Source organism: Nitrincola iocasae (genome assembly GCF_008727795.1).
Taxonomy (GTDB): domain Bacteria; phylum Pseudomonadota; class Gammaproteobacteria; order Pseudomonadales; family Balneatricaceae; genus Nitrincola; species Nitrincola iocasae.
The window spans coordinates 2705037-2762707 of sequence record NZ_CP044222.1 but is presented as its reverse complement, the minus strand read 5'-3'; the positions used below and the strand labels follow the sequence as shown (position 1 = coordinate 2762707).

Genomic DNA, 57671 nt, shown 5'->3' with positions numbered 1-57671 from the left:
TAAACGCCATCATGGTTTCACCCCCAATACTGCTTCAATATAACCGGCTGGATTCAGCAACTGCTGCGCTGAAAATTCAGCCATCAAATAGATGGGTTGGCCATTCAGGCCGATAAACAGAGTGCAGCTAGCCAGAAGAATGACAGGTAGATAAAGCGCAGCGAGTGAGGGCGTCATGACCTGATTCAGGCCACTGCCATCGGTTTCTTCCGGTAAGGTTTTCCAGAAAGCTTCTGCCCAGATTTTAATCATGGAATAGAGGGTCAGTAAGCCTACTAACAGTGCGATCCCGGTTACTACCCAGGCTTCAGCTTCAATGCCGGCACGTATGACAATGAATTTGGCAAAAAAGCCCGAAAGAGGCGGTAAACCTGCCAGAGAAAGAGCGGGTATCAGAAACAGGATGCTTAACACGGGGCGTGATTTATAAATGCCACCCAATTTGTTCAGGTCATAGGTGCCGAGTAAACGGTGTGCAATACCACTGATCAGGAACAGGTTAGTTTTTACAATGATATGGTGCGTGATATAAAACACCCCACCAATGATGGCCAGTGGGGTATAGAGCGCCAGCCCAAGAATCATATAGCCGATTTGGCTGACAATATGAAACGACAGTATGCGACGAAACTCAAATTGTGCCGCGGCGCCCAATACCCCAGTGAGCATGGTGAAGGCTGCTACCCAGAGTAAAATAGAGTGGGTAAACTCCGGGCTCTGATTAAAAATTAGCGTAAATACCCGGAAGAGCGCATAGACCCCCACTTTGGTTAACAGTCCGGCAAACAGTGCCGATACAGCTACCGGGCCGGTATGATACGACGCTGGAAGCCAGAAAAACAGCGGGAAAGCGGCGGCTTTAATGCCAAAGGCCAGCATAAACATCACCGCGATAACATCCACCATGCCAGTCTGTTCGGCTTGAGACAGTTTTACCGCAATATCCGCCATATTCAACGTACCGACCAGGCCGTAAAGCAAGCCTACGGCACTGAGGAAAATAGCTGAAGAAAGCAGGTTCAGGGTGACATACTTAACTGCACCTTCCATCTGGGCACGCTCACCACCGAGAATTAATAGTGCGAAAGAAGCGACCAGCATCACCTCAAACCAGACATACAGGTTGAAAATATCACCAGTGAGAAAGGAACCGGCCACACCGGCTAGTAGCAAATGCATCAGCGGGTAATAACCAAAGCGTTCGTGGCTTGCAGAGATTGAAGCTAAAGAGTAAATGGCAATAGCCACGGCCATCATTCCGGTCAAAATCACCATGATGGCACTGAGCATATCCGCTACCAATGTAATACCATAGGGAGCTAGCCAGCCACCCATATACATCACAACATGTCCCTGCTCCTGCACGCTGTTGAGTAGCCAGATGCTGGACGTCAGTAGCGCGATACTACCCACCACAGAGAGTGCTTTCTGAACACTATTCGAACGCCAGGCGAGCAGTGTCAGCGTGCCTGTCAGGAGTGGAATAATGATCGGCAGGGCAACTTCGGGGCTCACGTATCGGTATCCTTCATCTGATCAAGATTGTCTGTATGAATGATGTTATAAGCCCGGTGAATAAGAACTACGGAAAATGCCAGTACGCCAAAAGCTATAACGATGGCAGTCAGGATCAAGGCCTGCGGCAAGGGATCAGCAATAATGCCATCAGGTTGCATGGCGCCGACCGGAATCAAGGGTGGTGCACCTCGGGTCATGCCGGCTGAGGTGAAAATCAGCAGGTTGGCGGCATTGGACAGTAACATCAAGCCAATAACCAATTTGACGATACTGCGTCTGAGCATCATATAAATCGCGGCGGCATACAGGCAGCCGACAACGATGGCCATAACCGGTTCCATGTTATCTCCTGCGCATCAGCGCTCTTCGGTTTCAGTTAAGGCAATCAGCATCAGCATCACTGAGCCAAATACCGTAAAGTAAACGCCAATATCAAACATCAGCGGTGTAGATAATTTAATTTCGTTACCGCCAGGCAGAGTGACTGGCCACCACTGTGCTGTCAGAAAGGCCTGGCCCTGGAATCCAGCAGGGAAAATGGAAAACATCGCTAAAAACAGGCCAAATCCAATCAGATTGCGTGGATCTACCCGCATCAGATCACGCGTGGCGACAGCACCGAAGGTGAACAGGTAAAGTGCAAACGCGCCACAGGCAACCAGGCCTGCAATAAAGCCGCCGCCCGGTTCATTATGGCCACGCAGCAGCAGGAAAACTGAAAACAACAGTTGTAATGGCACCAGAAAACGTGCGGCGACATGCAATATCAGTGTGCCTGGCTTCATCATCTTAACGTTCCTCCTTCCTGGCACTGGCTGAAGGTGTTTCCTGCTGGGCTTTGAGTTCATCCAGGGAGTGCACAATATATTTTTCATGTAGCTGCTTGGGAGGCAGGATCAAGGTGCCAGCATAATGATTGCCACCGGGTTGGGTGTCCGGGCGGAACTTGATCATGGCATAAACACCCAGCGCGGCCAGTGCCAGGACAAACATCTCTCCCAGCGTATCCAGCGCTCGATAATCCACCAGAATGACATTGACGATATTGCGTCCATAAGCCAATGGCTGGCTGTTTTCGACCATGTAATCAGAAATAGCAGGGAACAGCTGTACATCGATGGTCATCATAATCAGCAGGGTGATCAGAACGCCTGTCAGTATGGCAACAAAGGCGTCTCGCCCTCGCTGGGCTGGTGTGGAAATGTTGGAAAAGCCTGGTAGACGAAACAGCACCAGTACCAGCAGTATGACGGTCAGGGTTTCTACCAGAATTTGTGTAATGCCCAGATCGGTTGCACTGAACAGAATAAAGATCAAGGCAACACAAAAGCCTACAGCGCCCATGGACGCGACAGCTCCGAGTCGGGAGTGGGTGATGGCGGCTGAAATGGCGGCTGAAATTAAGATCAGTACAATCACTGTTTCATGGAGATAAAGGCTTACGTCCCAGTTCCAGTGAAGCTCATGGCGCCACAATAGAGTATAACCGGTGATGCCGATAAAGCTCAGCAGAATGGTCCGCAGGTAGTTGCGTATTGAGCCGTTTTGCAGCAGCCGTGTTTGCCATTCAGCAACGACAACAATGCCCTGCATAAAGCGGAAATAGCCGGCTTCCGGTCCACGCCGAATAATCGGGTTGAGCACAGCCAGGGTATCGCGCAGTGTATTCCAATGATGATAGCAAAAGTAACCTGCAGCCAGGCTGAGCAGAGAGATTAGCAATGGCAGGTTGATGCCGTGCCAGAGCGACAGATAGCCCTCAATCGGTCGTCCTGCAACAGCAGTCGAAGCCGGTAGGGTCATGAAGTTGCCTACAATACCGGGCATGAGTCCGAATGCCAATGACAGCATGGTCAGCACCACTGGACCCGCCAGCATTAGTTTTGGCGCTTCATGTATGGTACGAGCCTGAGGAATAAAGCGTCCATAAAAGGGACGCAGGGCAATCACTGCCGCGACGGCAACCAACAGAATCGCGGACGTGATCACCATCAACAGGATGGCAATGCCCACCGGGCCGTCCAGTAGCGATTCAAGTAACAGCTCTTTGGCAACAAAACCAAACAATGGCGGCAGGCCCGCTAATGAAAGTGCTGCAACCAATGTGCAGAGGGCGGTGATCGGCATGCGTTTTCTCAGGCCACCCAATTGTGTGACATCACGGGTGCCGGTTTCATGGTCAATAATACCGGCGAGCATAAACAGCGCGCCTTTGTAGAGAGCGTGTGCTAACAAGTAGGCCGCAAATGCGACCATGGCTGTTTCAGTGCCCAATCCCAATAGAAATGTCAGCGTACCTAATGCCATCACGGTTGAATAAGCCAATAATTTTTTCAGGTCAGTACTGCGAATTGCCATAAAGGCGCCCGTCAGCATGGTCAATGCACCGAAGCTGGTTAGTATGGTGGTCCAGAGTTCGGTACCTCCCAACTCTGGTTGCAGCCGCGCCATCAGGTAGATGCCAGCCTTAACCATGGTGGCAGAGTGAAGGTAGGCACTGACGGGGGTTGGTGCCGCCATGGCATTGGGTAGCCAAAAGTGAAAAGGGAATTGTGCTGACTTGGTAAAAGCTCCCAGCAACAAACAGATCAGCATGCCGACATAAAGCGGATGCTCAGTAAGCACTTCAGACGTGTTGAGTATTTCCTGTAACGAGTAACTGCCGCCTGCACCCGCGAGCATGACAAGGCCTGCCAGCAGTGCCAGACCGCCAGCCACGGTGACAATTAAGCCCTGTAGAGCCGCCTTGCGAGCTTCGGCACTCTGGTGGTTAAAGCCAATCAGCAGATAAGAGGTCATACTGGTCAGCTCCCAGAAGACAAACAGGGTGATCAGGTTGTCAGCCAGTACCAGACCCAACATGGAGGCCATAAAGGCCAGCAATATCACCATAAAGCGGGCAAGTGATTCATGCCCTTTGAGATAGCTACCCGCGAAGAGGATGATAAAGGTGCCTATGCCACAGATCAGCAGGGCAAACAGCAGTGAGAGCCCGTCCAGGACCATCGTTAGCGATATATCCAGACCCGGAATCCAGGCGTATTCATGAACCAGTATTTCACCCCTTGCTATGAGCGGAATCTGGAAGGCGAACCACAGTGTTAACCCTGCTGGAATGAGTGCCAACAGGTAACTGCTACGAGCTGTGTATTTACTGTACAGCCAGGGTGTCAGCGCGGCCATAAGGTAAATAATCAATAGGCTTGCTTGCATGGATTACCCTGTTATGACTCTGGTCGTTCATACGTGCCCTGGTAATTAAACAGGTCACTTTTTTATTTTATTATAGTCAACATAGTACATAAGTAGAGGGGTTCGTAAATACTTAATCAGACTTTATACCATTTTATTTTAAAGGGATAAGTGTCGGTAATCGGCTGGTCTATGCCGTATGCTGCCTGGAAAATAAAGGGCGTAGCTGTTAGGGTAAAAGACTGCTTTAACCCGCCTTAAACCTAATGGAGCTTTGTCATCATGAGTGAGCATGATTCGAAAGACCCGATGATACCCGATGGTAAAGTCAACCCCATCGATACGGATTATCAGATCGGCCAAGATAATATCGAACTGAAAATTGGTCCGTTTGGTCTGGATATTCATAACCGCGTGTTTATGATTTCAGGGTTGACTGTCATCGCGTTCGTTATATTAACCTTGGTATTTCAGAGCCAGTTGGAACCGAGCTTTAATGGTTTGCGTAACTGGCTCACGTCTAATCTGGACTGGTTCTTCATCAGTGCGGGCAATATTTTTGTATTGGTCTGCCTGTTTCTGATTGTATCGCCTATGGGTAAGGTGCGCTTGGGCGGGACCGAAGCCAAACCTGATTTTAGCTATTTGGGCTGGTTCTCCATGCTGTTTGCAGCAGGTATGGGTATCGGGCTGATGTTTTTCGGTGTGTCCGAACCTCTGTCGCACTTTGCGTCCTCTATGGGCGGTACGGTGATGGAAAATGGGGTGCGTACAGACTGGGCTCCGCTAGGTGCCGCTGCGGGTGATGCTCTGGGAGCTGAGCGTCTGGCGATGGCCGCTACTATTTATCACTGGGGATTACACCCTTGGGCTATCTATGCCGTGATTGCCTTAGGTTTGGCACTGTTTTCATTCAATAAAGGGCTGCCTCTGACTATGCGTTCAGTGTTCTATCCTTTATTGGGTGAGCGTATATGGGGCTGGCCTGGACATATAATTGATATATTGGCTGTGTTTGCAACATTGTTTGGCCTGGCTACCTCTTTGGGTTTTGGTGCCTCTCAAGCGGCGGCAGGTCTGAATTATCTGTTTGATTTACCGCAAGGAACTACAACTCAGGTACTGCTGATTTTTGGTATCACTATGATTGCCATGCTGTCGGTGGTGGCGGGTCTGGAGGCCGGGGTTAAGCGTTTGTCAGAAATCAATATGACATTGGCTATATTGTTAATGTTGTTCGTTATTATAGTGGGGCCAACTCTGGCTATTCTGACTGGCTTTTTTGCCAATCTGGCGGCCTATTTCGAGCACTTACCGGCATTGTCAAACCCAATAGGGCGTGAGGATTCCAACTTTGCGTCTGGCTGGACGGCTTTCTATTGGGCCTGGTGGATATCCTGGTCACCTTTTGTCGGCATGTTTATCGCCCGTGTCTCTCGTGGACGTACCGTGCGTGAGTTTATGGTTTCGGTCTTGCTGATTCCGTCAGCAGCCTGTGTTCTTTGGATGACCGTATTCGGTGGTACCGCGATCAGCCAGTTTGTGGGTGGATATACAGATGCAGCTGATGCTGCATTACCCTTGCAGTTGTTCAGTATGCTGGATGTTCTGCCCCTGGCTCAGATCACCTCATTCATCGCCATTATTCTGGTGGTGGTGTTCTTCGTAACGTCGTCTGACTCGGGTTCTCTGGTTATAGATACCATTGCCGCTGGCGGCAAGGTGAATGCGCCGACACCTCAGCGGGTGTTCTGGTGCACTTTTGAGGGGTTAATTGCTGTAGCCTTACTGTTAGGCGGTGGTCTGGTGGCATTGCAAGCCATGGCAGTATCCACCGGTTTTCCTTTCACTATCGTGTTGCTGGTTGCTTGCGTAGCCACTTTGAAGGGCTTGGCAACTGAGCCGCGAGTTGGCTAGACCCACACGCTTGCCACAGGCGAACACTGGCAGATACGCTGAATCTGCCGCTGTTCGTCTCGTGGTGTAGTTTCATCGCGTCTGCACTAAACAAGAGGGCCAATCATGCAGGTTGAGCCGATCGAAGTACTGGATTTTATTAGACGATTTCCGCCTTTCGGCGAGTTGCCTGAAGAGACTCTCTCCTGGGTTGCCAGTCAGATTGAGGTTGGCTACTTCAAAGCCGGTACTCAAATCCTGGAATTTGGTCAGGAAGTGGATGCCCTGCACGTGATACGTTCCGGTGCAGTTGAAGTGTTTCGGCGTAATGGTGACCTCTACAACCGCTTATCCGAAGGCGGTTTTTTTGGTGAGTTCGGCTTGATGCGCAATAAACAGATCCGCTTTCCAGCCAAAGCACTGGAAGATACGCTGATCTATTTTGTGCCCGAACCCGTGTTTACCGAGCTATTTGAGCAATTTGAGCAATTTGCTGATGCTGTCGAGATAGAGGATCGCACCCGTCTGCGTCAGGCTGTGTCCCGGCGTGAAGATGCCAATGAGTTAATGACATCGCGGGTCTCGTCATTAATCAGTCGTGAGCCGGTGATGATGACCTCTGAGGTGACGGTACAGCAGGCGGCACAGAAAATGACGGAAGAATCGATTTCCTCCTTGCTGATCATGCATCCTGACAATCAGGCCGGTGAGTCGCCTATGGCTGGCATTATTACCGACCGGGACTTGCGCACCCGTGTGGTTGCCGCCGGTATAGGTTATGCGACTCCGGTAGCGGATATCATGACGGAAACATTGATCAGCATCGAAGCGAATCAGTATGTCTTTGAAGCCATGCTGACCATGCTGCGCTACAACTTGCATCATTTGCCAGTCATGCAGCGCAACAAGCCCATTGGTGTGATCGCAATTTCTGACATCATTCGTTATGAATCGCAGAACAGCTTGTTTGTTGTCAGCAGTATTTTCCGCCAGCAAACATTGGAAGAATTGAAAGCGCTGGTGCCGGATGTGCGCGCTTGCTTTGTGCGTATGGTCAACGAGGATGCTAATTCACATATGGTTGGCAGTGCCATGGCGGTGATCGGGCGCAGCTTCAAACAGCGTTTGCTGGAGTTGGGCGAAGAGAAATTCGGCCCACCACCAGTACCCTATTGTTTTTTGGCGCTCGGCTCCATGGCTCGGGATGAAATGCTGATTGTTACCGATCAGGATAACGCCATGATTCTGGATGATGCCTTTGATCCTCAGCAGCACGACAGCTACTTTAAATCCCTGGCTGAATTTGTCAGTGACGGTTTAGATGCCTGCGGTTATACCTATTGCACCGGCAATATTATGGCGACCAATACCCAGTGGCGGCAACCGCGGCAGGTATGGGCAGACTATTTCAATGACTGGATTGATAATCCCAGCGCTGAGGGATTGCTGCACAGTTCAATCTTCTTCGATCTGGATGGTGTCTGGGGTAAAACCACCTGGGCAGATCAACTGAATGACATGATTGTGCGTAAAGCGCAGCGCAGCCCTCGTTTTCTTGCCTGCATGGCACGCAATGCCTTGAATCGTACGCCACCACTTGGATTTTTCAAAGATTTTGTCATGGAAAAAGATGGTCGGCACAATAACACCATTAATATGAAACGACGTGGTACGGCTCCCTTGGCTGATTTGGTGCGTGTGCATGCCCTGGCAAGTGGATCCACAGCACGTAATTCGTTTGAACGCCTGGATGATATAATCAAGTCAGATACTTTGCCGCGTGGACGAGGGCAGGATCTGCGTGATGCACTGGAGTTTATTTCGATGGTGCGCATCCGTCATCAAGCCTTGTCATTACAAGGTAATGAGGAGCCGGACAATAATATTGCCCCTGAAGCCTTGTCTGATTTTGAACGAAAAAATCTGAAAGATGCTTTTCAGATACTCAGTAATGCGCAGAAATTCATGAAATTTCGCTATCAAGCAAGCCGCTGAGTTGAGGTGAACCTTGTTCTATCTTGGATCAACAGCCAAACGTGCTGACAGAGAGCAACCCCCGGACTGGTCGGCATATTATAGTCAACAGGCCAATAGGGTTCAGGACGAGCGCCTGAAAACCTTTTACTGTGCTGGTGTTGTTGACCCTACTACACCACTGAGTGAGGTGCCGTTTGTGGCAGTGGATTTCGAAACCACCGGTTTTGATCCGCAGCGTGATGGTATTGTCAGTATAGGATTAGTGCCTTTTGACCTGAAGCGTATCCATTGTGCCGGTGCCAAGCACTGGATTGTCCGGCCAAGAACGCCGTTGGATAAAGATTCGGTAGTGATACACGGTATTACCCATTCCGACATTCAGTCAGCACCCGATCTGATGCGGGTGCTGGAATACCTGCTGAAAGCCCTTGAGGGGCGTATCGTCGTCGTGCATCATCGTGGTATTGAACGACCTTTTCTGAATGCGGCGCTGGAGAAACGTCTGCGCGAGGGCATTATATTCCCGGTCGTTGATACCATGGAGCTTGAAGCCCGTGTTCATCGTGCCAAGCCCCTCAGCCTGTGGCAAAAACTCAGAGGTGTGGAGCCGGAGTCCATACGCCTGGTCGATAGCCGTAGTCGCTATAATTTACCCTATTACCATCAACACCATGCACTCACTGATGCCCTGGCAACGGCAGAACTACTGATGGCTCAGGTGGCTTATCGCTTCAGCCCACAAACGCCGATTAGTGAGCTTTGGAAATAAGCGTACTTCATCAATCAATTTTCAACGCTGTTTTCAACTGACGACGTTGTGATACCGCAATGCCCCCTAAAATCATCAGCAAGGCTAATAGGTGATTCCAGCGGGGGATTTCATCCATAAAACTGACACCCAGTAATACCGCCCAGACAGGAATCAGGTAGTTGATTAGTGAAACAAAACTGGGTCCGGCCAGTGTCACCAGTTTCAGGTAGATTACCGTGGCTATACCGGTACAGATAAAGCCCAGCAGGGTGATAGCCAGCAAGGTCTGTTGTGAAAAATCATCAATATTATTCAGCCCTGGCAGGCCCGTCAGATGGTCCAGGTTACTGAAACCCTGGGTGAAGGCTGCCAGTGGCCAGATCATGCAGGCGGCCATCAGCAGGACAGATGCGGAGGTGCTCCAGGGATCACTGGCGGGTTTGCGTCGGGCAATAATGGTGTTTAATCCATAGCAGACGGCGGCCAGAAGAACGGCTAATTGCGCCAACAGCGCTTCCCCGGTTAAGCTCACGGCGCTGATCGTGGAGGGTCCCAGCAGAACCAGTATCCCGCAAAAGCCAATAAAGAAGCCGACCAGCTTGTGTCGGCTCATAGGTTCGTCTGGGACGAAAAAATGCGCCAGTATGGCCGTAACCAGGGGCATTACTGCCATTAATATGCCGGCCAATCCACTATCGATTCGCTGTTGTCCCCAACTGATCAGGGTAAAGGGTAAGGCATTGCCGATCAGTGCCATCGCCAGCATAAATAGCCAGAGTCGTTTGCCTCGAGCCAGTGGGCGGCGTAATAGCAGGGCGAGCGGGAAAAGCAACAGACAGGCCAGCAGATTACGCAGAAACACTGTCGACGCTGGACTTAGTTCCCGGACGACCAGACTGGTCAGCGCAAATGAACTGCCCCAGATAATCGCCAGTGCGACCAACAGTACCCATTGAAATATTGGGCGTTGAGCCATGCGTTACTCCACGTCGTGTATGCAAAACAGTATCTTAGCTGAATAGAAACAATAAACCAGTGCATACAAGTAAATAAGGCGGGTAGGTTTTGACGGCAGAATACAACCAGCAGACAAACTGAGGTATTGTCAGCAGCCGTCATTTGCATCTAAGCTGATGCTAGAGACTCAGTTACATACCAGTTATAACCACAGGATGCCTGTCATGAAGCTGTACGGATCAACCACATCACCCTATGTCCGCCGCCTTAGAATCTGGTTGGAAGATGTTCCTCATGAGTTTGTGAATATTGATATTTACAGCCCGGAAGGTCGTGTCACGCTGAAGCAGATTAATCCGGCCTTAAAAGTGCCGATGTTAGTGGATGACTGGCAGGCGGTGTTTGATTCTCGGGTGATTTATAACTATCTGAACCATAAGCTGGGCAAAGAAGTTACGACTATAGACGATGAAAATGCTATCACCTTGATCAATGCTGCCAATGATTCTTATATTGAGTTATTGCAGCTGTCACGCTCCGGTATCGATATTGAACAAGACGCACTGTTTTTCAACCTGCAACGCGAACGTATCGCTTCGACACTCAGTGTGCTGAATGAGCAGGCCAAGCTGGGTACGTTTGAATACTGGCACTTCCCCACTATCTGCCTGTATTGCCTGGTCGACTGGGTGATATTCCGAGGCATGAATGATTTTTCGGCTTACCCTGACTTACAGGCGTTCCATCAGCGTCATGCATCACGTGAAATTTTGCAGGATACAGATCCGCGTCATTGAGGGTTTACCCATAAAATGGATTTGAGAGAGTGAAGCTATGACACAAGACCAGAGCATGATTCTGGTGATATTGCTGGCTACCATGGCGATGTTTCTGTGGGGGCGTTGGCGCCATGACATGGTTGCTGGTGCTACCTTGCTGGCTTGCGTTTTGGCTGGCTTGGTTGATGCAGCCGATGCTTTTTCAGGTTTTTCGCACCCTGCCGTGGTCACAGTTGCCTGTGTGCTGGTGTTAAGCCGTGCACTGCAAACTTCGGGTGCCGTGGATATTTTAGCGCGGCATGCCTTACCCAAAAGTGCTGGGGTGACACTGAGCATTGCTGCTCTGACAGGTTTGGGTGCGTTGCTTTCCGGTTTTATGAATAATGTCGGTGCTATGGCACTGTTGATGCCGGTTGCCATGCAAATGTCAGGGCGTCTTGGTTTGTCATCCGGCCAAGTCCTGATGCCCTTGGCCTTCGGTACAATTCTGGGCGGTATGACAACGCTGATCGGTACCCCACCTAACCTGATAGTGTCAGGTTTTAGATCTGAGCTGGAGACCGCCAGTGCCTTTTCCATGTTTGATTTTACCCTGGTGGGTTTGCCGGTAGCCGTGGTGTGTGTGCTATTTGTGGCTCTGCTGGGTTGGCGGCTGGTACCGGTCAGAAAAAATGGGGTCAGTGAAAGCTTTGATACCGGGGCTTATGTTACCGAAGTCCGAGTCCCGGAAAAAAGTAAAGCGGCTAACTTGCTGCTGCGTGATATTGAAAAAGTACTTGATGAAGCTGATGCTCAGGTTATTGCTTTGGTGCGTAACGAAGTAAAAATCAACGCGCCAAGCTATGGCCGCAAAGTTCTGGCAAATGATATTCTGATTATTGAAGCTGAAGTGGAGTCTTTAGCCGACGTCTTATCCAGTCTGGGACTTAAACTGGAGGAGGCCGAAGAGGATGAGGATAGTTCGGAAGATAATCAGGAGGATGACGACAAAGAGTCAGCCAGTTCTGTAGACATTGTGTTAGTTGAGCTGGTTGTCAGAGAGGAGTCTCAACTGGTTGGACGCTCTGCAAAGAGCATGCTGTTACGAACTCGCTACGGCATTAATCTGCTGGCCTTGTCCCGGGAGGATCGAAAATCGCATGCCCGTTTAAGGACGATGAAGATCAAGGCGGGCGATCTTCTGCTCATGCAAGGACCGCAAGACGCTGTGATGGAATTTGCTTCTGACTACAGTTGCATACCGCTGGCTGAGCGTGATCTCAATATACCGGATAAAAACAAGGCGATTACCGCCAGTGTAATATTAATCGCTGCGATTGCTCTGGCGGCCTTGGGTATTTTGCCGACAGCGATTGCGTTTGCGTTAGGGGTGTTAGCCTCAATGGCGACTAAAACGCTGCCGTTACGCTCCATTTACACAGCGATCGACTGGCCGGTTATTGTACTGCTCGGAGCGTTGATTCCTGTGGCCAATGCGATGGAAAGCACAGGTACCGCCCATCTGATTGCAGACTTCCTACTGGGTACGCTGGCGCAGGGGAACTCCGTTATAGCCTTAGGGCTGATTTTAGTAGTGACGATGTTTCTGTCTGATGTGATGAACAATGCGGCGACTGCCGCCGTTATGTGTCCAATCGCGCTTGGTACCGCATCGACACTTGGGTTAAACCCGGATGCGTTTTTAATGGCTGTCGCCATCGGTGCCTCCTGTGCATTTTTAACCCCGATTGGCCATCAGAATAATACCCTGATTCTGGGGCCGGGAGGGTTTCGTTTTGGTGATTACTGGCGCTTGGGGTTACCGGTTGAGCTACTGGTTTGTGCGGTGAGCGTGCCGTTACTGCTAGTCTTCTGGCCGCTTTAAATCGCTGCAGCGTGCCTGAACAGAGTGGGGCGGCTGTGCTATGTTGTTGGCCAACGGTCTAAAGTGTAAAGAGGAATAGAGCTTGAGAAAACCTGTCATTGCAATTACCGGTCCTGAACGAGGCGCTTTTGGGCCACGAAGCCTGGTTGCGCTGATGGTTCGTCTCTACGGCGGGCAAGCGTTACAACTCAGACCCAGTCAGCATGTGCAATTATCCGAGTTTGCGTTTGATGGAGTGGTTGTCACCGGAGGTCATGATATTGATCCGGTACTCTATGCAGAAGAGCCTGAGGTGGAACCCAAATACGATTCAGCCAGGGATCAACTGGAGCAGGCTGTCATTGATCAGGCATTGAACCGAGGTGTTCCGTTGCTAGGCATCTGTCGTGGAGCCCAATTGCTGAATGTTTGTCGCGGGGGCTCTCTGCATCAGGACCTCAAATCCAAACGCCAGAAAACATCCAACCGGCGGACCCTGTTGCCATTGAAAACCCTGTTGCTGGAAACTGACGGCCTGCTGAAACAATTGCTGGGATCAGGTCCCTGTCGTATCAATAGCCTGCATAATCAGGCTATTGATCGTATTGGTGATGGCTTGAGGGTTGCCGCGCATGACCTGGACGGGATCGTTCAGGCGATTGAAGATCCGCTGCAACCTTACCTTCTGGGGGTGCAATGGCATCCAGAATTTCTGATTTTTATACCTCGTCAGCGGCGTTTATTTAAGCAGCTTATTAAGGTATCTGTAGAACAGCGTCTGCAAGCAGCTCAATAAAGCGCAGTACTGGCGGCTCGCGCAACCGATGCCCTCAGCGTTTCCATCACTGGACTTTCCATCTGCCAGAAATGCCAGTAGAGCGGAACATCCAGACTGTAACCGGGCATCACGTCCACCAGGTGTCCCGCCTGCAGCTCATCAGCTACCTGTAATTCCGGCATCATGCCATAACCCAGACCCGCCTTGGCCGCTTTGATAAAACCTTCAGATGAGGGGAGGTGATGGGTGTAGAGGGGCTCGGTTCCGGCGACATCGGCGAGAAACTGATGCTGCAAACGGTCTTCTCGGCTGTATATCAAACAAGGTGCTTGATGGAAGATAGCGGGTTCAGGGGGGGTCAGATGATAGCGTTGAATAAAAGCCGGACTGGCCAGCGCACGATAGCGCATCACCCCTAAGGGAATCACATCGCCACCATTTAGGGGTTCGGGGGTGGCACACAGACAGGCCATCACCTCACCTTGTTTCATCCGCCGCAGGCCTACGGCCTGGTCTTCAACAGATACCTCAAAGCGGAGTAACGGATAGTCTTCCAGCACCAGTGCCGCCGGTAGCCAGGTGTCCAAAGAGTCGGCATTCACGGTGATGCGGATGATCAGATCTTCCGGATTAGCCGACAGTTCCAGGCCCGCTTCAAGCTGCCTGACCCTTTGTAAATGGTTATGCAGGCGTTGACCCAATGAGGTCGCCTTCGGTGGCTGACTGCGTATGAGCACCGGCTGACCAAGCAAGTGTTCGAGTTGCTTAATGCGCTGACTGACAGCGGACTGGGTCAAGTGCAGGTAGTTGGCAGCTTTTTCAAAGCCGCCCTGTTCCAGTACGGCGGCCATGGCCTGTAGCAGGCGGTAGTCAATCATAAGCTTAGCTAATATTCTGTTAGTTTAATTCGTTGGATTAATGATAGCTGACTTCGTTAGGCTTGCCCAGTGTATTGATGGGTTTTTATCAGGGGGTCTGGCATGTCAGTGTTTTTTACCGGTTATATTGTTGCGTTGGGATTAATTGTCGCTATAGGTGCGCAGAATGCCTGGGTGTTAAGTCAGTCAATGCGTGGCAATCACCGTATGGTCATAGCACTGGTCTGTATTCTGTGTGATGCAATCCTGATTACGCTGGGTGTATATGGGGTCAATCAGCTTAAGGTATTAATACCACCATTGATTCCGCTGCTCAGTTGGATGGGGGTCGCATTGCTACTGTGGCTGGCATTCAATGCGGCACAGCGTGCGGTAAAAGGTACTGGGGGCTTGCAGGCCGCCAAGCCGGTAAGGGTGCAAAACGCTTGGCAAGTCGGTGTGACTGCCCTGGCGATAACACTGCTTAACCCGCATGTGTACCTGGATACGGTCATATTGATTGGTAGTGTAGGAGCTGCCCAGGGAGATAAGCTGGCGTTTGTACTAGGGGCCAGTTTTGCTTCATTGACCTGGTTCACCATGCTCACGGGCTTTGCGCCCAAACTGGCAACTTATTTGCGCTCACCAACGCATTGGCGTGTCTTTGATGGCGGTATGGCGGCACTTTTGTGCCTGGTTGCTATGACGCTTGTGTCCTGGAACTAACCAATAGAAATCCCCTCAGAGTGAGTAGCTTGATCAATCTGCATAAGGTCTTTTTTAGATGTTTAAACGTTACAAAGCACTCCCTGGATGGTTACGTTGGGGGCTGGAGATCCTGCTGGTAATGTTTATCATTTTTGTTATTCGTAGCTATCAATCACCGACCCTTGAATCCAGCACGGCCCCGGATTTTAGCGGTGTCACCCTGGCTGGTGATCAGGTCTCGTTAGCCGGGTATGCGGGTGAACCTCTACTGCTAGTAGTCTGGGCCGAGTGGTGCCATATCTGTAGTATAGAGTTACCTATGTTGACTGGCTTACTGGATGATCATCAGGTTTTGACGCTGGCCATTCAGTCAGGCAGTGATGACCAGGTGCGTCAGTTTCTGTATGAGCAGCAACTCAGTCATCTGCCGGTTCTGAATGATAGCAACGGAGAATTGGCATCAGCCCTCGGAGTCAGGGGGGTTCCGGTAATGTACATTATTGATTCATCAGGACAGATACGTTTTACCGAGGTGGGTTTGACCAGTAGTTGGGGGTTGCGCGCACGGCTTTGGTGGGTGGGTTAGCTGCTTTTAGCTAGATCATTCTGCTGCAGGTCAATCGTGCCATGTTATCATACGGGTTTTGTAATCAGAGCCTGCGAAGAGTCCGATGCGTTATTTCGATTGTGTGATTATAGGCGCTGGAGCAGCCGGTTTGATGTGTGCGGCTACGGCAGGTCAGCGTGGCCGACGAGTGTTGGTGGTGGATCATGCCAACAAAGTCGGCAAGAAAATACTCATGTCAGGGGGAGGGCGCTGCAACTTTACCAATCAATGGGTCGAACCCTCGAACTTTTTGTCAGCTAACCCGCATTTTTGTATTTCTGCACTGAAACGCTTTAGCCAATATGATTTTTTGTCTCTGGTGGATAAGCATCAACTTGCCTACCATGAAAAAACTCTGGGTCAGCTGTTTTGTGATAATCGTGCCAAGGATATTCTCAATATACTCTTGGCTGAATGTGACGCTGGCGAGGTGACCATCGAAACTCGCTGCGAGGTTCAGCGTATTACCCAATTGCCCCCCACTGATACGACAACACATCCAGATGAAGCTGAGATAGATACAGCCAGGTTTGAGCTGCAAACTGCTCTGGGTCCTGTGCGCTGCCAGTCATTGGTGGTTGCGACCGGCGGCCCTTCTATTCCCACCTTGGGTGCCAGTGGTTTTGGCTATGATCTGGCCAGACAGTTTGGCCTGCGAGTGACCGAACTACAGGCTTCACTGGTACCTTTCACCCTGAAAGGTGAGCGGCTGGCGTTGGCGCAGTCCCTTGCAGGCGTGGCGCTACCGGTAAGTATCAGCTGTAACAATCAGACCTTCAAAGAAGCCTTGCTGTTTACCCATAAAGGGCTGAGCGGCCCCGCGGTGCTGCAAGTCAGTAATTATTGGCATCCAGGTGAGGCGGTGCAGATCAACTTTTTACCCGATCATGACCTGCGAGCCTGTTTACGTGAGTGGCAGCAGGCGGGTGAAAAATCTGAATTGAAAACCCTGTTGTCTCGCTTACTACCCAAGCGCTTTGTGCTTGCCTGGCTGGTATTTCCCGCGTTACAGGCACTGGCTGTTAAACCGGTTGCGCAACTTAGCCACACCGATATTGACGCGCTAGTCAGCATGTTTCAGTGCTGGGCTTGCGTTCCAGCAGGTACCGAAGGCTACAAAACCGCCGAAGTTACTCGTGGTGGTGTGTGTACCGATCAGATCTCTTCAAAAACTTTTGAAACCAAATCCGTCACTGGGCTGTACTTTATTGGTGAGGTGCTGGATGTGACCGGCTGGTTAGGCGGGTTTAACTTTCAATGGGCCTGGAGTAGTGGCTGGTGTGCAGGACAGTACGTTTGAAATTGATCTTTTGCACGGTCTATTAATGCTTTAAGTAAACTAAGGTCTAACGTATTATATTTAAGGTTAATGACAGTTTTCCGGAGTATTAATGGGATCTATTATAGAGGTTCGTCAGGTCAATAAAGCGTTTGGAGCCTTGCAGGTTATTAATGACTGCTCTATTCAGGTTGAAGAAGGATCCATTACTGGGCTGATTGGGCCGAATGGTGCAGGCAAGTCCACACTGTTTAACCTGATTGCCGGTACCTTTGCCCCGGATTCCGGCCGTATTCATTTCGCTGGTGAGGATATCACCGCCGTTCCATCTGACCAGCTGTTTCATCGTGGTTTACTGCGTACCTTTCAGATTGCGCAGGAGTTTTCGCATATGACCGCTCTGGAAAACCTGATGATGGTGCCACCTCAGGCGGGAGAAAACATCTTTAACACCTGGCTGCGTCCCGCTCTGGTCCATGAGCAGGAGTTGCACGTGCGTCAAAAAGCCATGGATGTCATTGAGTTTATTGGCTTAAAACATGTGCGTAACGAATTGGCTGGCAATCTGTCTGGTGGACAGAAAAAACTGCTGGAATTGGGACGTACCATGATGGTAAATGCCCGTGTGGTGTTGCTTGATGAGATTGCGGCTGGGGTGAACCGGACCCTGCTTCAGGATCTGATTCGTAATATTCAGCGTTTGAATCAGGAAATGGGCTATACCTTTTTGGTGATTGAGCATGATATGGATATGATTGCTCAGTTGTGCAATCCAGTGATTGTACTGGCGCAGGGTAGCGTAATGGTTGAGGGAAGCATTGAAGCGATTCAAAATAATCAGGAAGTGATCGAAGCCTACTTTGGCAACGATGCACACTGATCTGACAGAGATAGATAATGGCACTATTTGAAGCGACCAATGTGCACGGCGGTTACGGTGGTATGAATATCCTCAATGGTGTCAATATGACTGTTGAGGCGGATGAGATCGGCGTCATCGTCGGTCCCAACGGTGCAGGAAAATCCACCATGCTTAAAGCAATCTTCGGGCTGCTGAAAGTCAGCGAGGGTTGTATCAAACTGCGTGGTGAAGAGATCACCAATGCTGATCCTGTCGAACTGGTCAAACGTAAAATGGCGTTTGTGCCCCAGGAGAAAAATATCTTTCCGTCCATGTCGGTACAGGAAAACCTGGAAATGGGGGCTTTTAGCTGCAAGGATAGCTTTGCGCATATGCTCGATCAGGTTTACGGTTTTTTTCCGCCTTTAGCCGATAAACGCCAGCAGCCTGCGGGTGAGTTGTCCGGAGGCCAGCGTCAGATGGTGGCGATGGGGCGGGCCTTAATGACCGAGCCCAGTCTGATCTTGCTGGATGAACCTACTGCGGGTTTGTCACCTATGTATATGGCCGAGATCTTTGAACGCATTATTACCATCAATAAAGCCGGTGTCGGTATTTTAATGGTAGAACAGCATGCCAAACAGGCGCTGAAAATTGCACATAAAGGCTTTGTGCTGGTCGCCGGTCAGAACCGTTTTACAGATACCGGTGAAAACCTGATCAATGATCCCGAAGTAGCCAAGGCCTTTCTGGGTGGCTAAGGGCTTGAGGATAGACTTTTGAACGAATTGGTTTTTTTTGTTAATAACGTGGTGATCTCCGGGCTCACCATTGGATCGATTTATGCGCTAGGGGCGGTCGGCATTACTCTGATCTTTAGTATCCTGCGTTTTGCCCATTTTGCCCATGCTGATCTGATGACACTCGGTGCGTTCTTTGCCTTTTTTCTGACCACTCTCTTTCCGGCCGCTGGCCCCGCAATAGGCTTACCTACCGCCTTTGTTATGCTCCCCTTTGCAATGGCATTGACGGCTCTGTCAGCTGTTTATATTGATAAAGCCTTTTACCGTCCGTTACGTAGTCATGGCGTTAAACCCATAGTGATCGTCATGGCTTCCCTGGGTGTAACCCTCATGCTGCAGGGCTTGATCCGCATGTTCATGGGAACCGGAGCCCGCAACATGTATATCGATGATCGTAAGGGTATTCATCGTATCGATCTGCCCTTTGATCTGGCAAACCGCCCACTGGTATTAACCGACCCTCAGATTCTGCTGTTGCTGTTTCTGGTTGTGGCGGTTATTGCGTTACATCTGTTTTTAACCCGTAGCCGCCTGGGTAAAGCGATGCGTGCCATGTCAGACAACCCTGATCTGGCGCGCGTATCCGGTATTAATACCGATACGGTGGTTAAAGTGACCTGGGTTATTGCCGGTTGCCTGGCTGCTGCTGCCGGAACACTTTTATCACTGGATGTCTCCTTAAAACCGGATCTGAGTTTCCATCTGCTGCTGCCAATTTTTGCTGCCGCCATTGTCGGAGGTGTTGGACACCCCTATGGCGCATTGGCGGGTGGTTTTGTGATAGGTTTTGCCGAGACCTTGTCGGTGTTTAACTGGTCAGTTTTACTTCGTCCACTACGTGATTATCTCTGGTTTGATTTGCCAGCCAATCTGTCATTCGTATCCAGTGAATACAAGATAACGGTTCCTTTCTTTATCTTGCTGGCTATTCTGGTGTGGCGCCCGACAGGGCTGTTTAAGGGTAAGGTGCTGTGATGCTGATGAAATTACCGATGAAAGAAACCCTGTTAATGGTTGCCCTGGCCGTCACTCTGTTATTACTGATACAAGTGATGGGTACTGCCTACGGGGTTCGTGTGCTGGTGGAAGCCAGTTGTTATGCCATCATTGCGCTGGGATTGACCATTCAGTGGGGATATGCCGGATTATTTAACGCGGGCATCATGGGGTTTGTCGCACTGGGCGGCTTTTCGGCAATGCTGCTGACGTTTCCGGTCAATCAGGGTTTCTGGGAGTCAGACCTCTCCGGTGAGCTGGGTATGGCGTTTATGAAGCTGTTGGCCGCAGTGCTGCTGGTGGCTGCGGTGATGCAGTTACATCGTATTTCTGTACCACGACGTATACGTTTGCCGATCATCTTAATTGTGCTGGCCAGTGTGTATCTCTGGGTCGTGAATGCATTTGCGCCCGTGTCCCAGTCGATAGTGAGTGAACACGGCTTTATTGGTGGTTTGGGCTTGCCGGTCTGGGCCGGTTGGCTGGTTGGCGGTATTCTGGCCGGTACACTGGCGTACTTTATCGGGCATATCTGCCTGGGCTTGCGCAGTGATTACCTGGCGATTGCCACTTTGGGTGTGGCGGAAATTATCAAGGCCTTCCTGAAGAACTCTGACTGGTTAACCCGTGGTACTCTGACTGTGTCTCCCTTACCCTGGCCTGTTCCAGGCGCCGGTGATGTAGGCTTTATCATGGGACGGGCGTTGTACTTGTCAGTCACTGCGGTACTGATTGCTATCATCTTCTATTTGCTACATCAGGCTTACAAAGGCCCCTGGGGGCGGATGATGCGAGCCATACGTGATAATGAGCTGTCATCGGCGGCTATGGGTAAAAATGTCAATCAGCGTCGCCTGGAAGTCTTTGTGCTGGGTTGTGTGCTGATGGGTATAGGGGGGGCTGCACTGGCGACGTTTAACGGCATTTTTGATCCAACCGGTTATCTGCCTCTGAATCATACTTTTCTGATCTGGGTAATGGTGATTCTCGGTGGCCCGGGTAATAATATGGGCACTATTTTTGGTGCTGTATTTGTGTATGTTATTTGGGTAATGTCAGAGCCGATTGCACTGTTTATTCTGAATGGCATCAGCTATCTGGGTGATATGTGGTTTGCCTGGGAAGCCCCTTCTGACTTTACCAGTCGAGCCCTGCAGGCAAGGGTTTTTACTATCGGGCTGATTATCACCCTGGTGCTTCGCTATGCTCCGAAAGGGTTGTTCCCGGAGAAAATTCAGCAGCATCACTAAGTGGTGAGTTGAGGAAGGGCAGTCCCGATCTTAAGCGCCACTTTGCGTGGCGTATACAGATCGGGACTGCAACGAGTGTTGTACTTAGCTGTACTTAAAAGTCTGAATTATTCGATCAGACCTACAGTGCGGAAAGCACCCTCTGTAATCACCATTTCTTCAATGACACCGGGCACATTACCCAGCTCATCAAAGTCTTGTGTACCAGCGGCACCTTCATAGTTAATCTCTTTACCCTCAGCCAGCAAGGCAACAGCTTTCTCCCACTCACCTGGCAGAATGACTTCACCGGGTGGTAGCGCTACTGAACGCAGGGCTTCAGAGAGACCGGCACGCTCAGCGGAACCTTTTTTCTCGATAGCCAACGCTAGCAGGAAAGCGGCATCATAAGACTGGCTGGCAAATACAGCGTTGGGATCCATGCCATCGGCTCGTGCAGCCTCAGAGTAACGTTCAGTGCCTGGAATATCCGGTTTACCCGGGCGGGTCGCAATCATACCTTCCAGCACATCGGCTCCAACGGCATCTACCAGTGCGTCGCCAACCATGCCGTCGGCGCCTATATACTGGGTGAAGTTTCCACTCTCATAGGCCTGGCGCAGGATGGTCTGGCCGGAGGTATCTGCATAGGCGAATACCAGCAGGTTCTCGGCTCCGCTGGATGCCAGGCTACCGAGTTCAGATCGATAGTCAGCTTTACCATCTTCATGAGCCGCGCTAGCGGCAATAAAGCCACCTTCAGCCTCATAAGTGGCTGCAAATGCATTTGACAGGCCCTGGCCATAATCATTATTGACATAGGTGACAGCGACCTCATTGATACCTTTGGATAGCAGCAGCTGGGCCAGCACTATCCCCTGATAAGCATCTGATGGGGTGGTGCGGAACACCAGGTCATTATCATCAATCTCGGCTATGGCGGGTGAGGTGGATGCCGGTGATACCATTACCACGCCAGCAGGCACCGCTACGTTATTCGCTGCGGCAATTGTCGCTCCAGAACAGAGGGCCCCGACAATAGCAGTAACATTTTCTGTATTGATCATGCGGTCTGCTGCATTTATGGAAGCAGATGCATCGGTACAGGTGGTATCAGCCGAGGAAATGCTAAGTGTTTGTCCACCGAGAATACCACCCTGGGCATTAATCTGACTAATAGCCAGCTCTGCACCTTGATAGATAGGTGGTGTCAGACTTTCGATTGGACCGGTGAACCCACCGAGAAAACCCAGTTTGACCTCGGCCTGCGCAATACCGGTCATAGCTGTTGCGGCGACAATTGCGCTGCATAGAAGCGTTTTTTTAATCATTGTGACTCCCTTTGTTTTTTCTAAGTTCAGATGGCTCGGCAATGTAAGGCTAAACAACTCTCTTTATGACACTTTATATCCGCAAAATCAATGTGTCGAGACGGTTACCAGCGCGGCCTGCAACAGGCGTATGGGAGACAATTAATGACTGGGCGAGGGCCAGGCTTTTGAGTAGGATTGAGGTTTTTGTGCGGATATTCCATGAACCGAGTTGACCGGCTGCATTCACCCCTTGAGCAACATCAGCGTGCCTTGGCCTGGCTTGCTGTCGTTGGTTTGTTATTAGCGGCAACGAATCTGCGTGGTGGCTTGGTGGTCTTCGCGCCCTTGGTCATGGAGGTGCGCGACGCACTCAGCCTTAGCGCCAGCGCATTTGGCATGCTGACTACCTTGCCGCTGATATGTTTTGCCGTGGTTTCCATCCTGGTGCCCTTAATGACACGGTTTTTTTCATCAATAACGCTGGTCGTTTTGGGGTTGCTGGTCATTGCGTTGGGAGTTCTGTTGCGCCTGGTCGCCAGTTATCCCGTGGTTATTCTGGGTACCTTGTTGCTGGGCTCTGCTATCGCTTTGCTGAATGTATTGATTCCGGTACTGGTGAAGGTGTTTTTTCCAGGGCGTGTTGGCTTGATGACCGGACTTTATTCAATCATGCTCAGCCTGGGAGCAGGAATGGGGCTGTATTTGGCCGTACCGATGATGAACTATTTTAATCACTGGCATTACCCGGTTCTGGTCTGGGCGCTGCTACCCCTGGTAACCTGCCTGATCTGGGTACCTTTGTTAAGGTTGCGTGGGGCGGTTAAGCCCGTAACCGGTGCGCGGGTTACCTTGTGGAAAAGCACTACAGCCTGGGCTGTAACCCTGTATATGGGGCTTCAGTCATTTTATTTTTACGCCATTGTCACCTGGTTGCCAAAAATTCTTATGGAAAGTGGTCTGGATCCACTTGAGGCCGGAACCGCAACGGCAATGATCAATCTGGTCAGTATTCCCTTTAATCTGTTTATTCCCATTCTGGCTGCCAGAATGCGACAACAGCGGCCCTTGGTTGTGCTGGTATTTTTATTGTCATTTTCGGGTCTGGCCGGGCTCTGGTGGGCACCTCAGCAAGCGCCTGTATTATGGGCCTCATTGATCGGTATGGGGGCTGGCGGGTCATTGAGCCTGGCACTCTCCTTTTTTATACTGCGCACCCGTGATGGAGTGCAGGCGACAGCGTTGTCGGCTATGGCACAAAGTCTGGGGTATCTTTTGGCATCGACGGGGCCGGTAACTCTGGCGCTGGTTCGTGACCTGAGTGGCCACTGGCTGGCCGCTTTGCTGTTGCTGATGATGTTACAGGTTTTTCAATTGGCATTCGGATGGAAAGCGGCGGCTGCCGTGCAGGTCAGACCGGATGCAGACTCTCTATCTGAACAGGTAACTTAATGGAACTCACTACCTTTCTGAATGCATTTACAGGTTTTTTTGTCATCGTTGATCCTATAGGTACAGCCTTGATCTTCCATGCTCTGTTACCGGAAGGCGATCGCCGTCACCGGATAGTGATGGCGGTTAAAGCTACCCTGATTAGTGCGGTGTTGTTATTGGTATTTGGCAATTTTGGTGAGGCGTTTTTAAATAGCCTGGGGATCAATATCAATGCACTGCGTATTTCAGGTGGTTTGCTACTGTTTTTTACCGCATTCAACCTGATAACCAGCGAAGTGAAAATAACTCAGTCGGAAGATAAAAAAGATATATCTGTTTACCCGTTGTCTATCCCACTGCTGGCCGGACCGGGTGCTCTGACTTTATCGATTCTGTTGTTTTCCGGCGCGGAATCCGCTTCGCAGGAAATCTCTGTATTGGTTGCTGTGATCTGTACCTATGGCTTGACCCTGGTATTGATGCTGTTGTCCGGTTATGTGAAAAAAATGATTGGAAAAACCGGTGATGAGATTTTGCGGCGGTTTTTGGGGGTTATCCTGGCGGCACTGGCGATTCAGTTCATCTATGATGGTTTCAATAATATGTTGGTACTCTGATATCGACTGTAAACCCAACCTATCGACAGGCTACTGGTGAATGACAGCGGTAAATTCGAAAGGTTTGCTCGGAGTGAAGCCACTACTACAAACCATTTAATTGAATGGATTAAAGTCCAGCCGGATTCAGATTTATTGATGTTTGCAGCAAATGTTCAACAAATTCTGGTCGTTTGTCATAACCAAGCGACTGGTGCCGCCAGACTATCTGGATAGATTTTTTTAGCGCACTATCTTCCAAAGGGATTGCACACAAACTGCCATGTTGTACTTCATCAACAACAGCGGAAGCAAACACTAGCGATATTCCTAAACCAGCTCGAACCGCCTGTTTAACGGCCTCCGTGCTACCCAATTGCATGGTTATAGTGGGCATCTGCTGAAAATCCTGTAGATAGGTTTTCAGTAAGCGTCCAGTGCCACTTCCAGATTCACCACCGATCAAATTTAGCCCAGACAGCATTGTTCTGCTTATAGAGGGGAGCTGTGTCAGTGCATGATCGGGTGGTGTAATCAATACTAGTGGTTCAGTTTTCCAAGTTTGAGAGTCAAATCCAGTCTTAGGTGGCCACCATTCCATTAATGCAATATCAATTTCAGCGTTCTCGAGTTTTTCAGCAATCGTTGGGTTGGTATCAATCACCAAGTCAAGCGGGTCTTGTTGCCGTGTTTGTGTGCTCAGGTAGCTTTGCAAGTAAGGCTGTAATAAATAAATACCGATATTTGAACTAGCACCGACTCTCATAGAAGGTTGTTGAACGGCCTGTAAAGCTCTATCTTGCAGCCGCAACATACTCGTGGCATAGGGCAATAGACGCAGGGCATACTCTGTCGGCTGACATCCGCTACGCCCTCGCTTTATCAACGGTACACAGAGCATTTCTTCCAGTTTTTGAATATGCTGGGTAACTGTCGGTTGTGCCAATCCTAATTGATTAGCAGCGGCCTGAAAACTGTGCTGCTCAATCAGTGTTGTCAGGCTTTTTAACCAGATTAGATTGAGCATGCGGCATCCTTTCGTGAGATTAACTGATTTGCTGGATCCAATGGCGGCTCACCACGTAAAACACTGAGAATGTTTTCAGCGGCGCGTTTCTCTATTGCCAATCTGACCTTTCTGACCGCTGAACCGATATGTGCTGTAAATAATGTGTTGGGATGCATTAATAGTTTTTGATCGATAACGTCCGGGCGGTCATCACGTGCCCAGTCCTCCATTTCAAAAACATCGCTGGCATACCCCTCTATATGCCCACTGTTAAGCATACGCAAAACAGCCGTTTCATCAACGACTGATCCACGACATGGATTTACCAAAAAAGAACCGGCTGGCATCTGTTGTAGTCGATGTTCATCCATCAGATGCTGAGTTTGAGAATTCAGTGGTAGCGCCATAATCACGATATTGGCCTGTGCCAGCGTATCATCTAACGAAAAAAACTCTAAGGTTAAAGCGGCTTGCTGTTCAGAGGCTATAGGTTGTTGATCCGTATAAATTAGCTTTGCGCCCCAACCGGTCAGACGTTGGGCAATGGCTTTTCCAATCGCCCCCATACCAATAATCGCAATTGTCGAGCCTTCAACACCAAGACCATAAAACTGCGGACGCCAGCCTTTAAAATTACCACTACGTACATGTTGATCCGCCTCCCGAATATGCCGAATCAGTCCGATCATCAACCCGATGGTTAGCTCAGCGGTAGGAACGGTCAATAAGTCAGGCACAAAGGACAGCCAGACATCATTTGCTGTGCAAGCCGCCGCATCAAAATTATCATAGCCTTTTACGGCGGCACCAATCACTTTCAATTTAGGGCAGGCCTGAAGAAACTCTGCGTCTACTCGATCTGGCATGAATACCATCAATGCTTCAGCGTTCTGGGCCAATTGAATAGTAGCGTTTCGCGATAAGCTGCAATGGGTTTGATTGGTTATCAAATCACAATGTGGGGTCAGCATTTGCAATACTTCATCATGTATTTTATGGGTAATCACAAGTTTGGGTTTCATTGGCATTCCTTTCCTTATTTGAATTTTTTGCGCAACACACCGCTTAAAGCATCAACTAGCGTAACCATTAGCAAAATCACCAGCAAAATCGCAAACACTTCCTGATATTGCATAATACGTAATGACCCCATCAGCTCAAAGCCAATGCCACCCGCGCCTACCATACCCATCACAGTGGAAGCTCGGAAGTTGTATTCCCAACGATAAATTGCTACATCCGCAAACTGTGGTATGACTTGTGGTAAAATGGCGTGGTATAACACCTGCATTGGCGAAGCACCGGCTGCACGTGCTGCTTCTACCGGTGCATCATCGACATGCTCAATCGCTTCAGCAAAGAATTTACCCACCATCCCAATAGAATGTAATGCTAATGCCAAAACACCCGGTAATGCGCCAAAACCAACCGCTGCCACAAAAATTATACCCATAATCAGTTCAGGAACTGATCGTAGCGCGTTTAAAAAGATCCTAGATAGCTGGAAGATTACTCCATGAGGTGTCGTATTTCGTGCAGCAAGAAATGCCATGGGTACCGATAACAGTACCGCAATTGCTGTCCCGGCAATGCTCATTGCAAGCGTATCCAGTAAGGGCGATAACCAGTGACGGATATTGGTAAAGTCTGGCGGAAAAGACTCACCGGCTAAGGTGCCAATAGCAGGCAAGCCGTTAGCCAGTATTTTGAAATTCAATACATCTACATACCAAGCCGCCAGCAAAATGACAGTCAGTAAGACCATCATCTGCAGGGTTTGCCTTTTCCAATGTTGGCTGTAACTTTTCAGCACATCTTGATGAGTAATGACTTGGGTATTCATAAAGTTTCCTTACATCTTGTCAAAATCAAGATTCAATATTTTTCCCATATCTCGAATAACGTCATAATCAGCATCAGTAATTGGCGCAAATCCCTCGGCTTTAAAATTATTCAGTACTTCTTCATCATCTAGACTGATAAATGCATCTTTGATTCTAGCTTTCAAGTCGTCATTCAAATTGGATCGCATCGCCCAAGGGTATTGTGGATAAGGTTTGCTATGTCCCAGTACTTTCACTTTTGTGGGATCGATTAGTTGGCGCTCTACAACAAAATTGAAGATGACTTCTGAAAGTCCGCCCGCATCGGCGTTACCATTGGCCACATTCATTGCAACTGCATCATGCGAGCCGACAAAGTGTTGTTCATAATCTGTTTGCGCTTCAATACCACCCTCTTCCAAAAGTACTGTTTTTGGGATGAGATGGCTCGAAGTTGAAGCTCGGTCACCGTAGACCATTTTTTTGCCTTTAATATCAGCATAGGAATCAATCCCTGAGTCCACATTGGCAATCAAAATAGAACGATAGGTCGGCACACCATCAATAACCATCGCTGCAAACGGCTCTATATCACTTTTGGATTTGGCCATCACATAGGAAAGAGGGCCAAAATACGCTAGATCAATACGCCCAAAACGCATGGCTTCAATCATTGAGGAGTAGTCGGTCGTTACAATTAACTCCACTTTTTTATTCAGCGCGATTTCCAGATAGTCTTTCAACGGCTTATTGCGTTTGATCAGTTCAGAAGCATTTTCATCAGGCAATAACGCGACTTTGAGCGTATCTGGATCGGCATCCGCTGCGAATAACGGCGTAATGGCCATCATTATTAATGACGTTGCTAACAGTAATTGTTTAAACAGTTTCATCAGGCAATCTCCAGTTGTGTTGCAGTTTTATGAGGTAAATTTTTTTGGGTAGATAGGCGTTCTATATCGGTGGATGTTTCATCTTTTGTAAGGCTGGCTGGTTGTTCGTAAATCAGGGCCAACTGCTTGTTATCCAGTTGTTGTGGAGCTGCATCAAACACTATTTGAGCGTCAGAAAGACCAATTATTCGATCAGCAAACCGTTTGGCGTATTCAAGTTGATGCAATGACACTACGGCAGTGATTCCGTCCTCGGCACAGATTTTTTTCAGTAGAGTCAGAATTTTTTCGGAGGTAGAAGGATCAAGGCTGGCGACTGGCTCATCTGCCAGAATAATGGTGGGTTGTTGGGCCAGTGCACGGGCAATGCCAACACGTTGTTGCTGACCACCGGATAATTGATCTACTCTTGTCAAGGCTTTATCAGCAAGGCCAACACGATCTAAACAATTCAGGGCTATTTTTAAACTGTCTTGGGGCATAGGTAATAAGCTGCGCCAGAATGAGTAATATCCCAGCCGTCCCATGAGTACATTCTTAAGAGCGCTATGGCGTAGAATGAGTTGATGGTGTTGAAATACCATGGCGGTTTTACGACGGTGCTGCCGTAAGATTCGTTGATTATTCAATGCTCCGAATTCGGCTGAAATAACGTTACCAGAAGTAGGCTTTACTAAGTGATTTAGCGCTCTTAATAGCGAAGACTTTCCCGCACCAGATAGACCGAGAAGTACATTAAATTCACCAGGTTGAAATTGAATTGAGGTTGAGCGAATTGCTTCAATACCACCAGGATATGTTATGCCTAGATTCTCTATGCTCAGAATCGGATGAGGTGTTTTAGTACATGTCATATCATCACCTATCGCAATATAAACATCCGCATTATTGCGGTTCATTATTTGATGCTAAGGCTTATATATGACTACTCAATGAAAGTTACATGACCTTTTAATGATAATAGGGAGTTATTCCCCTCTTTTGGTCAATTGTTTTAGCTTTCATCTCTCAGATGGGGTGCTTAACAGGCACTAAGGACATGGTTGTTATTTGCAAATCTGCAACAAAACTGTCGTTCAGTATCAGCTATTTGAAATGACTTTGAACAGCTAACTAGGTATGTTTTTGAACAGGTATCCATCTATAATATCTAATGTGACACCGAAGTTTACATAATTTCAGTGAGTTATAGCTGATAACACTGGATGGTTAGAGGCAAAAATGAAACGTATCTCCTTTAAATTATTGATTGCAGTAACGGTTACGCTAAGCATGGCTTTGCTCGCCAGCGTGCTAATTTTTCAGGGCTATCGTGGTATGCAATCAGGTATTCTGGAAGTAGCTGACCAGGCGAGCCGGCAACTGACGGTTACCATCAATGACCGCATCCAGAAGCTGATGGAGCCAAATCAAATGCTGATCAGGATGCTTCGACACGATCCACTGATCAGTACCGACGACCCGCTGCAACGCCTCAGCCGACTGCCTGCGATTGCCGAAATACTGAAGGCAAATACGTTGCTGAGTGCTGTCTATATCGGCTATGACAATGCCGACTTCCTGCTGCTTAGACAGCTGCACACTGCTCAAGCCAGGGCATTTTTTGGGGCTCCTGAGGGCAGTTATTATCTATTGCAAAGCGTTGTTACAGATGTTGATGAAGGCCGTCGGGGCGAGTGGCTTTTTTATGATGCGTCTCTGAACGACCTTATTGAAGTGCGTAGCGTGCCCCATTACACCTTTGATCCACACAGTCGTCCCTGGTATCAGCAATCTCTTGATTCTGAAAGTGTAAAGCTCACAGCGCCCTATCTGTTCTACACCACCCAGGAGGTGGGGGTGAGTATGTCACTGCATGCCGGTGACGGTGTAGTACTTGGCATTGATGCTACGGTAATGGATCTGAGCGAGCAAATGGATTCATTGCGCCTGACACCGGGTACTGAAATTGCCATTATCAATCAGGATGAGCTGTTGCTTGCCTACCCGGATATAGATCGTTTTATTCTGAGTGATGCACGTGAAACCCGACTGGCAACACTGGGTGAAATAAATGTTCCAGTACTTCAGTCTCTGGTTAGACAATCAGTGGGAACCCGTAACCTGACGTACTTTAACCATGCCGGACAAAACTGGTACGGTTTCGTGTCACCACTTGCTGTACTGGGTGATGATGACTTGAGGATATTGATTGCCATACCAGGTCAGGAGTTGTTGGGTAATGTTGAAAAAAGTTTTCTGAGCCAGGTGCAGTGGGCCTTTTCAATTATGTTGGTGCTGCTCTTGTCAGGGTGGGCTGTAGGCCAGCGCATCGGCAATCCTATTGCTGAGCTGGAAAAGCAAGTACGTTCACTGGCAAACCTGAATTTTGACAACAAAATTACTACGCAGACATCCATCCGCGAAGTGCATGCACTGGCAAGGGTACTGGATGATATGTCTTCTACTATCCGGCACTTTAAATCCCTGTCTATGACACTCAACCGTGAGCGAGATCCGGATCAGTTGTTGCAGTCAGTCCTCGAAGAGTTGGTTATGGCCGTAGGGCATGTATCGGGATGTATCTATCTGTTTGATAGCCCAACACAAACACTGAAACTGAATAACCGTATGACTAGTCAGACATTGCCTGAAAGCATCGAATTGTCGGAAGCGCATGAAATGGACGGGCAGGTACGTGAGCTAGTCAGAAAAGCAGGTTATGACTTTTATGTATGTACCATGCTACGTGATCGCTATGAAAATCTGCTGGGGGTGTTGATTATCGATGCTATTGATAGCCGATCAGCTGATATTAAAGGACTGCGTGCATTTATTGATGATATTTCCGGAGCGGCGGCTGTAGCGATAGAAACCCGTCAGATGATTCGGGAACAAAAAGCTTTAATTGACGGTATTATCCGTCTGATTGCCGATGCCATTGACGCCAAGTCTCCCTATACCAGTGGCCACTGTGAGCGGGTTCCGGAGCTGGCGATAATGCTTTCTGATGCGGCGCTGCGCAGTGAGTTACCGGCATTTCAGAATTACCAGATGAATGAAGCTGAAACGGAGGCCTTTCGTATTGCAGCCTGGTTGCATGACTGTGGCAAGATTACCAGTCCAGAGTATGTGGTTGATAAGGCGACCAAGCTGGAAACGATATATAACCGCATTCATGAAATTCGTACCCGCTTTGAAGTCTTGTATCGGGATGCAGAGATAGACTGCTTGCAGGGTATTCTGGATGGAATGAATCCGGAAACTCTTAAGAGCCGGTGCAATGCCGTCCAGCAGCAGCTTATCGATGAATTCAGCTTTATTGCCAGCGCTAATATGGGTGGAGAGTTTATGTCGGATGCTGATGTGGATCGTATTTATGAAATAGGGTCCCGACGCTGGACACGGCATTTTAGCAATCGAATAGGGCTGTCTCAGGATGAAAAACAGCGCTTAGAGGGTCTTCCTGAAGAGGTGTTGCCAACCGGGGAGCCATTACTGAGTGACCGCCCGGAGCAGGTGTTTCCCTGGCATGGGCGTAAACCACCGGTTGCAAAAGACGATCCGGATAATCACTGGGGCTTTGATATGCTGGTACCTGAAGTCGCTTATAATCAGGGGGAGATGTATAACCTGACTATAAGTAAAGGCACTCTCACAGAGGAAGAGCGCTTTAAAATCAACGAGCATATTGTACAGACTATTATTATGCTGGATGCTTTGCCATTGCCTGATTATCTGGCAAAGGTGCCGGCTATTGCCGGTAATCATCATGAAAAAATGGATGCCAGTGGGTACCCTAGACGCCTGCCTGCTGGTGAGATGAGTTTACAGGAACGCATTATGGCAGTGGCGGATGTGTTTGAAGCCCTGACGGCAGTCGATCGTCCTTACAAACAGGGTAAAACCCTGACGCAATCACTGGCAATTATGGCCAGGATGGTTGCCGAAGAACACCTGGATGCTGATGTCTTCGAGTTGTTTCTGCGCTCAGGTATCTATCAGCAGTATGCACAGAAGTTTATGCAGCCAGAGCAGATAGACAGGGTTGATATCAATCAGTTTTTAGTAAACGTAACCGAGGCTCCATGATCAGGTGCGTTGGCTAAGATACTTGGGTGTACTTGGCAGGTTGTCCTTCAGCAGCCTGATCAGTTGAGTGTCGGCCCAGCTACGGCGATAGGCCAGGCCAAAGCGATAATGAAATGCCGGGCGAAAGGGCTTGATAACAATATCACGTCGAACGGCGACTGTATCATAGGCGGTAATCGGATTGATCAGACTGATGCCCACTCCATTGGCCACCAGACTACAAATGGCCGCAATATTGGCTTCGGTTTTTCCGGCAATTTTCACCTTGTGTTGTGAAATAAGGCTGAGCAGCTGGTCTGCAGCCAGATTAGGCTGGTTGGGAATGACCAGGTGCTGATTTTTCAGGTCAGCCACTTCAATATAATCAGCCTCAGCCAACGCGTGGCCTGCAGGTATCAGGCACACAGCTTCTACCGCAAACAGTTCATCAACACTCAGTCGTTCACTACTGATCGGCAACGTCACGAAGCCCGCATCAAAATGCCCTGATTCCACTGCACGGACAACATCGGGACTGGGCATAATATCGAAATAGATGCTGTATTTCGGGTTAATCTTCAAAATAGCTGCAATGACCTCCGGAATATAAGCAAAACCAAGGGCCGGAGCTGAGGCTAAACGCATTCGGGACACACCAAATTCACGCAGCGCGACTATGGTATGTTTCATTTCATCCAGATTACCCATCAGTTGCATAATTTCCTGATACAACTCATCGGCTTCAGGCAGTTTGATAAGTCGGTTTTTGTGGCGCATGAACAGGGGCATACCAATATTGTCTTCCAGTTGTGCCAGGGATCGGCTGACACCTGACTGAGTAAGCCCAAGTGCTTTGGCTGCACGGGTGGCGGTATCAGATTCATAGAGTGTCTTGAAAACCATCAGTGATTTGAGTGAGTTTAAGTTTACTTCTTTCATTAGATTGTCCCGTGAATATCGATCCGTATTGGACAGATTATCACGTGTTCATCGTGAAAATACCATGAGTAAAAATCATCATTTAATGAAAAAACATTATAAGTTGAAATTAATTGAATTTGACTTACACTCAAAACAAGTCAGTTTTTTGATACAGGCTTAAACTCTATTGATTGATTCGGTTGTGAAGAGCTGAAGTATGACTGATCAATCCGGCAAACTGTGTTGTTTATACCTCCAGGTATAAACAAGATCTTTTCACTAAGTAGGATAACAACATGAATATGATTAAACAGCATTTAACTAAATCCCTGGTAGCCGCTGCGTTTGTTTTTAGTACTGCATCCATGGTTTCCATGACGGCTGATGCACGCGATTTACCTCAAATTAAAGAAGATGTGTTTAAAGTTGCAAACTCGGGTGCTTACCCCCCTTTCAGTTTTGTTGATACTGATGGAAATGTGGTCGGGTTTGATGTCGATATTGCCAAAGCTGTGGCAGAAAAAATGGGCGTGGATGTCGATATTCAAACCTCTCCCTGGAGTGGCATAGTCGCGGCACTGGCCGGCGGACGTTTTGATGCCTGTATCTGTAGTATGAGTGTCACTGAAGAACGTCAGCGTGCAGTGGATTTTACTGACTCCTATTACAGTTCAGGCTTATCAGTGTGGGTACAAGGCGATAACACCGATATTAACAGCCTGGAAGACCTTGAAGGCAAACGTGTAGGTTCTACGATCGGTGAAACCGGTAACCAGTGGGCTGTTGAAAATGGTGATGGCAAATGGCGTAACCAGACCTTCCAGGGCCTGCCAGATATGCTTACAGGCCTGACAACAGGGCGTGTGGATGCCATTATCGCGGATGATGTCCCTGTCTATGTCGCTCTGAGAGAAAACAATCCGGATATTAAATTAGTTGAGGTGGGTGAACTGCCAAGATGGCCTGCAGCTATATCCATTCAGAAAAATAAACCTGAACTACTCGAAGCTTTGAACACTGCTCTGGCTGAAATTAAAGCAGATGGCACCTATCAGAGCATCGTCGATAAGTGGATCGGTGAAGGTGCGACTATCGAGTAACTCCACCTGTAATCTGATATGACAGATCAGATGTTTCTGTGGGTACAAGGCACAAGTCATTTTTTGTCTTAGTGATTGTTGGCTTGTGGCTTATACCCCTATAACAACTCTTGTCTCCCTGAGATTTAAAATAGAAAAAGGGTTGGAGTATGGATTTTGAATTGATGGTCGGGGTGACCCCCTTATTGCTAAAAGCCGCCTGGGTTACCGTCGATATATCTGCTCGCGCAATCTCGCTGGGTTTTGTCGTTGCCTGTGTACTGGTTTTCATGCGTTCAATCAAGTTTATTCCACTGCAATGGTTTGCCCGTGGTTATATTAGCGTTATCCGGGGTACGCCCTATTTTGTGCAACTGTTGCTGGTGTTTTATGGTGGTCCCGCTCTGGGAATCAGGTTGGATCCATTTACCTGCGGTGTGTTGGTGGGTGCCTTTAATATCGGTGCGTATATGAGTGAAGCCATTCGCGGTGCACTGGAATCGGTAGACAGCGGTCAGAATGAAGCATCGCGCTCAATCGGATTTGGTCGTTTTCAAACGCTGACCTATGTGGTGTTACCACAAGCAGCCGGTTTAATGATTCGTTCCGTGGGTGTGTTGGGTATTGTGCTGGTTAAGAACTCTTCATTGGTATCGATTATTTCTGTAGTGGAACTGACGTATCAGGCGCAACGTCTTATAGGTTCAACCTACAAGCCGTTCGAAATTTTCGCTCTCACGGCCGTTATGTATATTTGCATTGTCTATGCCGTTATGGGAATTGTTGAGCTGGCTTATCGTCGCGCCACCCGCTACACCACTTTAGTTAAGAGGGTACAGTGATGGAATTTGATTTTTCTCCAGTCATTACCTATGCCCCTACACTCTTGAAAGGCATGGGAGTGACCTTCCTGATCGCTCTGGTTGTGGCAATCTTCTCCATAGTGGGCGGTTTGTTGGTGGCGGTGATCTCGATTTTCACCAACAAAGTGGTGAGTTGGCCGTTGCGCTTCTTTATCTGGTTATTTATGACCACGCCGCTGTTGCTGCAGCTGTATTTTCTCTACTTCGGTTTGGGAGAGTGGATACTGATACCGGCGTTGATGGTGGGGGTACTGGGGCTGGGCTTCCACTATATGGCCTATAACGCCGATATTTTTATCGCCACTATACGCTCTGTGTCATCGGGACAATATGAAGCGTCACGTTCACTGGGGTTTGGGCATCTCAGGACTATTTATTACATTATCGTGCCACAAGCCTTTATCCGCTCTGTGCCGCAGATAGGCAATAACCTGATTTTGATGGTCAAGGATACCTCGGTGCTATCGGCAATAGGGGTCGCGGAACTGGTGTATGCCTCGCAATATGCGATTAGTGTGTCTTTCCGTCCATTCGAATTCTTTATTGTAATCGCCGTCATTTATTACATCCTGAATTTGTTTATGGAATATGGCCAGTCTCGCTTTGAACGCATGACAGCTGATCGTCGATAACCCGTGATTATTCCAGTGAATAAACCTTTTTAAATGGGACAGTTATGAAAACTGATACAACTAGCGAAACACCCATGGTGGATATCATCAATGTTCACAAAAAGTTTGGTGAACTTGAGGTGCTTAAGGGCATTAACCTGACCGTGCCGCGTGGCAAGATTGTTTCGATTATCGGTTCATCCGGCTCAGGTAAAAGTACATTGTTGCGTTCCGTGAATCATCTTGAGGTCATAGATAAAGGCCAGATCATGCTGGATGGTGTCCAGGTGAACCGACCGGATATGAGTGGCTTGGCGTTTGAGCGGCATATTAACCATATTCGTCAGAATATGGGCATGGTGTTTCAGCACTTTAACCTTTTCCCGCACCTTTCAACGCTTGAAAATGTGACACTGGGGCCACGTAAGCTTAAAGGCATGGAAAAAAAACCGGCCGAAGAGCTGGGTCGGGAATACCTGGATCGTGTAGGCCTGGCTGACAAGGCTGAAGTCTATCCTTCCCGACTGTCTGGCGGGCAAAAACAGCGTGTAGCCATTGCCAGAGCCCTGGCGATGCAGCCCAAGGTGATGCTGTTTGATGAAGCCACCTCAGCATTGGATCCGGAGCTGGTCGAAGAGGTTAACCAGGTTATGCAGGGGCTGGCCAAGGATCATATGACCATGCTGATCGTAACTCACGAGATGGCCTTCGCGCGGGATGTATCCGACTGGGCGATGTTTATGGATGGTGGGGTTGTGGTGGAAGAAGGCACACCGGACAAATTTTTTACCAATCCGGACCACGAGCGTACCCGCAACTTCCTGCGCAAGCATCTGGATAGTAATCGCTAGCGTTTATCAGTAAACACGAGTGAAAAATGGAGTCTCTGGTCCGTGTTTACGGACAGGGCAGGGGAATCTTTGTGCTTTTTTCAGCCGAGTTAGAGGTTTTATGACAAGTAACGCTTTGTTTTATCAGGCGGGTGCAGAGCTGCCGTTAATCAGCCATGCCCAGGGTATTTATATGTGGGATACCCTGGGTAAACGTTATATCGACGGTTGCTCAGGTGCCATTACCTGCAGCCTTGGGCATCAGCATCCGGCCGTAACGGCCGCGATGAAAGCCCAGCTGGATCAGGTGGCCTTCAGCTATCGCACCCAGTTTGAAAGCCAGGTGGCGATTGATCTGGGTGATGCCCTGGTGGCATTAACCGAAGCGCAGTTGCATAAGGTGTTTTTTGTTGGCAGTGGCTCGGAAGCGGTTGAAAGTGCGATGAAACTGGCACGCCAGTATTTTTATGACCGTGGTGAGCCACAACGCCAGCGTTTTGTTTCCTTACGCCCCTCTTATCATGGCAGCACGCTCGGTGCGCTGGGTCTTACCGGCTATGAACCTCTGGAGCGCCCTTATGAAGATCTGATCACGCCGTCAGTAAAAGTGCCATCACCGGACTTTTACCGCTTTAAAGAAGCGGATATAGAGACACATGTTGAGGCCGTTTTATCACAAACAGAAGCAGCCATGGCGGCTCAACCAGAGGACAGTATTGTGGCCTTTGTGCTTGAGCCAGTGGGCGGTGCCAGTACTGGCGCCAGAATGCTGAATAAACGTTATGTAGAAGGGATTCGCACACTGTGTGATCGCTTCGGTTGTTTGCTGATTATGGATGAAGTGCTCAGTGGCCTAGGCCGCACGGGTGAATGGTTTGCCTGGCAGCACTGGGGTGTTTGCCCGGATATTCTGGTGCTGGCAAAGGGCATGGGTGCCGGTTACTACCCGGTAGCCGGGATTCTGGCCAAAGGTGACCTGGTTGACCAGGTGCAGAATCAGGGTGGCTTTATGCACGGCCATACCTATGCCGGTAACCCGCTGGCCTGTACAACAGGCCTGGCAGTGATCCGTGCCATGCAGAATGAAGGCATCCTGGATAATGTGCGCGAGCTGGGGATCTATCTGCGTCAGCAACTGGATCAGTTAAAAGCCCGTTATGACTTTATTGGCGATGTGCGCGGCATCGGGTTTTTGCAGGGGGTCGAGCTGGTGCAGTCACAGGGTAGCAAAGCCCCTTTCCCGGCAGAATTTAATGCCTTCAGTAAAATCACCGCGATTGCCAGAGAGAAAGGTTTGTTGATCTATCCACGGCGCTGCCTGAACGGTGTCGAAGGCGATCACTTTCTGGTGACGCCACCCTTGAACACCACGCGTGCAGAAATTGATGAAATGATGACGTTACTGGACCAGGCATTGGCTGAATTCAGCCGGATTCTGCCATAACTACATAATAATAACTGTTTGTTTATTAAAATAATTTCGGATGTGACTTGTGAATAAAACAACCTCGATTGAAGAAGCGATTGCAGCCATCCCCTCGGGTGCTGTGATCATGGTCGGTGGGTTTGGCAGTCCAGGGACACCCTTCAGCCTGATAGATGAGCTGTTGCGCCAGGGACAACGCAACCTGACACTGATCAAGAATGATGCCAATGAAGCGGGTATTGGTATAAGCAAGTTGATTGAGCAGGGGCGGGTGGATCGACTCATCACCACTCATATAGGTTTGAATAAAACCGCCATTGAATGGATGAACAGCCAGCGATTAGTGGTGGAGTTTCATCCGCAGGGCATGCTGGCTGAAAAAATACGCACGGCAGGCGCTGGCAGTTACGGTTTTCTCACCGATATCGGTCTGCATTCCGAGATTACCCGTCCCGAGCAGTTACTGGAGTGGCAGGGTAAGCAGTACAAGATGGAAATGGCACTCAAGGCAGATTTTGCCCTGCTGCATGCCGCACGTGCTGATCGTTTCGGAAACCTCATCTATGAAGGCAGTGCAATGAACTTTAATCCGTTGATGGCGATGGCCGCGGATCAGGTCATCGTTGAGACGCCAGCCTGTTTTGAACCCGGCGAACTGCTACCGAATCAGATACACACACCCTGTGCATTTGTTGACCGTTTGGTGGTGTTGCCCCAGTTAACCCAGGAATACAGGATAATGGAGCATCATGTCAGACATTGAAAGTTTATTGAAACGCGCTGTTAAAGAGATTCAGCCGGGCAGCATCCTTAATCTGGGTATCGGCCTGCCAACGCAGTTGCTGAATTACCTGCCGGATGACCTGGATGTACTGATACATTCCGAGAATGGTGTATTAGGCTCCTGGAAGCAGGCCCCACGAGAGCAGATGAGTGCCTCGCTGATTGATGCCGCTGGCGCCTATGTATCCACCGTTGAGGGAAGCAGTTTTTTTGACAGTGCGGTGTCCTTTGCGATGATCCGGCGCAGTAAAATCGATTTGACCATGATTGGTGCTTTTGAAGTGGATCAGCAGGGCAACCTGGCCAACTGGAAAATCCCCGGCAAGTTTTCTCCTGGTATTGGTGGGGCAATGGAACTGGCGCAAAAAACACCGCGCATTGTGGTGCTGATGACCCATTGCGACAAACAAGGGCGGTCAAAAATACTGCAGCAATGCCGTTTGCCAGTCACGGCTTACCATTGCATCTCGCGCATCATTACCGACAAGGCGGTAATGGATGTTACGCCGGAAGGGCTGATCGTTCGTGAGATAACCGAGGGTATGACCCCAGATCAGTTGCAGGAGATCACTGAAGCCAGGCTGATCTTTGCAGAGGAGATGTGTAGTTTATGAATCTTGATACCAGAGAACAGGCCATTCTGCAAAGCTGTGATGCGGTATTTGCCGATACCCTGGCGTTTACCCAGGATATGGTCAAACAGTACAGTGTGTTGAATCAGGAGCAGGGTGTGCTGGATGTGGTGGAGCGGCAGCTGCAGGCACTGCAGTTACCGGTACAGCGCGTGGCGATGAAGCACGCTGAACTCTGTACCCATTCACTCTATGCCCCCGTGCCCTGGAACCATGAAGACAAGTACAATCTGGTAGCGCAGCTCAATCCGGGAGCCAGTGGCAAAACCCTGGTATTTAACGGTCATCTGGATGTGGTCCCTGCCGACCCTGTCGATATGTGGACTCAGGCTCCACATGAGCCCTGGGTTCAGGATGGCTGGTTGTACGGACGGGGCGCTGGCGATATGCAATCCGGTGTGGCGGCAATGATCTTTGCCGTTCATGCAGTGCAGCATGCCGGGTACAAAATTACCTCACCAATTACGTTGCAGGCGGTGGTCGAAGAGGAGTGTTCCGGTAATGGCGCGCTGTCGTGTCTGCAGCAGGGTTTTGGCGGCGATTTTGTGTTGATTCCGGAACCCTTTGGTCCACAGATCTATTCCGGTCAGGTAGGCGTGCTCTGGTTCAAACTCACGGTGCAGGGCAAACCGGTGCATGTGCTGGATACCGCCGCCGGAGAAAATGCCATCGAAAAACTGCAGCGTTATATTCCAGCACTGAAGTTATTGGAAGAAGAGCTCAACACCTATCACAAAGCCCCGCCGTATGATTCAGTGGCGCGCCCCTTTAACCTGAATATCGGTAAAATTCAGGGAGGCAACTGGCCCTCGAGTGTCCCTGCTTACGCCGAAATGGAAGGCCGGATAGGTTTTCCACCAGGGATGTCCGCCAATGAGATCATGCAGAAAGTCAGTGATGCGGTGGAAAGTGTCAACAGGTCCAGCAGTAACCTGGCCATTTCTAAACCTGTGCTGCGCTTTCATGGCTTTCGCTCGGAAGGTCATCTGGTCGATCTGAAGCATGGCGGTATTGGCATGCTGGCTGACTGCCACCGCTCACTCACCGATAGTGAACCGGAGCATTATTTGTCTACCTGCACCACAGACCTGCGCGCCTTTCATTTTTACAGTCGTACCGCGGGCACCTGTTACGGTCCTATAGCCAAAAATATCCATGGCGTGGATGAGTGTGTCGATATTGAATCGATTCGCCATGTTCTGAAAACCTACGCGCTGTTTATCAGTCGCTGGTGCAAACTGGAAGCCTTATGAAACCTGTCTACCTGAGTCATTACCGCCGCACCGCCTTTACCCGGGCGCACCCGAAAAAACCGGAAGTGGATGCGTTTTCATCCCTGTCGGGACCTGCTTTACTGGCTAAACTGATCGATGAGGTGCTGGATACCACCCAACTGCAAACCGATCAGGTGGACGACCTGAGCCTGGGCTGTGCACTGGGAGTGAAGGAGCAGTGGAGTTTTGGTGGACGTTATCCCATACTTCAGACAGCCATTGGTGATCAGTGTGCCTCGCGGATGATCGATCAGCAGTGTGGATCGGGTCTGGCGGCCATGCGCATGGCAAGTTTGAATATCGCTTCAGGCGGTGCTGATATTGCTCTTGCCGGTGGTTATGAACATATGACACGTGTACCCATGGGTCCGGCGCTGTTCAAGGAAGGTATTCTCACAGTACCGCAGCTACAGCCGGATTATGATGTCGCCAGAGTGATGAATATGGGGCTGACGGCAGAATCACTGGCCAAGCTGGGCGATATCAGCCGTGAGACGATGGATCGCTTTGCCTGTCGCTCACACCAGTTGGCCAGTGCGGCACGAGAACAGGGTTTTCTGGCAGGTGAAATTTTGGCGGTGGATACGCCAGCGCAGGCTGGCTATAGTCTGGATGCCTGTATTCGCGAGTCGACCACACTGGAAACACTGTCTGCTTTGAAGCCAGCATTTGATGAAAATGGCCAGATTACCGCTGGCAATAGCTCGCCACTGACCAGCGGAGCTGGATTGGCTGTGCTGATGTCAGAGCAGGCATTGCAAACCAGTGGCCTGGAGCCTCTGGCACGGGTGGTGGCTTGTGTCGATCGGGGTACACGACCGGAGCTGATGGGACAGGGTGTTGTGCCCGCCGTGGAAAAACTCCTGGCATTAACCGGGCTGCGGGCTGAACAGATCGATTTCTGGGAGATTAATGAAGCCTTCAGTGTTGTGCCCTTGTATGCCATACAGACGCTGCAGCTGGATGCAGAACGGGTGAATATTCATGGCGGTGCGCTGGCACTTGGTCACCCGCTGGGTGCGACCGGCATTCGCCTGGCAGGTACACTGGCGCGTACCTTGCAGCAACAACAGGGGCGTTACGGTATCGCCGCCGCTTGCATCGGTGGCGGTCAGGGTATCGCCCTGCTGCTGGAAGGCATCAACTGATTTTTATCCTGAACAGTTAAAGTGGAAAACGCATGAAATTTTATTACGCTGAACCCCAAAGCCTGCATGCTCCGGCGACAATGATCATGCGCGGCAAAATCATTGATTCGCCGGAAGGGCCGGTCCGTGCCGATATTTTACGTGCCACGCTGGACAAGCATAACATGCAACTGACGGCGCCCGAGGGGCTGGGTAGCGATATGCAACAGCAGCGTATTCGTGCGCGTTTGCTACAAATTCATACACCGCGTTATCTGGACTTTCTGGAGACTATCTATCAACGCTGGATCGACTTGCCAGGCGCATCTGATATAGTCACGCCGAATACCCACCCTTGCGGTACGGCGACACAGTATCCTGAGCATCCGGTAGGACTGGCAGGCTGGCATCTGAGTGATATGGCCTGCCCCATGGGACCGGACAGCTTCAAAGGCATTATGGCCAGCGCGGCAACAGCTGAAGCCGCTGCTGAAAGTGTTTTAGCTGGAGAGGACTCTGCCTATGCCCTGTGCCGTCCGCCAGGACATCATGCCGGGCCGGAACTGGCAGGAGGCTTCTGTTACCTGAATAACTCGGCACTTGCTGCAACCGTGCTACGTGAAAAGTACGATCGGGTGGCGGTGGTGGATGTTGATCTGCACCATGGTAACGGTACTCAGACAATATTCTATGAACGAAACGATGTTTGGACCGGCTCCCTGCATGCCGATACGCGGGCGTTTTATCCTTTCTTTTGGGGCGATGAGAAGGAAACCGGTACCGGGGTCGGGCAGGGCTTTAATGTCAATATGCCCTTGCCTATCGGAACCGACGGGCAGGGGTTTCTGAGCACCCTGGATGCCTTGTTGCAGCGTTTGGCCGAGTATAGGCCTGAGGCTATCGTTATTGCCCTGGGACTGGATGCACATAAAGACGACCCCTTGGCCGGACTGGCGCTGGAAACAGAGGACTTTACTGCTATAGGTATTCGCCTGGCAGGTTTAAACCTGCCTACAGTCGTCGTTCAGGAAGGAGGCTATCCGACGGCACATCTGGGTAACAACCTGGCGGCATTTTTAACGGGATTTCGTGGTGTCTGACAAGGCATCTTACACAACCACAATGAGAGAAACAGCATGACTATTACTTATCAAGGCAGCAATCAGCGAATGAGTCAGGTTACAGTGCATAATGGCACAGTGTACCTGGCAGGCCAGGTGGCAGCCGATGCCAGCGCTGATATGCGTGGGCAAACTGAGCAGATTCTGGCCGGTATCGATGCGCTGTTGGCGCAGGCAGGCACTGCAAAGGATCATCTGCTATCTGCCACCATTTGGGTGACAGATCTGGCCGAATTTGACCAGATGAATGCCGCCTGGGATGCCTGGGTCACACCAGGACGCCCACCGGTGCGCGCTTGTGTTGAAGCCAAGCTGGCCAAGCCGGAATGGAAGGTTGAAATCATGGTGGTAGCGGCACTTCCCTGAAACCAATAGCCTGAGCTGAGTCAAGATTACGGCAGGTATCGCTGGCAGTTCAATGCAGGGAGTTGTAATGCAAGCAGGCTCAGGCTAGAGTTTTATTCAGCTGCTGTGCTTGAATACTACTATCAGAGGAAGGAACATTGTCATGAACAAGTTAAATTTCACAGGGATGTTGGGATTGTTGTTGCTGGCTTTATTTTCAGGGCCTGTGGCAGCCGAGGTGTTAACCATCAATCAGTTTCAGCCTGAAGTACGCCCGGGTGACCAGATGTTTGTTAACGGCTTGTCTGAACAAGCTGTGCTAGGTCGTTTTGGTGAGCCTGTGAGAAAAGTGGCTCCAGTCGGTCAGCCACCCATCAGTCGGTGGGTTTATGATGAATTTACGGTGTATTTTGAATACCAGACTGCACTGCATGCCGTGATTCATCGCAAAAATCCACGTGTTACTGATTGATCATGCCAACCTGCGCTTAAATCATGCCTATCACCCCGTTTAGCAGGCTATACGGGCACAAAATCCTTCTTATATGACTACATAGGCGCCGTGCATGGCGTCATGAGCCATAGCAAGTCTATTCAAATATAAGCTATTGATAGAATTGTATCGTCCAGGTTCAAAACTACGCATTTATATTTTCTGTTCTATAGTCTACTTTATATAAAGTAATGAAATAATTATATTTTTAAAATAATACTTTGCTTATGTGTGGTAATTAACAGACATATGAAGTTATTCATTATTTCCTCTATAAAATGTGTGGTTAATAGGTGGATTAAAATGCTTAAGATAATTAAATCAGTACTGGCTGCCTTTTTCGGCGTACAGTCTGAAGCCAACCGGCAGCAGGACTTTCAGTCAGTATCACCTTGGAAATTTATTCTTGTTGGTATTCTTATGGCGTTGATTTTAGTTATTTTAGTCGCCAGTGTTGCTTGGTTAGCTGCTAATTAAATAATTGCACCTTTTCATTTCCTGTCTATACTCAACTTAACTAAATACTGGCTGCATTTCCTTATTCATAAAAATAAAGGGGGGATTGATGGGCCAACTCATTCGCACAGTTTTCCGTGCCGTGCTTCTGTCATTATTTGCTGGCTTTGCACAGGCGTCATCAATAAATACCTCATCCGGATGGAATATGCCGGACGGTGTCACCGAGATCAGTCGGGAAGTGTATGGACTGCACATGATCATATTGTGGATCTGTGTGGTGATTGCCGTGGTGGTCTTCGGGGTTATGTTCTATTCGCTGATAGCCTACCGTAAGTCCAAAGGGGCAAACGCGGCACATTTTCATGAAAACACCACCGTTGAGATCATCTGGACGGCGATTCCCTTGGTGATACTGGTGCTGATGGCAGTACCCGCAACCGCTACCCTGAAAAAAATGTATGACGTTTCTGAGGCTGACATTGATGTATTGGTGACCGGGTTTCAATGGCGCTGGCGTTATGAATACCTTGAAGAAGATGTCAGCTTTTTCAGTAATCTGGCAACTCCAAGAGAGCAGATTTACGAAACGGATATCAAGAGTGATAACTACCTGCTTGAGGTGGATGAGCCTATGGTGGTGCCGACCGGTAAGAAGATCCGGGTGTTGCTGACTGCCAATGATGTGATTCATTCCTGGTGGGTACCTGACCTGGCGGTTAAGAAGGACGCGATTCCTGGTTTTGTCAATGAAAGCTGGTTCGAGATTGATGAACCGGGTACTTACCGTGGTCAATGTGCTGAGTTGTGTGGTCGGGATCACGGTTTTATGCCGATTGAGGTTAAAGCGGTTACTCCCGAGGACTATGTCGCCTGGCTGGATAGTCGTCGCGAGGCCGCTGCAGTAGAAGCGGCTGGTTCCGACCGCGAATGGGAGATGGATGAGCTAATGGAACGGGGTATGGCAACCTATAATACTTATTGCGCCGCTTGCCATCAGCCTGAAGGACAGGGGTTACCTCCGATGTTCCCGGCGTTGGCTGGCAGTGCTATTGCGACAGACCCAAATTCCATGGATGCACATAAGGCAATCGTTTTGCATGGTAAAACAGGCACCGCCATGCCTGCTTTTGGTGCGACCCTGTCAGCAGCCGAAATTGCGGCGGTGATCACTTATGAACGTAATGCCTGGGGCAATGATACGGGTGAACTTGTGCAGCCATCCGCCGTGAGTGCTTTGCTGGAAACACAATAAAAAGAGGTTAATGTTATGGCGTCTGATACATCGCAAGCGACTGTTCAGCAAAGTGTCAGTGATGTTGCACAGGATGAGGCAGCACACACAAGTCATGCAAGCCATGGACCGACCGGCATAATGCGTTGGCTATTAACCACCAATCATAAAGAGATAGGCTCCCTCTATCTGTTGTTCTCGCTGTTGATGCTGTTTATTGGTGGCACCTTGGCACTGGTGATTCGTGCTGAGCTTTTCCAGCCGGGCATGCAGTATATTCAGCCAGAATTTTTTAATCAGATGACCACCATGCACGGCCTGATCATGGTGTTCGGTGCGATCATGCCTGCCTTTGTCGGTTTGGCCAACTGGATGATTCCGCTACAGGTTGGGGCACCGGATATGGCCTTGCCACGCTTGAATAACTTTAGTTTCTGGTTATTGCCGGTGGCCTTCGGGATTCTGTTATCCACCCTGTTTATGGAAGGCGGCGGCCCCAACTTTGGCTGGACTTTCTATGCGCCCCTGTCGACCACTTTCGCACCGCCATCAACCAGTTTCTTCATCATATCGATTCATCTGGCCGGGATCAGTTCTATTCTCGGTGCCATTAATATTATTGCGACTATTCTGAATCTGCGTACACCGGGCATGCGCTTGATGGATATGTCGCTGTTTGTCTGGACCTGGCTGATCACCGCTTTCTTACTGATAGCAGTGATGCCGGTACTGGCTGGTGTTGTCACCATGATGCTTATGGATATCAACTTCGGTACCAGCTTTTTCAACGCCGCCGGTGGTGGTGATCCGGTATTGTTTCAGCATCTGTTTTGGTTTTTTGGCCATCCGGAAGTATACATCATGATTTTGCCCGCGTTCGGCATCGTGTCACTGATCGTACCGACCTTCGCCCGTAAGCGCTTGTTTGGTTATGCTTCCATGGTCTATGCCACGGCATCCATTGCCATACTGTCGTTCCTGGTGTGGGCTCACCACATGTTTGCGGTCGGTTTACCGCTCACGGCGGAGCTCTTCTTTATGTATTCGACCATGCTGATCGCTGTGCCGACCGGGGTTAAGGTATTCAACTGGATTGCCACGCTGTTCAGAGGGTCGATTACCTTTGACGTGCCTATGCTGTTTGCGCTGGGGTTTATCGTCATGTTCACCATTGGTGGCTTGTCCGGGGTAATGCTGGCGATAGTACCGGCCGACTTCCAGTACCACGATACCTACTTTGTAGTGGCACATTTTCATTATGTACTGGTGCCGGGAGCTCTGTTCGCCATTATGGCTGCTGCCTATTACTGGATGCCAAAGTGGACCGGGCATTATGCCAATGAAACCCTGGGCAAATGGCATTTCTGGATGTCAGTGATCGGGGTCAATCTGACCTTCTTCCCGATGCATTTTTCCGGACTGGCTGGTATGCCCCGCCGTATTCCCGACTATGCCCTGCAATTCGCTGATTTTAATATGATTTCATCGATTGGTGGTTTTATGTTCGGTTTCTCGCAACTGATCTTTGTCTGGGTACTGGTTAAAGCCATACGGGGTGGTGAGAAAGCACCCGCGAAAGCCTGGGAGGGCGCCGAAGGTCTGGAGTGGACTGTGCCTAGTCCAGCACCACTACATACCTTTGACACGCCGCCCGCGTATGACCCGGCAACTGATTCGCCGAGTCGACACTAGTATGGATGCCAGGGGATCGCTATGAGTGTCAGCCAAACGGCTCAAGCCGGTGTACAGCGAACTGTTAAAAAGACACTTTGGGTGCTACTGGGCATGGTGGGTTTCACCCTGGCGCTGATACCGCTGTATGACGTTTTCTGTGAAGTGACCGGATTAAACGGAAAAACCGCCGAGTCAGCCCAGATCATCAGTGCTAAAGGCGTGGATGAATCGCGTCAGATACGCGTCCAACTGGTGGCTCGCAGTGGTAGTGGTTTGACTTGGCGACTGGAGGCATTGGATTCGGTGGTGACGGTACATCCCGGACAGATCTCTCAGGCGCGTTTTCAGTTCACTAACGTCGGTGATACGCGTAGTTCCAGCCGTGCGGTGCCCAGTATCACTCCGTCAGCCGGTGCCAGACACTTTCGCAAAATGGAGTGTTTCTGCTTCGAGCAACAGTGGTTGAAGGCGGGTGAAACGGTACAGTTACCCCTGGTGTTTCAGATCGATCCTGATCTGCCTGATGATATAAAAACACTAACACTGGCTTACACGCTCTATCCGATGGATGAAGTGGTTGCCCTGGGAGGTTTTCGTGACTAGTCAATATTATGTTCCCCCAACCAGTAAATGGCCGATTATTGCAGTTGCGGTAATGGCCAGTACGGCTATAGGTGCCGCCTCATTAATGAGTTTTGGAACCGGCTTGCCGTTTTTGCTGGCAGGTCTGATCGGTATCGCCTTAGTCATGTATGGTTGGTTTAGTGATGTGGTCAGGGAATCAATGGGTGGGCTGTACGATAGTCAGATGGATCGTTCATTTCGACAGGGTATGGCCTGGTTTATCTTCTCGGAAGTGATGTTTTTTGCCGCTTTTTTTGGTGCCTTGTTCTATGTTCGGGTGTTCGCCTTGCCTTGGCTGGATGGTCAGGGCGCGAAGGGGGTGACAGCATTACTCTGGCCTGAATTTACTGCCAGCTGGCCGTTAATGCAGACACCGGATCCGAGCATCGGTGGACCCACCGCCCTGGTCAATCCCTGGACCCTGCCTTTGATCAATACCCTGCTACTGGTGTCATCCAGTGTGACTCTGACTATTGCGCATCATGCACTGAAAGCGGGGGAACGACTTAAGCTACGTAACTGGTTAATCGTTACCCTGGTGTTAGGGAGTGTGTTTCTGGTTATTCAGGGCGTCGAGTATGTTGAAGCCTGGAACCATCTCGGATTAACTCTGCAGGCAGGTATTTATGGTTCAACCTTTTTCATCTTGACGGGGTTTCATGGGCTGCATGTGACCATTGGTGCCATCGTGTTGGCCGTTCTGTTAATGCGGGTGATGAAAGGCCATTTCAGTGCCGATAAGCATTTTGCTTTTGAAGCCGGAGCCTGGTACTGGCACTTTGTCGATGTTGTATGGATCGGATTGTTCCTGTTTGTCTATGTGTTCTGAATGTGAGGTTATTCAGTTGAGCAGTCCTTGGGAAAATCCATAGACCAACAGGATCATCAGTACCACGGCCAGAGTGATTCGTAGTTTCAGTGAGGTCAGAGTGCGTTTTGACGTAGACGCGTCTTTAAGCAAAAAACCGGCACCAGCCGCCAGACTGATTAACATGGCAATAAAGGTGAGGGCTATCAGGAGCTTTAGCATGAATCACTCCGGAGCGCTGAAGCGCAGGGGTTATAAAGTATTCAGTCGATCAAAAAACGCGCCGCAGGTCAAGCGTCTTATCAGTCTGGGGTTATGGTGGGGGTTATGGATAAGTCTGATGTTAGTTGGCTTGGCACTGGCAAATTGGCAGTGGCAGCGCGCCGCAGAAAAAACCGAGTTGCTGACACAGTGGGCCGCAACCGAGATGCTTTATAACCCGGTGATAGAGCCTGAAAACCTGGCACAAGTGACCCTGACCGGACGCTTTCTGGCTGAGGAAACCCTGTGGCTGGATAACCGGGTTTTACAAGGGCAAGTTGGAGTCGCTGTATTGACGCCTTTTCTGGCTGATTCAGGGCATTGGTGGCTGATACAGCGTGGTTTCATTCCAACGGTGGTTGATCGCCGCGTTGAACCCGAAGTGGACACGCCGGAGGCTTCTCTGGAGGTAAGGGGCTACTGGCAAACGCTTCAGCAGGGCAATCTGGTCTTCGGTGATAACCGTGAAGGTAATCGCTTACAGTCTATTGCTTTAAGTCCCTGGAGTCATTTGTCCGCGCCGCATTTTCAGGGCGTAGTACATCAGAACGCCGGTGATGGGCAGTTGGCTGCCTGGTGGAAACCCAGTCAAATGCCACCTGAACGGCATATCGCTTATGCTGTTCAGTGGCTTTGTCTGGCGCTGCTTGCCTTGGTAGTCGCGGTGATAGGGCATCGTGTTCTGTATTGTAAAACCTGTCAGCAGGATAACGTATGAAAGCGCGTATCAAGCTAATTCTTTTGATTCTGATTCTTGCTGCACCTATGCCGATGGCTTGGGCCATGCTGCATTGGCAAGTCGGCATTCCTGAAACAGATGTCGCCAATGGAGAGCTTCACCACCAGCTTCCGCCTTTGAGCGAGTGGCCTCTGGACTGGCAGGCCAATGACCGATGGTTGCTGGTCTGGAGTGCCCCAGACACCTGCGGCCCTGATTGCCAGGCCCAGGCTGATCAGTGGTGGCGTATGCACCGTGCGCTTGGACGCGAGGCTATTCGGGTAGAGCGCTTGCGACTGACCGGTCAGGATCAAGATGTTTTACCGGGAGAGGCCAGGCTTTTGTGGCAGGAAAGTCGACCCGATTGGGTTGAAGATTTTCAGGTATGGCTGGTTGATCCGCAGGGAATCGTGGTCACGCGTTATCCGGCATTTGTTGAGGTACGGGATGTTCATAAAGATCTGCAACGTTTGCTGAAGCGCAACCCCGAATGAAATGACTGCTATAGTTGTAACTGGATAACGATAATAAGAGGTGATGATGGTGCGATCTGATAACAGCCTCCAGGGCCGCTCTGGACCAGCGGTGAATCGAGCCATGTATCTGGCAGCTATAGGGGGTTGCTTTACCTTCGTGGTTATTTTGGTCGGGGTTTGGACGCGCCTGGTTGACGCCGGACTGGGTTGCCCCGATTGGCCTGGTTGCTATGGGGCACTGGTAGTTCCGGATGCGCAGCGTGCGGCAGGTTTTGCCCCCGATCTCCCTCTTGATCCTTTTAAAGCCTGGATGGAAATGTTTCATCGTTATATCGCTTCAGGTCTCGGTTTGGTGGCATTGACACTGGCCTGGATGGCTTGGAAGAACCGCCATATTCAGGATTACCCGGTTGCGGTTAGTTGGGTTTTGCTGGGCATCATTTGTCTGCAGGGTGCCTTCGGTGCCTGGACGGTTACCCTGCAACTCTGGCCACAGGTTGTCACGCTGCATCTGTTGGGTGGGTTTACGGTGCTTGCTTGCTTTTTCTGGCTGTATTTCCGATTAAAAGCCTGCCGCCAGTCTGATCGTCGGCCTATACGCCTGCCCGGGCTTTGGTGGCTGGTGGGCTTTTTGTTGGTGGCTCAGGTCGCTTTAGGGGGCTGGACATCAAGCAATTATGCCGGCATTGCCTGCACTGGTTTTCCTACCTGCAACAATGAATGGTGGCCTGACTATATCGATTTTGATGAAGGCTTTCATTTGACGCAAGAGGTGGGTCCCAATTATCTCTATGGCCAGTTGCATGCCGGTGCCCGCACGGCAATTCATTATACTCACCGCCTGGGAGCGCTGGCGCTGGGATTGGGGCTGATCCTCTTGACGTTACACTACAAACATCACACGGGGGCTCGTCGCTGGTTGCTGGCAGCTCTGGGTACCTATCTGCTGCAGGTGTCATTGGGCATTATTCTGGTATTGAATGCCTTGCCTCTATCGGTGGCTTTGTTGCATACCGCCGGTGCCGCACTGCTTATGCTACTGCTGTTACGCAGTGGCTGGTCGCTCGGGAGGCTTGAATCGGCATCACCGGCGTTTTCTTACAGGAAGGTGGTTCATGCGTAATACAGAACTGATTATTCATCCCCGGCAGGAATTAGCTGCCTACCTGAGTCTTGGCCGGGATTATTTCGAACTGGGTAAACCACGCGTTGTGCTGGTGATGCTGGTGTGTGCGGCTGTGGGTATGGCGCTGGCGGTACCCGGTATACCTGATATGCTGCGGGTAGTCACAGGCCTGCTGGGTATAGGTCTGGCTGCAATGGGTGCTGCTGCATTCAATCATTTGCTGGATCAGCGCCTGGATAAGCTGATGTTAAGAACCTCCCGACGGCCTGTCGCTGAAGGACGCATTCGTGGCTGGCAGGCCGCTGTGTACGCCTCGTTATTGTCATTGGCCGGTTTGGTGCTGTTATGGATAGAAGTGAATCCAATGACAGCCGCGCTGACAGCCATGGCCCTGCTTGGCTACGCGGTGATTTACACCGCATTTCTGAAACATGCCACCCCGCAAAATATCACCATAGGTGGACTGGCGGGGGCTGCACCCCCTTTGTTAGGTTGGACCGCGATGACCGGTCAGCTTAACCCGGATGCCTTATTACTGGTATTGATCATTTTTGCCTGGACACCACCACATTTTTGGGCATTGGCTATTCATAAGCGTGAAGAGTACGCCAAGGCAGGTGTGCCCATGCTGCCGGTGACTCACGGTATTGATTTTACCCGCTTACAGATCTGGTTATATGGGTGGCTGACGGTAGTAGCTACACTCATGCCCTTTGCTACTGGTATGAGTGGCTGGATTTATTTACTGGGTATTGTGTTGCTGAACAGCCGGTTTATGTATTGGAACTGGAAAGTCTGGCGTGGCAATGATCCCAAGGCACCTCTTGCTGCGTTCTGGTTTTCAATACGTTATATCTTATATCTATTTGGTTGGTTGTTGCTGGATCATTACGTCCTATTAGTGTTCTAAGAAAATAGGTGTTCATGCTGTGAAAAATAATAATAACCAGATCCTTGATCTGATCAATAAGGGTGGCCGGGCCACCAAGGAGATACACTATGTTACTACACCAAATCAGTGGTGTTATGTTTCACCAACAAAGTATCTGGACGAATATTCGCGAGCGTAATTATAGCTTCGTTGAATGTTATACCCATGCGCTGTTGTGGCTTTGTGCCATAGCACCGGTATCTTTCTTTATCGGCACAACACAGGTTGGCTGGAGTATAGGTACGGGAGCCTATGTCAAACTATCAACCAGCAGTGCGTTTTTGATTGCCGTGGTGTTTTACATCGCACTGTTGGTGGGTGTAGCTTTTATGGCGCATGTGATTCACTGGATGGAAAAAACCTACGGGGCTGATTCTGATCTGGAACATTGCATGGTGCTGGCCACCTGTACTGCCACACCACTGCTGTTGGCTGGTATTACCGGCTTGTGGCCGATGTTGTGGTTTGTGGTCGGGGTCGGTCTGGCGGCTCTGGCCTACACGGTTTTCATTCTTTATTCCGGTGTGCCCGAATTGATGAATATCCCGGCTGACAGGGGCTTTATGTTTTCCACATCGATCCTTACGGTGGGCATGGTAGTGCTGGTGAGTATGCTGGCATCCACTGTGGTGTTGTGGGACTTGGGGATAGCACCGAGTTTTGTCTCAGGCTGATCAGTAACTCTACCCGAAAGGAACGTTATCTGTGGCACAATAAGGCCCTGGTATGGGGGAACTCAACCAGGGCCTTATTACTGAGTAACTTAAGGGGACACTGTGCGACGATATTATTGGCCTTTGTTTATAGTGGCAGTATTGGTATTTGGACTCGCTGTGTTTTGGGGGTTGCAACAGTCCAAGTTGTCCCGCAGTCTGCCAGATTCGCTGGTGCTATCCAACCTGCAAGGGCAACCTGTGGACCTGAATGACTTTCAGGGGCAGCCGGTGGTGATTAACTTCTGGGCGACCTGGTGCCCACCCTGTATCCGCGAGATGCCACTGCTGGCAAGTTACGCCGAAAAGGAAGGCTTAACGCTGGTCTTGATCAATCAGGGTGAAACCCTGGATGTTATTACTGATTATCTGGATAGCGCTGGATTGACGTTTGAGCACTTATTACTAGACCCACGACAAGCTGCATTGCAGGCCATGCAGGTGCGAGGTTTGCCGACCACACAGTTTTTTGATGCACAGGGACGATTGGTCAATGAGCACATGGGCGAGTTGCATGATGAGCAGCTACAGCAGTTTGTGCAACATTATCAGCAATGATCAGGGCTCAGCGTTGGCGCTCATAAACACAAAGGTTTACCGCGCTCGCCAGGTTCAGCGACTCGATCAGTCCGGCACCCGGAATGGTAAAGGCTTTTGCTTGCAGAGCATCCAGCTGCACACGTGGTACGCCGCGGGCCTCATTACCAAATAGATAACAGTCACTTTGTTGAAACGCTGGTGTGGTTATGGCTTCACCTTGCATATCCAGGCAGGCGATCTGGTTATAGCGTCCAGACAAGGATTCCAGAGCGACATCCTGTTCCAGTGGTACATGAAAAATAGCACCCATACTGGCGCGGATCACCTTGGGATTATAGGGATCGACACTATCCGGGCTTAGTAGGCAGCGAAAGCCACCGAACCAACCTAATGTGCGTAAAATAGTACCCAGATTGCCAGGGTCCTGTATCTGGTAAAGGTAAATAGCGACATCGGTTTCTGTGTAAACCGGCTGTATCGCTTGGGTAGGAACCACCGCCAGGATGCCTTGAGGAGACTTGGTATCTGAGATGCCCGCCATCTGTTTGCCGCTGATGACCTGCTTGTTGAGTAGCGTTGGCCAGTCAGCATAAGCCTCGGTTACCAGCAGGGTGCTTGTCAGCAGGTCAGCTTGCTTTTTGGCCGCATTTTCCAGCTCCAGTACCAGATGTTCACCCTCTACCAGGCACTGGCCGAACTCCTGGCGATACTTTTTCTGCTGCAGTTTTTTGATGGTATCCAGTTTCATGCTTCAGCCCCTGATTGCGACATGATGTCCAACGCCAGGGCTTCAGCTACCTTAATGCCATCAATACCGGCCGATAGTATGCCACCCGCATAACCTGCGCCTTCGCCGGCCGGATAAAGCCCTCGCACATTCAGACTTTGCAGGCTGTTTGCATCCCGGGTAATGCGGATAGGGGAGGAGGTACGTGATTCTATGCCGGTCAATACGGCATCCTCACGATCAAATCCACGGATTTTCTTACCAAAGGCTGGCAGGGCTTCACGTATTGCTTCAATGACATAATCAGGCAGGGCTTCAGCCAGGTCACAGAGTTTGACACCAGGTTGATACGACGGGATCACCTCGCCGAGTGTCGTTGATGGACGGCCTTTGATAAAGTCCCCGACGAGTTGTGCTGGAGCGCTGTAGTCACAGCCGCCCAGTTGATAGGCAATGGCTTCGAGCTTTTCCTGCAGCTCAATGCCAGCTAAAGGACTACCGGGAAAATCCTTCTCTGGCTCAATGCCGACCACGATGCCAGCATTGGCATTACGCTCTTTACGCGAATATTGACTCATGCCATTGGTGACCACCCGGCCCTCTTCCGAGGTCGCGGCAACGACCTGTCCGCCAGGACACATGCAAAAGCTATACACCGCACGGCCATTTTTAGCATGGTGTATCAGTTTGTAATCAGCGGCTCCCAAGGCTTCATGACCGGCATACTTGCCCAAGCGTGCTGTGTCGATCATGGATTGTGGATGTTCGATACGAAAGCCGATGGCAAAGGGCTTTGGCTCAATAAACACCTGCTTGCGGTATAGCATTCTGAAGGTGTCACGGGCGCTGTGACCTAGGGCCAGTACGACATGATTGCTGGGAATTTGCGTACCGTCGGCAAGTTCCACACCACGAATTTGCCCTGCATCGATGATCAGATCGGTAACTCTGGATTCAAAGCGTATCTCACCACCGAGTTCTATAATTTCTGCGCGCATTTTGGCAACTACACTGGTCAGGCGGAAGGTGCCGATATGCGGTTTGCTGACATACATGATGTTGTCCGGTGCACCTGCCTTGACGAATTCCTGCATCACCTTACGGCCATAAAACTTGGGATCCTTCACCTGACTGTAGAGTTTACCATCAGAAAACAGACCCGCGCCGCCTTCCCCGTACTGTACATTGGACTCAGGCGAGAGTTGATGCTTTCGCCACAACGCCCAGGTGTCCTGCGTTCTTTGACGTACATTACGTCCACGCTCCAGTACAATGGGTTTAAAGCCCATTTGAGCCAGTATCAATGCGGCAAAAAGCCCACAGGGACCAAAACCTATTACTACTGGTCGTTCGGTCAAGCTGGCGGGTGCCAAGGCAACTGGGTAGTACTGGGTGTCCGGAGCGGGGATCACCTGAGAGTCATCCTTGAAGCGGGCGAGTACCGCTCCATCGTCCTGCGTGCTCAGATGAATGATGTATACATAGGTGATTTCAGTATTCTTCTTGCGAGCATCATAACTGCGTTTGAATACAGTGTAATCGAGCAGCTCTTCATCCCTGAGCGACAGACGCTCCAGTATGGCCTGGCGTAGAACCGATTCAGGGTGATCAAGGGGTAGCGACAGTTGAGTAAGGCGAATCATCTTGGCGTTCCGAACGATAGGAAGGGGATCTGTGAGCTCAAACGCAAAGTATACCCGTCAGCCTGGATAAAGTCAGTCTGAGTAGTGTTTTTACAGATATGAAAGCGCATATTTTCTTTCTAAAATGAAACGATTGCTTGACGTATATGTGTTAATTTACTATACGGTTTGTAGGTGTTTGTGATTGGGTCGGGAGTATTGAATTTAAGTAACTTGCTATTGTTAGTGCATAAATTCAGATAAATTAAAATGGGATGTATTTACAAATGAAAACATGGAGCTTCCGCAATTTTGGCATAGTTTTCATTATTTTTTTATTATTGATTCTATCTGTACATCTATTAGCTATTAAAGATCAACGAGATAAACAGAATGAGTTTTCAAAAGAGTTACTGGCTCATGCTGAAACCGTATCAACTCAACTACTCAATGCAACAGATGAAGCTCAAAAAGACAATATTAACAGTTGTGATGAGAATAGTCTGGACACTATTAGAAAAATTACACATAAATATTTATATGTCTATGATCTGGGTGTTGTTGAAAATGATGCGATAGTCTGTACGGCTAACTGGGGCCGATTACCCTATCCAGCCACACTTCCTATGGATTTTTATAGAACAAATTCTGGATTTTTACTCTATTCTATGGTTTCCAATATATTTCCGGCAGCATTAGAGTTAGATATAACGCGGAAAAATAATGTGGCTGCATTTACAGCTTATTTTGCATTTCAAACATTTTTAGATAGAAATGAAAGATTCTCATTTTCGATTGAAACAGTAACTGATAATCATGCATTTATATATTACCAATCCCCGGCGCAGAGTGTTTCCTGGATTGATTTATCATTTGTTTATGATGGGGTAAATACGAAACTTTGTAGCAATATATACGGATACTGTGTACATACATTCAATCATCGTTTCGGATTATTTTACTATAATAAGTCGTTTGTTTTGTTTGTATTTTTAATAATATTTATGTTCAGTTTTATTATTTCGTATGCATTTAGATCGTATGTTTATAATAAAAATTCTATGGAATATAGGTTAAGAAAAGCTATTTTTAATGAAAAATTATATATGGAATATCAACCAATAATTTCCCTGAAAACATCAAAGATTGTTGGTGTTGAGAGCTTGGTTAGGTGGAATGATGAAGTCTATGGGAGGGTTTCTCCGGAGTTATTTATTAGTATTGCAGAGAAAATTAATCTTTACAAATATGTAGCCTACCAAACAGCTACTTCATCTATTGAAGAGATGGCTTCAGTGTTGAAGAATAGAGAAAATTTTTTCTTGTCAATTAATGTAAGTACCTATGAGATTACTGAAGAAAACTTTCTGTCTGATCTAAAGAAAAAAGTGACAGCTGAGGGTTTTTATGCCCATCAAATAAAAATAGAAATTACTGAAAAAATTGAAGTACCACTCAGTATGCTTTCAGATTTTTCTAACCGTGCAAGGCACCATGGATTTCGAGTGTCATTGGATGATTTTGGAACTGGAGTTTCCAACCTGGTTTGGCTTACAGAAATTAATTTCGATAGTATTAAAATTGATCGAATATTTACCCAGTCTTTAAATGATGAATTAAAGAAATGCATGGTGCTTTCTATAATGAATCTGGTTTCTGGATTAAATAAACAGTTGATATTTGAGGGTGTTGAGAATGTTGATGAACTTGATCTGATAAGGGCATGCTGTGATGATACTTATGTGCAAGGGTGGTACTTTTTTAAATCGATGCCTATGCTCGATTTAATTAAAATATTAAATGTAGAGTCTGCAGATACTGCTGCTTATGAATAATAGTATAATATGTGGTTTAGGTGATTGGCCTGTCCGGTGATGCCACGTACAATGCCGGTTTTCAGACGGCAAAGGTGAAACAGTATCATGGCACGATCAAAAAGCAGTAACCGCTGGTTGGATGAACATGTCAATGATCCCTACGTAAAACAGGCGCAGGTCGATGGCTATCGCTCGCGTGCCAGCTATAAACTGCTGGGGATCAATGATAAGGATAAGCTCATCAAGCCGGGCATGCTGGTGTTGGATCTTGGCTCAGCCCCAGGTGGCTGGTCACAGGTGGCATCGAAACTGG

58 protein-coding genes (2 of these 58 cut by a window edge) are annotated in these 57671 nt (G+C 49.4%); 41 read left to right on the top strand and 17 right to left on the bottom strand.

What is annotated here, in order from left to right; all coding sequences use genetic code 11:
- The 5 genes in view from F5I99_RS12755 to F5I99_RS12735 are tightly spaced (at most 15 nt apart) and all read right to left on the bottom strand, a layout consistent with a single transcriptional unit that may run on beyond the window.
- On the bottom strand, positions 1-13 hold the start of the coding sequence (locus tag F5I99_RS12755; protein WP_151056576.1) for a Na+/H+ antiporter subunit E. The gene continues 461 nt to the left of window position 1, outside the view; the window shows 13 of its 474 coding nt (coding positions 1-13); its start codon is at positions 11-13; its stop codon lies off the left edge, out of view.
- Positions 10-1515 carry a Na+/H+ antiporter subunit D gene (locus tag F5I99_RS12750; protein ID WP_151056574.1) on the bottom strand — a complete coding sequence of 502 codons (1506 nt, stop codon included), beginning with the start codon at positions 1513-1515 and terminating at the stop codon, positions 10-12. Before F5I99_RS12750 ends, F5I99_RS12755 begins: the two co-directional genes overlap by 4 nt.
- Positions 1512-1859 carry a Na+/H+ antiporter subunit C gene (locus F5I99_RS12745; protein ID WP_151056572.1) on the bottom strand — a complete coding sequence of 116 codons (348 nt, stop codon included), beginning with the start codon at positions 1857-1859 and terminating at the stop codon, positions 1512-1514. Before F5I99_RS12745 ends, F5I99_RS12750 begins: the two co-directional genes overlap by 4 nt.
- 15 nt (positions 1860-1874) lie before the next feature.
- Positions 1875-2306, bottom strand: a complete 432-nt coding sequence (locus F5I99_RS12740) for a Na+/H+ antiporter subunit B (protein WP_151056570.1) — start codon at positions 2304-2306, stop codon at positions 1875-1877.
- A gap of 1 nt (position 2307) precedes the next feature.
- Entirely contained in the window at positions 2308-4731 is a 2424-nt protein-coding gene (locus tag F5I99_RS12735; protein ID WP_151056568.1) for a putative monovalent cation/H+ antiporter subunit A, read from the bottom strand.
- Positions 4732-4992: 261 nt separating this feature from the next.
- On the opposite strand from F5I99_RS12735, the gene F5I99_RS12730 reads away from it, so the two are divergent.
- The 3 genes from F5I99_RS12730 (at position 4993) to F5I99_RS12720 (ending at position 9352) form a co-directional block, all read left to right on the top strand.
- Positions 4993-6627 (top strand): BCCT family transporter, encoded by a 1635-nt coding sequence (locus F5I99_RS12730; RefSeq protein ID WP_151056566.1) that lies wholly within the window; start codon positions 4993-4995, stop codon positions 6625-6627.
- A gap of 105 nt (positions 6628-6732) precedes the next feature.
- A complete protein-coding gene (locus tag F5I99_RS12725; RefSeq protein WP_151056564.1) occupies positions 6733-8601 on the top strand; it encodes a putative nucleotidyltransferase substrate binding domain-containing protein in 1869 nt (622 codons plus the stop codon).
- A 13-nt stretch (positions 8602-8614) separates the two neighbouring features.
- Positions 8615-9352, top strand: coding sequence for a 3'-5' exonuclease (locus tag F5I99_RS12720; RefSeq protein ID WP_151056562.1), 738 nt, complete (start codon positions 8615-8617; stop codon positions 9350-9352).
- A 10-nt stretch (positions 9353-9362) separates the two neighbouring features.
- Here the strand turns inward: F5I99_RS12720 and F5I99_RS12715 are convergent, their stop codons facing one another.
- Positions 9363-10310: a DMT family transporter gene (locus tag F5I99_RS12715; protein ID WP_151056560.1), complete on the bottom strand. Its 948-nt coding sequence runs from the start codon at positions 10308-10310 to the stop codon at positions 9363-9365.
- 205 nt (positions 10311-10515) lie between these two features.
- Between F5I99_RS12715 and F5I99_RS12710 the strand changes: the two genes are divergently transcribed.
- From F5I99_RS12710 to F5I99_RS12700, 3 genes are all read left to right on the top strand, one after another.
- Positions 10516-11088 carry a glutathione S-transferase family protein gene (locus F5I99_RS12710; RefSeq protein ID WP_151056558.1) on the top strand — a complete coding sequence of 191 codons (573 nt, stop codon included), beginning with the start codon at positions 10516-10518 and terminating at the stop codon, positions 11086-11088.
- Positions 11089-11125: 37 nt separating this feature from the next.
- Complete coding sequence (locus F5I99_RS12705) at positions 11126-12934, top strand: SLC13 family permease (protein ID WP_151056556.1); 1809 nt, start codon at positions 11126-11128, stop codon at positions 12932-12934.
- A gap of 82 nt (positions 12935-13016) precedes the next feature.
- A complete protein-coding gene (locus tag F5I99_RS12700; RefSeq protein ID WP_225307403.1) occupies positions 13017-13709 on the top strand; it encodes a gamma-glutamyl-gamma-aminobutyrate hydrolase family protein in 693 nt (230 codons plus the stop codon).
- On the opposite strand, the gene F5I99_RS12695 is transcribed toward F5I99_RS12700, so the two are convergent.
- On the bottom strand, positions 13703-14569 hold the full coding sequence (locus F5I99_RS12695; RefSeq protein ID WP_151056554.1) for a LysR family transcriptional regulator ArgP: 867 nt from the start codon (positions 14567-14569) through the stop codon (positions 13703-13705). The genes F5I99_RS12700 and F5I99_RS12695 overlap by 7 nt on opposite strands.
- Positions 14570-14671: 102 nt before the next feature.
- Between F5I99_RS12695 and F5I99_RS12690 the strand changes: the two genes are divergently transcribed.
- The 7 genes from F5I99_RS12690 (at position 14672) to F5I99_RS12660 (ending at position 21032) form a co-directional block, all read left to right on the top strand.
- On the top strand, positions 14672-15274 hold the full coding sequence (locus tag F5I99_RS12690) for a LysE/ArgO family amino acid transporter (protein WP_151056552.1): 603 nt from the start codon (positions 14672-14674) through the stop codon (positions 15272-15274).
- A gap of 58 nt (positions 15275-15332) precedes the next feature.
- Positions 15333-15842, top strand: a complete 510-nt coding sequence (locus tag F5I99_RS12685; protein WP_151056550.1) for a redoxin domain-containing protein — start codon at positions 15333-15335, stop codon at positions 15840-15842.
- Between the two features lie 85 nt (positions 15843-15927).
- The gene (locus tag F5I99_RS12680) at positions 15928-17163 is read left to right on the top strand and encodes a BaiN/RdsA family NAD(P)/FAD-dependent oxidoreductase (RefSeq protein WP_151056548.1); all 1236 of its coding nucleotides are present in this window, start codon (positions 15928-15930) and stop codon (positions 17161-17163) included.
- A gap of 91 nt (positions 17164-17254) precedes the next feature.
- Entirely contained in the window at positions 17255-18022 is a 768-nt protein-coding gene (locus F5I99_RS12675; protein ID WP_151056545.1) for an ABC transporter ATP-binding protein, read from the top strand.
- 17 nt (positions 18023-18039) lie between these two features.
- Entirely contained in the window at positions 18040-18744 is a 705-nt protein-coding gene (locus F5I99_RS12670) for an ABC transporter ATP-binding protein (RefSeq protein WP_151056543.1), read from the top strand.
- Between the two features lie 18 nt (positions 18745-18762).
- Positions 18763-19761: a branched-chain amino acid ABC transporter permease gene (locus F5I99_RS12665; protein WP_151056541.1), complete on the top strand. Its 999-nt coding sequence runs from the start codon at positions 18763-18765 to the stop codon at positions 19759-19761.
- Complete coding sequence (locus F5I99_RS12660; RefSeq protein WP_225307402.1) at positions 19761-21032, top strand: branched-chain amino acid ABC transporter permease; 1272 nt, start codon at positions 19761-19763, stop codon at positions 21030-21032. The genes F5I99_RS12665 and F5I99_RS12660 overlap by 1 nt, the downstream gene beginning before the upstream one ends.
- A 107-nt stretch (positions 21033-21139) precedes the next feature.
- Here F5I99_RS12660 and F5I99_RS12655 read toward each other — a convergent pair whose 3' ends face one another.
- The gene (locus tag F5I99_RS12655; protein ID WP_151056539.1) at positions 21140-22342 is read right to left on the bottom strand and encodes an ABC transporter substrate-binding protein; all 1203 of its coding nucleotides are present in this window, start codon (positions 22340-22342) and stop codon (positions 21140-21142) included.
- Between the two features lie 201 nt (positions 22343-22543).
- Between F5I99_RS12655 and F5I99_RS12650 the strand changes: the two genes are divergently transcribed.
- A complete protein-coding gene (locus tag F5I99_RS12650) occupies positions 22544-23773 on the top strand; it encodes a CynX/NimT family MFS transporter (RefSeq protein WP_151056537.1) in 1230 nt (409 codons plus the stop codon).
- On the top strand, positions 23773-24372 hold the full coding sequence (locus F5I99_RS12645) for a MarC family protein (protein WP_151056535.1): 600 nt from the start codon (positions 23773-23775) through the stop codon (positions 24370-24372). Before F5I99_RS12650 ends, F5I99_RS12645 begins: the two co-directional genes overlap by 1 nt.
- Before the next feature lie 109 nt (positions 24373-24481).
- On the opposite strand, the gene F5I99_RS12640 is transcribed toward F5I99_RS12645, so the two are convergent.
- From F5I99_RS12640 to phnC, 5 genes are read right to left on the bottom strand one after another with little or no spacing between them, the layout of a single operon-like run.
- Positions 24482-25378 carry a LysR family transcriptional regulator gene (locus F5I99_RS12640; RefSeq protein ID WP_151056533.1) on the bottom strand — a complete coding sequence of 299 codons (897 nt, stop codon included), beginning with the start codon at positions 25376-25378 and terminating at the stop codon, positions 24482-24484.
- On the bottom strand, positions 25366-26382 hold the full coding sequence (locus F5I99_RS12635; RefSeq protein WP_151056531.1) for a phosphonate dehydrogenase: 1017 nt from the start codon (positions 26380-26382) through the stop codon (positions 25366-25368). Before F5I99_RS12635 ends, F5I99_RS12640 begins: the two co-directional genes overlap by 13 nt.
- A gap of 14 nt (positions 26383-26396) precedes the next feature.
- Positions 26397-27203 (bottom strand): phosphonate ABC transporter, permease protein PhnE, encoded by an 807-nt coding sequence (gene phnE, locus F5I99_RS12630; RefSeq protein ID WP_151056529.1) that lies wholly within the window; start codon positions 27201-27203, stop codon positions 26397-26399.
- Between the two features lie 9 nt (positions 27204-27212).
- A complete protein-coding gene (gene phnD, locus F5I99_RS12625; protein ID WP_151056526.1) occupies positions 27213-28076 on the bottom strand; it encodes a phosphate/phosphite/phosphonate ABC transporter substrate-binding protein in 864 nt (287 codons plus the stop codon).
- Complete coding sequence (gene phnC / locus F5I99_RS12620; RefSeq protein WP_233282104.1) at positions 28076-28975, bottom strand: phosphonate ABC transporter ATP-binding protein; 900 nt, start codon at positions 28973-28975, stop codon at positions 28076-28078. The genes phnD and phnC overlap by 1 nt, the downstream gene beginning before the upstream one ends.
- A 322-nt stretch (positions 28976-29297) precedes the next feature.
- Between phnC and F5I99_RS12615 the strand changes: the two genes are divergently transcribed.
- Entirely contained in the window at positions 29298-32147 is a 2850-nt protein-coding gene (locus F5I99_RS12615; RefSeq protein WP_151056524.1) for an HD domain-containing phosphohydrolase, read from the top strand.
- Here F5I99_RS12615 and F5I99_RS12610 read toward each other — a convergent pair whose 3' ends face one another.
- Positions 32148-33065 carry a LysR family transcriptional regulator gene (locus tag F5I99_RS12610; protein ID WP_151056522.1) on the bottom strand — a complete coding sequence of 306 codons (918 nt, stop codon included), beginning with the start codon at positions 33063-33065 and terminating at the stop codon, positions 32148-32150.
- A gap of 278 nt (positions 33066-33343) precedes the next feature.
- On the opposite strand from F5I99_RS12610, the gene F5I99_RS12605 reads away from it, so the two are divergent.
- The 17 genes from F5I99_RS12605 to F5I99_RS12525 all read left to right on the top strand — a co-directional run bounded on the left by F5I99_RS12605 (position 33344) and on the right by F5I99_RS12525 (position 48448).
- Complete coding sequence (locus F5I99_RS12605) at positions 33344-34147, top strand: transporter substrate-binding domain-containing protein (RefSeq protein ID WP_225307401.1); 804 nt, start codon at positions 33344-33346, stop codon at positions 34145-34147.
- A 149-nt stretch (positions 34148-34296) separates the two neighbouring features.
- Positions 34297-34968, top strand: a complete 672-nt coding sequence (locus F5I99_RS12600; protein ID WP_151056520.1) for an amino acid ABC transporter permease — start codon at positions 34297-34299, stop codon at positions 34966-34968.
- Entirely contained in the window at positions 34968-35621 is a 654-nt protein-coding gene (locus F5I99_RS12595; protein WP_151056518.1) for an amino acid ABC transporter permease, read from the top strand. The genes F5I99_RS12600 and F5I99_RS12595 overlap by 1 nt, the downstream gene beginning before the upstream one ends.
- Before the next feature lie 44 nt (positions 35622-35665).
- The gene (locus F5I99_RS12590; protein ID WP_456093911.1) at positions 35666-36451 is read left to right on the top strand and encodes an amino acid ABC transporter ATP-binding protein; all 786 of its coding nucleotides are present in this window, start codon (positions 35666-35668) and stop codon (positions 36449-36451) included.
- Between the two features lie 100 nt (positions 36452-36551).
- On the top strand, positions 36552-37874 hold the full coding sequence (locus tag F5I99_RS12585) for an aminotransferase family protein (RefSeq protein WP_151056516.1): 1323 nt from the start codon (positions 36552-36554) through the stop codon (positions 37872-37874).
- A gap of 49 nt (positions 37875-37923) precedes the next feature.
- The gene (locus F5I99_RS12580; protein WP_151056514.1) at positions 37924-38619 is read left to right on the top strand and encodes a CoA transferase subunit A; all 696 of its coding nucleotides are present in this window, start codon (positions 37924-37926) and stop codon (positions 38617-38619) included.
- The gene (locus F5I99_RS12575; RefSeq protein ID WP_191905850.1) at positions 38606-39253 is read left to right on the top strand and encodes a 3-oxoacid CoA-transferase subunit B; all 648 of its coding nucleotides are present in this window, start codon (positions 38606-38608) and stop codon (positions 39251-39253) included. The genes F5I99_RS12580 and F5I99_RS12575 overlap by 14 nt, the downstream gene beginning before the upstream one ends.
- A complete protein-coding gene (locus F5I99_RS12570; protein WP_151056510.1) occupies positions 39250-40524 on the top strand; it encodes an ArgE/DapE family deacylase in 1275 nt (424 codons plus the stop codon). Before F5I99_RS12575 ends, F5I99_RS12570 begins: the two co-directional genes overlap by 4 nt.
- The gene (locus F5I99_RS12565; RefSeq protein ID WP_151056508.1) at positions 40521-41693 is read left to right on the top strand and encodes an acetyl-CoA C-acyltransferase; all 1173 of its coding nucleotides are present in this window, start codon (positions 40521-40523) and stop codon (positions 41691-41693) included. Before F5I99_RS12570 ends, F5I99_RS12565 begins: the two co-directional genes overlap by 4 nt.
- 32 nt (positions 41694-41725) lie before the next feature.
- Positions 41726-42772: a histone deacetylase family protein gene (locus tag F5I99_RS12560; RefSeq protein ID WP_151056506.1), complete on the top strand. Its 1047-nt coding sequence runs from the start codon at positions 41726-41728 to the stop codon at positions 42770-42772.
- Between the two features lie 36 nt (positions 42773-42808).
- Positions 42809-43159, top strand: a complete 351-nt coding sequence (locus F5I99_RS12555) for a RidA family protein (RefSeq protein ID WP_151056504.1) — start codon at positions 42809-42811, stop codon at positions 43157-43159.
- A gap of 142 nt (positions 43160-43301) precedes the next feature.
- Complete coding sequence (locus F5I99_RS12550; RefSeq protein WP_151056502.1) at positions 43302-43610, top strand: hypothetical protein; 309 nt, start codon at positions 43302-43304, stop codon at positions 43608-43610.
- Between the two features lie 324 nt (positions 43611-43934).
- Positions 43935-44108 carry a DUF2970 domain-containing protein gene (locus F5I99_RS12545; RefSeq protein WP_151056500.1) on the top strand — a complete coding sequence of 58 codons (174 nt, stop codon included), beginning with the start codon at positions 43935-43937 and terminating at the stop codon, positions 44106-44108.
- An 88-nt stretch (positions 44109-44196) separates the two neighbouring features.
- Positions 44197-45342, top strand: coding sequence for a cytochrome c oxidase subunit II (gene coxB / locus F5I99_RS12540; protein ID WP_151056498.1), 1146 nt, complete (start codon positions 44197-44199; stop codon positions 45340-45342).
- Between the two features lie 15 nt (positions 45343-45357).
- The gene (ctaD, locus tag F5I99_RS12535; RefSeq protein WP_151056496.1) at positions 45358-47013 is read left to right on the top strand and encodes a cytochrome c oxidase subunit I; all 1656 of its coding nucleotides are present in this window, start codon (positions 45358-45360) and stop codon (positions 47011-47013) included.
- A gap of 21 nt (positions 47014-47034) precedes the next feature.
- Entirely contained in the window at positions 47035-47598 is a 564-nt protein-coding gene (locus tag F5I99_RS12530; RefSeq protein ID WP_151056494.1) for a cytochrome c oxidase assembly protein, read from the top strand.
- Complete coding sequence (locus F5I99_RS12525) at positions 47591-48448, top strand: cytochrome c oxidase subunit 3 (RefSeq protein ID WP_225307400.1); 858 nt, start codon at positions 47591-47593, stop codon at positions 48446-48448. Before F5I99_RS12530 ends, F5I99_RS12525 begins: the two co-directional genes overlap by 8 nt.
- A gap of 12 nt (positions 48449-48460) precedes the next feature.
- Here F5I99_RS12525 and F5I99_RS12520 read toward each other — a convergent pair whose 3' ends face one another.
- Positions 48461-48649 carry a DUF2909 domain-containing protein gene (locus F5I99_RS12520; protein ID WP_151056489.1) on the bottom strand — a complete coding sequence of 63 codons (189 nt, stop codon included), beginning with the start codon at positions 48647-48649 and terminating at the stop codon, positions 48461-48463.
- Here F5I99_RS12520 and F5I99_RS12515 point away from each other — a divergent pair.
- The 6 genes from F5I99_RS12515 (at position 48648) to F5I99_RS12490 (ending at position 53210) form a co-directional block, all read left to right on the top strand.
- Positions 48648-49406, top strand: a complete 759-nt coding sequence (locus F5I99_RS12515) for an SURF1 family protein (protein ID WP_191905849.1) — start codon at positions 48648-48650, stop codon at positions 49404-49406. The genes F5I99_RS12520 and F5I99_RS12515 overlap by 2 nt on opposite strands.
- Positions 49403-49900 carry a hypothetical protein gene (locus F5I99_RS12510; protein ID WP_151056485.1) on the top strand — a complete coding sequence of 166 codons (498 nt, stop codon included), beginning with the start codon at positions 49403-49405 and terminating at the stop codon, positions 49898-49900. Before F5I99_RS12515 ends, F5I99_RS12510 begins: the two co-directional genes overlap by 4 nt.
- A gap of 43 nt (positions 49901-49943) precedes the next feature.
- On the top strand, positions 49944-51005 hold the full coding sequence (locus tag F5I99_RS12505; protein ID WP_225307399.1) for a COX15/CtaA family protein: 1062 nt from the start codon (positions 49944-49946) through the stop codon (positions 51003-51005).
- Positions 50998-51918, top strand: a complete 921-nt coding sequence (cyoE, locus tag F5I99_RS12500) for a heme o synthase (protein WP_151056483.1) — start codon at positions 50998-51000, stop codon at positions 51916-51918. The genes F5I99_RS12505 and cyoE overlap by 8 nt, the downstream gene beginning before the upstream one ends.
- 89 nt (positions 51919-52007) lie before the next feature.
- Entirely contained in the window at positions 52008-52613 is a 606-nt protein-coding gene (locus F5I99_RS12495; protein WP_151056481.1) for a Yip1 family protein, read from the top strand.
- 102 nt (positions 52614-52715) lie between these two features.
- Positions 52716-53210 (top strand): TlpA family protein disulfide reductase, encoded by a 495-nt coding sequence (locus F5I99_RS12490; RefSeq protein WP_151056479.1) that lies wholly within the window; start codon positions 52716-52718, stop codon positions 53208-53210.
- Positions 53211-53217: 7 nt separating this feature from the next.
- On the opposite strand, the gene F5I99_RS12485 is transcribed toward F5I99_RS12490, so the two are convergent.
- Positions 53218-53940, bottom strand: a complete 723-nt coding sequence (locus F5I99_RS12485; RefSeq protein ID WP_151056477.1) for a TrmH family RNA methyltransferase — start codon at positions 53938-53940, stop codon at positions 53218-53220.
- On the bottom strand, positions 53937-55562 hold the full coding sequence (locus tag F5I99_RS12480) for an NAD(P)/FAD-dependent oxidoreductase (RefSeq protein WP_151056475.1): 1626 nt from the start codon (positions 55560-55562) through the stop codon (positions 53937-53939). Before F5I99_RS12480 ends, F5I99_RS12485 begins: the two co-directional genes overlap by 4 nt.
- 266 nt (positions 55563-55828) lie before the next feature.
- Here F5I99_RS12480 and F5I99_RS12475 point away from each other — a divergent pair, with 266 nt between their 5' ends.
- Together F5I99_RS12475 and rlmE are read left to right on the top strand one after the other, a co-directional pair.
- Entirely contained in the window at positions 55829-57376 is a 1548-nt protein-coding gene (locus F5I99_RS12475) for an EAL domain-containing protein (protein WP_191905848.1), read from the top strand.
- 87 nt (positions 57377-57463) lie between these two features.
- Positions 57464-57671, top strand: partial view of a 23S rRNA (uridine(2552)-2'-O)-methyltransferase RlmE gene (gene rlmE / locus F5I99_RS12470; protein WP_151056471.1) — the 5' end (the start) only. 413 nt of this gene lie beyond the right edge of the window; 208 of the gene's 621 nt are visible here — the first part of the coding sequence; the start codon lies at positions 57464-57466; its stop codon lies beyond the right edge, outside the window.

Coding starts and splice junctions, on each gene's coding strand:
- F5I99_RS12590 (WP_456093911.1), top strand. CDS start 35,666: ATGAAAACTGATACAACTAGCGAAACACCCATGGTGGATATCATCAAT.
- F5I99_RS12565 (WP_151056508.1), top strand. CDS start 40,521: ATGAAACCTGTCTACCTGAGTCATTACCGCCGCACCGCCTTTACCCGG.
- coxB (WP_151056498.1), top strand. CDS start 44,197: ATGGGCCAACTCATTCGCACAGTTTTCCGTGCCGTGCTTCTGTCATTA.
- F5I99_RS12705 (WP_151056556.1), top strand. CDS start 11,126: ATGACACAAGACCAGAGCATGATTCTGGTGATATTGCTGGCTACCATG.
- F5I99_RS12670 (WP_151056543.1), top strand. CDS start 18,040: ATGGCACTATTTGAAGCGACCAATGTGCACGGCGGTTACGGTGGTATG.
- F5I99_RS12555 (WP_151056504.1), top strand. CDS start 42,809: ATGACTATTACTTATCAAGGCAGCAATCAGCGAATGAGTCAGGTTACA.
- F5I99_RS12690 (WP_151056552.1), top strand. CDS start 14,672: ATGTCAGTGTTTTTTACCGGTTATATTGTTGCGTTGGGATTAATTGTC.
- F5I99_RS12550 (WP_151056502.1), top strand. CDS start 43,302: ATGAACAAGTTAAATTTCACAGGGATGTTGGGATTGTTGTTGCTGGCT.
- F5I99_RS12585 (WP_151056516.1), top strand. CDS start 36,552: ATGACAAGTAACGCTTTGTTTTATCAGGCGGGTGCAGAGCTGCCGTTA.
- F5I99_RS12685 (WP_151056550.1), top strand. CDS start 15,333: ATGTTTAAACGTTACAAAGCACTCCCTGGATGGTTACGTTGGGGGCTG.
- F5I99_RS12735 (WP_151056568.1), bottom strand. CDS start 4,731: ATGCAAGCAAGCCTATTGATTATTTACCTTATGGCCGCGCTGACACCC.
- F5I99_RS12600 (WP_151056520.1), top strand. CDS start 34,297: ATGGATTTTGAATTGATGGTCGGGGTGACCCCCTTATTGCTAAAAGCC.
- cyoE (WP_151056483.1), top strand. CDS start 50,998: ATGCGTAATACAGAACTGATTATTCATCCCCGGCAGGAATTAGCTGCC.
- F5I99_RS12570 (WP_151056510.1), top strand. CDS start 39,250: ATGAATCTTGATACCAGAGAACAGGCCATTCTGCAAAGCTGTGATGCG.
- F5I99_RS12615 (WP_151056524.1), top strand. CDS start 29,298: ATGAAACGTATCTCCTTTAAATTATTGATTGCAGTAACGGTTACGCTA.
- phnD (WP_151056526.1), bottom strand. CDS start 28,076: ATGAAACTGTTTAAACAATTACTGTTAGCAACGTCATTAATAATGATG.
- F5I99_RS12715 (WP_151056560.1), bottom strand. CDS start 10,310: ATGGCTCAACGCCCAATATTTCAATGGGTACTGTTGGTCGCACTGGCG.
- F5I99_RS12650 (WP_151056537.1), top strand. CDS start 22,544: ATGAACCGAGTTGACCGGCTGCATTCACCCCTTGAGCAACATCAGCGT.
- F5I99_RS12520 (WP_151056489.1), bottom strand. CDS start 48,649: ATGCTAAAGCTCCTGATAGCCCTCACCTTTATTGCCATGTTAATCAGT.
- F5I99_RS12545 (WP_151056500.1), top strand. CDS start 43,935: ATGCTTAAGATAATTAAATCAGTACTGGCTGCCTTTTTCGGCGTACAG.
- F5I99_RS12610 (WP_151056522.1), bottom strand. CDS start 33,065: ATGAAAGAAGTAAACTTAAACTCACTCAAATCACTGATGGTTTTCAAG.
- F5I99_RS12730 (WP_151056566.1), top strand. CDS start 4,993: ATGAGTGAGCATGATTCGAAAGACCCGATGATACCCGATGGTAAAGTC.
- F5I99_RS12695 (WP_151056554.1), bottom strand. CDS start 14,569: ATGATTGACTACCGCCTGCTACAGGCCATGGCCGCCGTACTGGAACAG.
- F5I99_RS12675 (WP_151056545.1), top strand. CDS start 17,255: ATGGGATCTATTATAGAGGTTCGTCAGGTCAATAAAGCGTTTGGAGCC.
- F5I99_RS12475 (WP_191905848.1), top strand. CDS start 55,829: ATGAAAACATGGAGCTTCCGCAATTTTGGCATAGTTTTCATTATTTTT.
- F5I99_RS12640 (WP_151056533.1), bottom strand. CDS start 25,378: ATGCTCAATCTAATCTGGTTAAAAAGCCTGACAACACTGATTGAGCAG.
- phnC (WP_233282104.1), bottom strand. CDS start 28,975: ATGAACCGCAATAATGCGGATGTTTATATTGCGATAGGTGATGATATG.
- F5I99_RS12710 (WP_151056558.1), top strand. CDS start 10,516: ATGAAGCTGTACGGATCAACCACATCACCCTATGTCCGCCGCCTTAGA.
- F5I99_RS12485 (WP_151056477.1), bottom strand. CDS start 53,940: ATGAAACTGGATACCATCAAAAAACTGCAGCAGAAAAAGTATCGCCAG.
- F5I99_RS12515 (WP_191905849.1), top strand. CDS start 48,648: ATGAATCACTCCGGAGCGCTGAAGCGCAGGGGTTATAAAGTATTCAGT.
- F5I99_RS12680 (WP_151056548.1), top strand. CDS start 15,928: ATGCGTTATTTCGATTGTGTGATTATAGGCGCTGGAGCAGCCGGTTTG.
- F5I99_RS12725 (WP_151056564.1), top strand. CDS start 6,733: ATGCAGGTTGAGCCGATCGAAGTACTGGATTTTATTAGACGATTTCCG.
- F5I99_RS12505 (WP_225307399.1), top strand. CDS start 49,944: ATGATGGTGCGATCTGATAACAGCCTCCAGGGCCGCTCTGGACCAGCG.
- F5I99_RS12595 (WP_151056518.1), top strand. CDS start 34,968: ATGGAATTTGATTTTTCTCCAGTCATTACCTATGCCCCTACACTCTTG.
- F5I99_RS12560 (WP_151056506.1), top strand. CDS start 41,726: ATGAAATTTTATTACGCTGAACCCCAAAGCCTGCATGCTCCGGCGACA.
- F5I99_RS12745 (WP_151056572.1), bottom strand. CDS start 1,859: ATGGAACCGGTTATGGCCATCGTTGTCGGCTGCCTGTATGCCGCCGCG.
- phnE (WP_151056529.1), bottom strand. CDS start 27,203: ATGAATACCCAAGTCATTACTCATCAAGATGTGCTGAAAAGTTACAGC.
- F5I99_RS12635 (WP_151056531.1), bottom strand. CDS start 26,382: ATGAAACCCAAACTTGTGATTACCCATAAAATACATGATGAAGTATTG.
- F5I99_RS12575 (WP_191905850.1), top strand. CDS start 38,606: ATGTCAGACATTGAAAGTTTATTGAAACGCGCTGTTAAAGAGATTCAG.
- F5I99_RS12660 (WP_225307402.1), top strand. CDS start 19,761: ATGCTGATGAAATTACCGATGAAAGAAACCCTGTTAATGGTTGCCCTG.
- F5I99_RS12510 (WP_151056485.1), top strand. CDS start 49,403: ATGAAAGCGCGTATCAAGCTAATTCTTTTGATTCTGATTCTTGCTGCA.
- F5I99_RS12740 (WP_151056570.1), bottom strand. CDS start 2,306: ATGATGAAGCCAGGCACACTGATATTGCATGTCGCCGCACGTTTTCTG.
- F5I99_RS12530 (WP_151056494.1), top strand. CDS start 47,035: ATGAGTGTCAGCCAAACGGCTCAAGCCGGTGTACAGCGAACTGTTAAA.
- F5I99_RS12655 (WP_151056539.1), bottom strand. CDS start 22,342: ATGATTAAAAAAACGCTTCTATGCAGCGCAATTGTCGCCGCAACAGCT.
- ctaD (WP_151056496.1), top strand. CDS start 45,358: ATGGCGTCTGATACATCGCAAGCGACTGTTCAGCAAAGTGTCAGTGAT.
- F5I99_RS12605 (WP_225307401.1), top strand. CDS start 33,344: ATGAATATGATTAAACAGCATTTAACTAAATCCCTGGTAGCCGCTGCG.
- F5I99_RS12495 (WP_151056481.1), top strand. CDS start 52,008: ATGTTACTACACCAAATCAGTGGTGTTATGTTTCACCAACAAAGTATC.
- F5I99_RS12480 (WP_151056475.1), bottom strand. CDS start 55,562: ATGATTCGCCTTACTCAACTGTCGCTACCCCTTGATCACCCTGAATCG.
- F5I99_RS12645 (WP_151056535.1), top strand. CDS start 23,773: ATGGAACTCACTACCTTTCTGAATGCATTTACAGGTTTTTTTGTCATC.